General features: G+C 66.2%; 51 protein-coding genes and 1 tRNA gene (1 of these 52 running past the window's edge). 19 read left to right on the top strand and 33 right to left on the bottom strand.

Annotated elements, in window-relative coordinates; all coding sequences use genetic code 11:
* The 6 genes from NLR35_RS30420 to NLR35_RS30395 form a co-directional block, all read left to right on the top strand.
* A protein-coding gene (locus NLR35_RS30420; RefSeq protein WP_257170226.1) for a DNA polymerase III subunit gamma/tau crosses the window boundary here: on the top strand, positions 1–983 show its 3' portion. Its footprint begins 853 nt before the window's first position; the window shows 983 of its 1,836 coding nt (coding positions 854–1,836); its start codon lies off the left edge, out of view; it ends in the stop codon at positions 981–983.
* Positions 984–1,059: 76 nt separating this feature from the next.
* A complete protein-coding gene (locus tag NLR35_RS30415) occupies positions 1,060–1,380 on the top strand; it encodes a YbaB/EbfC family nucleoid-associated protein (protein WP_006611474.1) in 321 nt (106 codons plus the stop codon).
* Positions 1,381–1,508: 128 nt separating this feature from the next.
* A complete protein-coding gene (gene recR, locus NLR35_RS30410) occupies positions 1,509–2,108 on the top strand; it encodes a recombination mediator RecR (RefSeq protein WP_006609565.1) in 600 nt (199 codons plus the stop codon).
* Positions 2,109–2,127: 19 nt separating this feature from the next.
* Positions 2,128–2,553 (top strand): hypothetical protein, encoded by a 426-nt coding sequence (locus NLR35_RS30405; protein ID WP_257170225.1) that lies wholly within the window; start codon positions 2,128–2,130, stop codon positions 2,551–2,553.
* A gap of 97 nt (positions 2,554–2,650) precedes the next feature.
* Positions 2,651–3,355, top strand: a complete 705-nt coding sequence (locus tag NLR35_RS30400; protein WP_257170224.1) for a hypothetical protein — start codon at positions 2,651–2,653, stop codon at positions 3,353–3,355.
* Between the two features lie 22 nt (positions 3,356–3,377).
* Complete coding sequence (locus NLR35_RS30395; protein ID WP_257170223.1) at positions 3,378–3,806, top strand: DUF6915 family protein; 429 nt, start codon at positions 3,378–3,380, stop codon at positions 3,804–3,806.
* Here NLR35_RS30395 and NLR35_RS30390 read toward each other — a convergent pair.
* Positions 3,796–5,178, bottom strand: a complete 1,383-nt coding sequence (locus NLR35_RS30390) for an AmpG family muropeptide MFS transporter (protein ID WP_257170222.1) — start codon at positions 5,176–5,178, stop codon at positions 3,796–3,798. The two genes, NLR35_RS30395 and NLR35_RS30390, sit on opposite strands and share 11 nt — an antisense overlap.
* Positions 5,179–5,265: 87 nt before the next feature.
* On the bottom strand, positions 5,266–6,510 hold the full coding sequence (locus NLR35_RS30385; protein WP_257170221.1) for a DNA recombination protein RmuC: 1,245 nt from the start codon (positions 6,508–6,510) through the stop codon (positions 5,266–5,268).
* Positions 6,511–6,679: 169 nt separating this feature from the next.
* Here NLR35_RS30385 and def point away from each other — a divergent pair, with 169 nt between their 5' ends.
* The 4 genes from def to NLR35_RS30365 all read left to right on the top strand — a co-directional run bounded on the left by def (position 6,680) and on the right by NLR35_RS30365 (position 11,354).
* On the top strand, positions 6,680–7,207 hold the full coding sequence (gene def, locus NLR35_RS30380) for a peptide deformylase (RefSeq protein WP_257170220.1): 528 nt from the start codon (positions 6,680–6,682) through the stop codon (positions 7,205–7,207).
* Between the two features lie 141 nt (positions 7,208–7,348).
* Positions 7,349–8,284 (top strand): methionyl-tRNA formyltransferase, encoded by a 936-nt coding sequence (gene fmt / locus NLR35_RS30375; protein WP_257170252.1) that lies wholly within the window; start codon positions 7,349–7,351, stop codon positions 8,282–8,284.
* Between the two features lie 115 nt (positions 8,285–8,399).
* Entirely contained in the window at positions 8,400–9,137 is a 738-nt protein-coding gene (truA, locus tag NLR35_RS30370; protein ID WP_257170219.1) for a tRNA pseudouridine(38-40) synthase TruA, read from the top strand.
* Between the two features lie 159 nt (positions 9,138–9,296).
* Positions 9,297–11,354 (top strand): methyl-accepting chemotaxis protein, encoded by a 2,058-nt coding sequence (locus NLR35_RS30365; RefSeq protein WP_257170218.1) that lies wholly within the window; start codon positions 9,297–9,299, stop codon positions 11,352–11,354.
* A 19-nt stretch (positions 11,355–11,373) separates the two neighbouring features.
* Here the strand turns inward: NLR35_RS30365 and dapE are convergent, their stop codons facing one another.
* The 10 genes from dapE to rpmH all read right to left on the bottom strand — a co-directional run bounded on the left by dapE (position 11,374) and on the right by rpmH (position 20,498).
* Positions 11,374–12,528 carry a succinyl-diaminopimelate desuccinylase gene (gene dapE, locus NLR35_RS30360; RefSeq protein ID WP_257170217.1) on the bottom strand — a complete coding sequence of 385 codons (1,155 nt, stop codon included), beginning with the start codon at positions 12,526–12,528 and terminating at the stop codon, positions 11,374–11,376.
* Positions 12,529–12,588: 60 nt separating this feature from the next.
* The gene (gene dapD, locus NLR35_RS30355) at positions 12,589–13,434 is read right to left on the bottom strand and encodes a 2,3,4,5-tetrahydropyridine-2,6-dicarboxylate N-succinyltransferase (RefSeq protein ID WP_257170216.1); all 846 of its coding nucleotides are present in this window, start codon (positions 13,432–13,434) and stop codon (positions 12,589–12,591) included.
* Positions 13,435–13,786: 352 nt separating this feature from the next.
* A complete protein-coding gene (locus NLR35_RS30350) occupies positions 13,787–14,482 on the bottom strand; it encodes a pyrimidine 5'-nucleotidase (RefSeq protein WP_257170215.1) in 696 nt (231 codons plus the stop codon).
* Between the two features lie 220 nt (positions 14,483–14,702).
* Positions 14,703–15,770, bottom strand: a complete 1,068-nt coding sequence (locus NLR35_RS30345; protein ID WP_257170251.1) for a DUF1036 domain-containing protein — start codon at positions 15,768–15,770, stop codon at positions 14,703–14,705.
* Between the two features lie 86 nt (positions 15,771–15,856).
* Positions 15,857–16,753 (bottom strand): acetylglutamate kinase, encoded by an 897-nt coding sequence (argB, locus tag NLR35_RS30340; protein WP_009031645.1) that lies wholly within the window; start codon positions 16,751–16,753, stop codon positions 15,857–15,859.
* A 73-nt stretch (positions 16,754–16,826) separates the two neighbouring features.
* Positions 16,827–17,198 (bottom strand): DUF423 domain-containing protein, encoded by a 372-nt coding sequence (locus tag NLR35_RS30335; protein WP_257170214.1) that lies wholly within the window; start codon positions 17,196–17,198, stop codon positions 16,827–16,829.
* Positions 17,195–17,857 carry a ribosome biogenesis GTP-binding protein YihA/YsxC gene (gene yihA, locus NLR35_RS30330; RefSeq protein WP_257170213.1) on the bottom strand — a complete coding sequence of 221 codons (663 nt, stop codon included), beginning with the start codon at positions 17,855–17,857 and terminating at the stop codon, positions 17,195–17,197. Before yihA ends, NLR35_RS30335 begins: the two co-directional genes overlap by 4 nt.
* Positions 17,858–18,005: 148 nt before the next feature.
* Entirely contained in the window at positions 18,006–19,874 is a 1,869-nt protein-coding gene (gene yidC, locus NLR35_RS30325; protein ID WP_257170212.1) for a membrane protein insertase YidC, read from the bottom strand.
* Positions 19,871–20,332, bottom strand: coding sequence for a ribonuclease P protein component (rnpA, locus tag NLR35_RS30320; RefSeq protein WP_257170211.1), 462 nt, complete (start codon positions 20,330–20,332; stop codon positions 19,871–19,873). Before rnpA ends, yidC begins: the two co-directional genes overlap by 4 nt.
* Before the next feature lie 31 nt (positions 20,333–20,363).
* Complete coding sequence (gene rpmH / locus NLR35_RS30315) at positions 20,364–20,498, bottom strand: 50S ribosomal protein L34 (RefSeq protein WP_006609582.1); 135 nt, start codon at positions 20,496–20,498, stop codon at positions 20,364–20,366.
* Positions 20,499–20,979: 481 nt separating this feature from the next.
* Here rpmH and NLR35_RS30310 point away from each other — a divergent pair, with 481 nt between their 5' ends.
* From NLR35_RS30310 to hisC, 3 genes are all read left to right on the top strand, one after another.
* Positions 20,980–22,455: a HAMP domain-containing sensor histidine kinase gene (locus NLR35_RS30310; protein ID WP_257170210.1), complete on the top strand. Its 1,476-nt coding sequence runs from the start codon at positions 20,980–20,982 to the stop codon at positions 22,453–22,455.
* A gap of 243 nt (positions 22,456–22,698) precedes the next feature.
* Positions 22,699–22,775 (top strand) — tRNA-Arg (locus NLR35_RS30305).
* A 93-nt stretch (positions 22,776–22,868) separates the two neighbouring features.
* On the top strand, positions 22,869–23,936 hold the full coding sequence (hisC, locus tag NLR35_RS30300; RefSeq protein ID WP_257170209.1) for a histidinol-phosphate transaminase: 1,068 nt from the start codon (positions 22,869–22,871) through the stop codon (positions 23,934–23,936).
* Positions 23,937–24,109: 173 nt separating this feature from the next.
* Here hisC and NLR35_RS30295 read toward each other — a convergent pair whose 3' ends face one another.
* The 17 genes from NLR35_RS30295 to NLR35_RS30215 form a co-directional block, all read right to left on the bottom strand.
* Positions 24,110–25,204 (bottom strand): chemotaxis response regulator protein-glutamate methylesterase, encoded by a 1,095-nt coding sequence (locus NLR35_RS30295; protein ID WP_257170208.1) that lies wholly within the window; start codon positions 25,202–25,204, stop codon positions 24,110–24,112.
* A gap of 13 nt (positions 25,205–25,217) precedes the next feature.
* On the bottom strand, positions 25,218–26,099 hold the full coding sequence (locus NLR35_RS30290) for a protein-glutamate O-methyltransferase CheR (RefSeq protein WP_257170250.1): 882 nt from the start codon (positions 26,097–26,099) through the stop codon (positions 25,218–25,220).
* Positions 26,080–26,565 (bottom strand): chemotaxis protein CheW, encoded by a 486-nt coding sequence (locus NLR35_RS30285; protein WP_257170207.1) that lies wholly within the window; start codon positions 26,563–26,565, stop codon positions 26,080–26,082. The genes NLR35_RS30290 and NLR35_RS30285 overlap by 20 nt, the downstream gene beginning before the upstream one ends.
* A gap of 41 nt (positions 26,566–26,606) precedes the next feature.
* Complete coding sequence (locus NLR35_RS30280) at positions 26,607–28,430, bottom strand: methyl-accepting chemotaxis protein (RefSeq protein WP_257170206.1); 1,824 nt, start codon at positions 28,428–28,430, stop codon at positions 26,607–26,609.
* 23 nt (positions 28,431–28,453) lie between these two features.
* Complete coding sequence (locus NLR35_RS30275; RefSeq protein WP_257170205.1) at positions 28,454–28,918, bottom strand: chemotaxis protein CheW; 465 nt, start codon at positions 28,916–28,918, stop codon at positions 28,454–28,456.
* The gene (locus NLR35_RS30270) at positions 28,918–30,972 is read right to left on the bottom strand and encodes a chemotaxis protein CheA (RefSeq protein WP_257170204.1); all 2,055 of its coding nucleotides are present in this window, start codon (positions 30,970–30,972) and stop codon (positions 28,918–28,920) included. Before NLR35_RS30270 ends, NLR35_RS30275 begins: the two co-directional genes overlap by 1 nt.
* 103 nt (positions 30,973–31,075) lie before the next feature.
* Entirely contained in the window at positions 31,076–31,399 is a 324-nt protein-coding gene (locus NLR35_RS30265; RefSeq protein ID WP_257170203.1) for a lipid asymmetry maintenance protein MlaB, read from the bottom strand.
* Between the two features lie 608 nt (positions 31,400–32,007).
* Positions 32,008–34,644, bottom strand: a complete 2,637-nt coding sequence (locus NLR35_RS30260; protein WP_257170202.1) for an autotransporter domain-containing protein — start codon at positions 34,642–34,644, stop codon at positions 32,008–32,010.
* 215 nt (positions 34,645–34,859) lie between these two features.
* Positions 34,860–35,681: a TIGR04222 domain-containing membrane protein gene (locus NLR35_RS30255; RefSeq protein ID WP_257170201.1), complete on the bottom strand. Its 822-nt coding sequence runs from the start codon at positions 35,679–35,681 to the stop codon at positions 34,860–34,862.
* 2 nt (positions 35,682–35,683) lie between these two features.
* Positions 35,684–36,262 (bottom strand): hypothetical protein, encoded by a 579-nt coding sequence (locus tag NLR35_RS30250; protein WP_257170200.1) that lies wholly within the window; start codon positions 36,260–36,262, stop codon positions 35,684–35,686.
* A gap of 64 nt (positions 36,263–36,326) precedes the next feature.
* The gene (locus NLR35_RS30245) at positions 36,327–37,406 is read right to left on the bottom strand and encodes a M48 family metallopeptidase (protein ID WP_257170199.1); all 1,080 of its coding nucleotides are present in this window, start codon (positions 37,404–37,406) and stop codon (positions 36,327–36,329) included.
* Between the two features lie 39 nt (positions 37,407–37,445).
* A complete protein-coding gene (locus NLR35_RS30240) occupies positions 37,446–37,862 on the bottom strand; it encodes a hypothetical protein (RefSeq protein WP_257170198.1) in 417 nt (138 codons plus the stop codon).
* A 44-nt stretch (positions 37,863–37,906) separates the two neighbouring features.
* Positions 37,907–39,091 (bottom strand): VWA domain-containing protein, encoded by a 1,185-nt coding sequence (locus tag NLR35_RS30235; RefSeq protein ID WP_257170197.1) that lies wholly within the window; start codon positions 39,089–39,091, stop codon positions 37,907–37,909.
* A complete protein-coding gene (locus tag NLR35_RS30230; protein WP_257170196.1) occupies positions 39,088–41,469 on the bottom strand; it encodes a DUF5682 family protein in 2,382 nt (793 codons plus the stop codon). The genes NLR35_RS30235 and NLR35_RS30230 overlap by 4 nt, the downstream gene beginning before the upstream one ends.
* 1 nt (position 41,470) lies before the next feature.
* Positions 41,471–42,574, bottom strand: coding sequence for an AAA family ATPase (locus NLR35_RS30225; RefSeq protein WP_257170195.1), 1,104 nt, complete (start codon positions 42,572–42,574; stop codon positions 41,471–41,473).
* A 29-nt stretch (positions 42,575–42,603) separates the two neighbouring features.
* Positions 42,604–43,998 (bottom strand): DUF5691 domain-containing protein, encoded by a 1,395-nt coding sequence (locus tag NLR35_RS30220; RefSeq protein ID WP_257170194.1) that lies wholly within the window; start codon positions 43,996–43,998, stop codon positions 42,604–42,606.
* Positions 43,999–44,000: 2 nt separating this feature from the next.
* Positions 44,001–45,428: an SWIM zinc finger family protein gene (locus NLR35_RS30215; protein WP_257170193.1), complete on the bottom strand. Its 1,428-nt coding sequence runs from the start codon at positions 45,426–45,428 to the stop codon at positions 44,001–44,003.
* Between the two features lie 840 nt (positions 45,429–46,268).
* Between NLR35_RS30215 and NLR35_RS30210 the strand changes: the two genes are divergently transcribed.
* The gene (locus tag NLR35_RS30210) at positions 46,269–46,592 is read left to right on the top strand and encodes a hypothetical protein (RefSeq protein WP_257170192.1); all 324 of its coding nucleotides are present in this window, start codon (positions 46,269–46,271) and stop codon (positions 46,590–46,592) included.
* A gap of 80 nt (positions 46,593–46,672) precedes the next feature.
* On the opposite strand, the gene NLR35_RS30205 is transcribed toward NLR35_RS30210, so the two are convergent.
* The gene (locus NLR35_RS30205) at positions 46,673–48,232 is read right to left on the bottom strand and encodes a glycosyltransferase family 39 protein (RefSeq protein WP_257170191.1); all 1,560 of its coding nucleotides are present in this window, start codon (positions 48,230–48,232) and stop codon (positions 46,673–46,675) included.
* A gap of 577 nt (positions 48,233–48,809) precedes the next feature.
* On the opposite strand from NLR35_RS30205, the gene NLR35_RS30200 reads away from it, so the two are divergent.
* Together NLR35_RS30200 and NLR35_RS30195 are read left to right on the top strand one after the other, a co-directional pair.
* Entirely contained in the window at positions 48,810–49,481 is a 672-nt protein-coding gene (locus NLR35_RS30200) for a response regulator transcription factor (protein WP_257170190.1), read from the top strand.
* On the top strand, positions 49,481–50,917 hold the full coding sequence (locus NLR35_RS30195) for a HAMP domain-containing sensor histidine kinase (RefSeq protein ID WP_257170249.1): 1,437 nt from the start codon (positions 49,481–49,483) through the stop codon (positions 50,915–50,917). The genes NLR35_RS30200 and NLR35_RS30195 overlap by 1 nt, the downstream gene beginning before the upstream one ends.
* A 31-nt stretch (positions 50,918–50,948) precedes the next feature.
* Here NLR35_RS30195 and NLR35_RS30190 read toward each other — a convergent pair whose 3' ends face one another.
* Together NLR35_RS30190 and NLR35_RS30185 are read right to left on the bottom strand one after the other, a co-directional pair.
* On the bottom strand, positions 50,949–52,064 hold the full coding sequence (locus tag NLR35_RS30190) for a TAXI family TRAP transporter solute-binding subunit (RefSeq protein WP_257170189.1): 1,116 nt from the start codon (positions 52,062–52,064) through the stop codon (positions 50,949–50,951).
* Between the two features lie 273 nt (positions 52,065–52,337).
* Positions 52,338–53,288: an aldo/keto reductase gene (locus tag NLR35_RS30185; protein WP_257170188.1), complete on the bottom strand. Its 951-nt coding sequence runs from the start codon at positions 53,286–53,288 to the stop codon at positions 52,338–52,340.
* A 262-nt stretch (positions 53,289–53,550) separates the two neighbouring features.
* Here NLR35_RS30185 and NLR35_RS30180 point away from each other — a divergent pair, with 262 nt between their 5' ends.
* The 3 genes from NLR35_RS30180 to NLR35_RS30170 all read left to right on the top strand — a co-directional run bounded on the left by NLR35_RS30180 (position 53,551) and on the right by NLR35_RS30170 (position 56,261).
* The gene (locus NLR35_RS30180) at positions 53,551–54,783 is read left to right on the top strand and encodes an NF038122 family metalloprotease (protein ID WP_257170187.1); all 1,233 of its coding nucleotides are present in this window, start codon (positions 53,551–53,553) and stop codon (positions 54,781–54,783) included.
* 749 nt (positions 54,784–55,532) lie between these two features.
* Positions 55,533–55,973 (top strand): hypothetical protein, encoded by a 441-nt coding sequence (locus NLR35_RS30175; protein ID WP_257170186.1) that lies wholly within the window; start codon positions 55,533–55,535, stop codon positions 55,971–55,973.
* A gap of 30 nt (positions 55,974–56,003) precedes the next feature.
* Positions 56,004–56,261 (top strand): hypothetical protein, encoded by a 258-nt coding sequence (locus NLR35_RS30170; RefSeq protein WP_257170185.1) that lies wholly within the window; start codon positions 56,004–56,006, stop codon positions 56,259–56,261.
* Between the two features lie 124 nt (positions 56,262–56,385).
* Here the strand turns inward: NLR35_RS30170 and NLR35_RS30165 are convergent, their stop codons facing one another.
* Complete coding sequence (locus NLR35_RS30165) at positions 56,386–56,676, bottom strand: CopG family ribbon-helix-helix protein (RefSeq protein ID WP_257170184.1); 291 nt, start codon at positions 56,674–56,676, stop codon at positions 56,386–56,388.
* Positions 56,677–57,122: the final 446 nt, after the last annotated feature.

The following is a 57,122-nucleotide window of genomic DNA, read 5'->3' as shown; positions in this document are numbered from 1 at the left end:
TCGCCGCGGCGTTCAAGGAATTTCGCGAGCAGTACGACGTCGGCGCCGATCCCGTGGTCGTGCTGTCGGATCTCGCCGAGTTCGTGAACTTCGTGACGCGTGTGAAGGTCGTCCCGGCCACCGCCGACAACGTCGCCTTCAGCGAGACCGAGCGGCTGCGGGCGCGCGACTTCGCCACCAAGCTGTCGATGCGGGTGCTGTCGCGGATGTGGCAGATGCTGCTCAAGGGCATCGCCGAGACGCAGGGCGCGACGCGCCCCGCGGCGGCCGCCGAGATGGTGCTGGTGCGTATCGCCTATGCGGCCGATCTGCCGACGCCGGACGAAGCCATCCGCATGATCGACCAGAATGGCGGCGGATCACCGGTTGTCACGAACGGCGGCGGGCGCTCTGCACCGGCGCCGAGCATGAGCGCGGGAGCGCCGCCGGTGATGAGCTCAGCGCCGATGCAGGCACCGCGTGCGCAGGGCCCGACGCTTGCCGCCGTCGGTGGCGGAATGCGTCCACAAGCGATGGCGTCGCAGCCGTCACCGGCGTCACAGGATCAGCCGGCGCTGCGGCTCGGGAGCTTCCAGGAGCTCGTGGCGCTCGCCGGCAAGAATCGCGACCTAATCACCAAGAGCGCGCTCGAAATGGACGTGCGGCTGGTCCGCTTCGAGGAGGGGCGTCTGGAGATCGCGCTGGAACGGACCGCGCAGCGCTCGCTTGTCTCCGACCTCGGGCGCAAGCTGGAGGACTGGACCGGGCGGCGCTGGACCGTGATCGTCTCCAATGAGCAGGGTCAGGCGACCTTGCGCGAGCAGAACCTGCGCGCCAAGAGCGAGCGCGAGGCGGCGGCGGAGGCTGATCCGCGCGTGCAGGAGATCCTGGCGCGGTTCCCAGGCACCAAGGTGATCGAAGTACGCCGGCTTGCCCCCGAGCCGCCTGAATCCGACGCCAGTGCTGTCGAGCCGCCGGACGAATCGGATGATGATGATTTCTAGAGCATGATCCGGAAAAGTCGGATCCGGTTTCCGACAGATCATGCTCTACAAGAATGACTGATGATGAGGTGCTCCGATGGCTGACTTTCTCGGCATGATGAAACAGGCGGCACAGCTGCAATCGAAGATGCAGGAGATGCAGGCGGAGCTCGGCAATGTCGAGGTCGAGGGCATCTCCGGTGGCGGTCTCGTCGCCGTGCGCATGACCGCCAAGATGGACGTCAAGTCCATCAAGATCGATCCGTCGCTGCTCAAGCCGGAAGAGGCCGAGATCCTCGAGGATCTGCTGGTCACCGCGCATGGCGATGCGCGCCGCAAGGCGGAGGCCGCGATGCAGGAGAAGATGCAGGCGATCACCGGCAAGCTCGGCCTGCCGCCCGGCTTCGGCTTCGGCTAGTCGATGATGCCTTCGTCGGGTGCGGCAGATGAGATCCACCTCTCCCCAACGGGGAGATGTGAAGCGCGCTCGCGGCGGCCTGTTCGGCTCGCAATGACGGGCTGTCCCTCGTACCTGTTGTTGAACTGATGGCCGTCGCCGGTCCTGAAATCGAGCGCCTGATCCAGCTGCTTGCGCGGCTGCCCGGCCTCGGGCCGCGTTCGGCGCGACGTGCCGCGCTGCATCTGATCAAGAAGCGCGAGGCGCTGATGGTGCCGCTCGCGTCGGCGCTGCAGGTCGCGATCGACCGCATCCAGGTCTGCAAGACCTGCGGCAACATCGACACGCAGAGCCCGTGCACGGTGTGCACCGACCCACGGCGCGATCCCGCAATGATCGTGGTCGTGGCCGATGTCGCCGACCTCTGGGCGCTGGAGCGCGCCAAGGCTTCCAACGGCCGCTATCACGTGCTCGGAGGCACGCTGTCGCCGCTCGACGGCGTCGGTCCGCAGGATCTCACGATCGATGCGCTGGTGCAGCGCGCGCATGCGCCGGAGGTGCAGGAGATCATCCTCGCATTGAACGCGACGGTCGATGGCCAGACCACCGCGCATTACATCACCGACCTCCTGCAGGAGGCGAACGTCAAGGTCACGCGGCTGGCACATGGCGTGCCCGTCGGCGGCGAGCTCGACTATCTCGACGAAGGCACGCTCTCGGCCGCGATGCGGCAGCGGACCTTGTTCTAAGCACAGACGGAAGTGAATGATGACGAAACGCGGATTCGGCAAACGGCTGGCTTTGGGCGCGATTTGTGTGGCGCTCTCGGCGCCCTCCGTGCTGGCCCAGCAGGGCGAAGCGCCGCAGAAGGCCGGCAAGCCGCTCAACGCCGGCGACGTGCTGTCAGGTGAACTGAGCGCGCTGAAGGTCAAGGGCGCCAAGCCGGGCCAGCCGTCATCAGCCTATCAGATCACCAGCGAGCCGCGCCGCCTGCCGCCGCCGAGTGGGCTGTGCAATCTGGAAACCGGCCCGGAGACATTCCAGCTGGTCACTGCCAGCCCCGCGCAGGCCTCGCAGCTGAAGGGTCTGCTCGGCAAGCAGATCGCGGTCAAGGTCGACGAGATCGCCTGCGCGCAGGATGCGGGGCAGTTGAGCGAGGCGGTCGTGACGAAGTGGAGCCTCGTGAAGCGCTGAGCGAGCGATCCTCGCTCAGTCATGGCTGTTGCGCGATGGTCCTTCCTTGCCTCGACCGCCGCGGGTTAGCGTGCCGCGCCGCCGAGGAGAGAAGACAATGCCGTTCATCTACGACGAGTCTGAGCGTGAGTGGCACGACGAGGACTCTGATCCGCCGGATCCGCGGGCCAGCGACTTCGTCTATCTGCCTGCGCCCGAATTTGGCGGGCAACAGGAGCCGGTCCCGTTCTCACTGCTGACGCCTGCAGGTGAAACCGCCGCAGCGCCGGCCGACGCCGCGCCGGCCATGTGGAGCATTTTCTACGGTCTGTTCAGCCGGCGGCGGTCGTCTGCGCAGATCAGCCGTGAGATCCTGGACAACCAGCAGCGCCAGCAGCTGCTGTTCGGGCTCCTGGTTCCGCCGCTACGCGCCGCTGGCGTCAAGCGGGCCTATTGTCGCTACGATGGCGGTCACGACGAGGGATTTTCCTGGCTCGATCACTACGAGAACGAAGCCGGGGATCGCCTCGACCTTGATGCGTTGGTCGCGCGGCTTCTCGACATGGGCGTTCATGATCAGCTGCGTAGGGTGAAATCCCGTTTTCGATCCGCAGCCACCTTCAAGCATCAAAAGCTCGCCGAGTTGCGCGCCGTCATTTCGGATGAGGTGGTCGAGGAGTGGGCGATGCTGCTGTTCGGTGGAGGATACGGGACCGGCGAGTATTGCATGTATGGGGCGTTCTGGGTCGATCTCGAGGCCTGCACCATCATCGATGACCGCAAAGCGGATCCGATCGTGCAGAACATCACGATCGCTAAATAGAGGCGGCCAATCAGAGGCGATCATGGCGCATCCCTATCACCACGCGGTTCGCTCTGCGCGCCTGTTCGGAGGAGAGCCTGCCGACTATCTGGCGATCCACGACTGGTTCGACGAGAGCAAGGCGCATCTCGCCGACGTTCGCCATCGCGCCCTGCGGCACCACAGCGAAGGGATCTTCCTGTGCGAGGCGATCTTCGGTGCCACCCTGACCAACAGCATTGGCAAGGTCGTTCCTGTTCGGACGATCGGAGAGCAGCACGTCAAGGACGATCTCGGGTGGATCCCGACCGTCAAGGATTGGCTGCAACATCTGGAGGTCCAGCCCTGGATGGGACGAACGCCGTTTCGCCCGCAAACCGACGAGCGGCAGGCGGCCGGCGCATCAGACGATCGGCAGCCGCGGGATGATGCGGCTTCGCTGGAGCGCTGGCCTCCCGCTGTCAGACCTTGACCGGTCCCAACGCGGCAAAATGCCCGCGCCGCTGCAGCCACGCGAGCAGCACGAGGCTCGGGATCGCCACTATCACGCAGATTACGAAGAACAGCGGCCAGCCCGTCGCCTTGGCGACGTAGCCTGCACCTGACGACAGGTAAGTGCGTCCGACCGCGGCGAGCGCGGTGAGCAGGGCGTATTGGGTCGCCGTGTGCAGCGGGTTCTTACAGAGGGCCGAGAGATAGGCGACGAAGATCACGGTGCCGATCGCGCTGGTGAAGTTCTCTGCGGAGATCGCCAGCGCCAGCGCCCATTGATTGACGCCAACGATCGCGAGCCAGGAGAACGACAGGTTCGCGAGCGCCTGCACCACGCCGCCGATCCAGAGGCTCGTGGCGAGCGAATAGCGCCGCGCGACGAAGCCGCCGGCAAAGCCGCCGGCGAGCGTGGCGGCGAGGCCGACGCCCTTCACGATCGCGGCGTAGTCGACCTTGGTGAAGCCGAGATCGATGACGAACGGCGCGGTCATGGTGCCGGAGAAGGCGTCGGTGAACTTGAAGAGCACGACGAAGGCGAGCGCGGCCAGCGCATCGCGCCGGCCGAGGAATTCGAGGAACGCGCCGCTGGCGGCATGCACGACACGGGTGAGCGCGGTGTCGGCGCTCATCTCGGCTTCCGCCTGCTTCGACTGCGCCGGCTCGGTCGCGACCAGCGCGGTGATCGTGCCGATCAGCACCAGGGCCGCCATGACGACATAGCCCCACATCCAGGACGCTGGCCGCGACAACCCTGAATTCTCGAACGCGCTGACCACGACGAGCGCGCCGGCCGTCGAGACCAGCATGCCGATGCGATAGGCGGCGACGTAGGACGCCATGCCGGCAGCCTGCTCGCTCTCCGGCAGGCTCTCGACGCGGAACGCATCGACGACGATGTCCTGAGTCGACGACGTCGCGGCAACCAGCAGCGCGGCCAGCGCCACCATGAACGGCGCATGCGCCGGGTCGGTCAGCGCCAGCAGCAGGATCGCGGCGATCAGCAGCAGCTGCGCGAAGAGCAGCCAGCCGCGCCGCCGCCCGAATGCGCGCGTCAGCAGTGGCACATGCAGCGCATCGACCAGCGGCGCCCACAGGAACTTCAGGGTGTAGGGCGTACCAACCAGCGCGAACAGCCCGATCGTGCCGAGATCGACGCCGAGCTCGCGCATCCAGATCTGCAGGGTCGAGCCCGACAGCGCTAATGGCAGGCCGGAGGAAAAACCGAGGAACAGCACCACGAGCACGCGCGGCTGGAGATAGACGGCCATGCTCTCGCGCCAGGTGGGGGCGGGCTGGGCCTCGGGCTTTGCGGCGGTCGCTGCGATGTCGGATGTCGCGTCGGGTGCGGTCATAGGGCGGTGGTAGCAGGATTCGGAGCCACAAGCACCGATGACAGTTTTGTCTGGACTGCCGGCTTGTGCAATACGGCTAACTCGCCGTCACTCCCCCGCCTGCAGGCGTCCAGCCAGCGGAAACAGGTCCGGCGTCGCACCCGTGCCCGGCGCGATCCGCGGCGACTCCACCGCTGCGTCCTGCTTGCTGAAATCCAGCTCCTCGATGCGCGCGGCGCGTTTCTCGATCTTGTCGGCGGAGATCAGGATCTGGCGGACGTCCTCGCCGACGTCGCCGAAATGCTTCTGCAGCTTGAGCACGCGCTCGCGCAGGCGGCCGAGGTCGTCGCCGAGATGGATCACCTCGTTGCGGATCTGGTCGGCGGCATCGCGGATGCGGGCGTCCTTCATGATCTGCTGCATGACCTGGATCGCGAGCATCAGCAGCGACGGCGATACCAGCACCACGCGGGCGCGATAGGCCTTCTGGATGACGTCATCGAACCCGTCATGGATTTCGGCGTAGACCGACTCCGACGGCACGAACATCAGCGCGGTGTCCTGCGTCTCGCCGACGACCAGGTACTTCTCGGCGATGTCGTTGACGTGGCGGAGAACATCGGTGCGCAGGCGCTGCGCGGCGGCACGCTTCTCCTCATCGGTTTCGGCATCATGCAGCGCGGTGACGGCTTCCAGCGGAAACTTGGCGTCGATGCACAGCGGCCTGGTGTCGGGCAGGAACACCACGCAGTCCGGCCGCTTGCCGCTGGCGAGCGTGTATTGGAACGCGTAGCTGCCCTTCGGCAGCCCGTCCTGCACGATCGCCTCCATCCGCGCCTGGCCGAACGCGCCGCGTGACTGCTTGTTGGCAAGCACGTCGCGCAACGTCGAGACCTGCGTGGTCAACTCGCTGAGATCGCGATGGGCGTTGTCGATGATGCCGAGCCGCTCGTGGAGGACGCGCAAGCTGTCCATGGTGTGGCGTGTGGTCTGCTCCATCGACTGGCCGACGCGGTGGGTGACCGCATCGAGCCGTTCGTTGACGCTGCGCGCCAGATCGACCTGCCTCCCGGCGAGCAATTGCGCCATGGCGTCGACCCGGCCCGAGGCCTCGCTCTGCACCCGGATCATCTCGCCGAACCGCTGTTCGATCTCGTCTGCGCGCATCGCCTGCTGGGCGGCGAGCGCGGCGCCGCGCCGCCCGGAGCGCACCACCGCGGCCACGATCATCAGAAGCAGGAGCAACACCAGCACGCCGAACCCGATCAGCGCGTCGCTGGCGCGCACGGGCAGGTCGCCGATCATGACGACGACAGGATTGAGCGCGGGATTCAGCGATTGGCTGGCGGTCATCACCCCCGTCTATCCGATTCGCTCGGTGTCGCGAACGAAGAGAGAACATTTATGGTTAAGGCCGGGTTAAGGAGTATGGTTAACGGATCGTTGAAATTCATGGTTAGCGAAGTCTTAACCGCCCGCCATCACATTGACCGCGCCTGTTCCGCGGCTTAAATCGCGCGCCATGTCCTTAAGAGAAATCATCATCCTGCCGGACCGGCAGCTCCGGCTGGTGTCCAAGCCTGTCGAGAAGGTCACGCCGGACATCCGGCAGCTGGTCGACGACATGTTCCAGACCATGTATGACGCGCCCGGCATTGGGCTCGCGGCGATCCAGATCGCGCAACCCCTGCGCGTCATCACGATGGATCTGGCCAAGCCGGACGCGAATGGCGAAGGCAAGCGCGAGCCGCGCGTCTTCATCAATCCGGAGATCATCGCCAAGTCCGATGAGCTGTCGGTGTATGAGGAAGGCTGCCTGTCGATCCCCGAATATTACGAGGAGGTCGAGCGGCCGGCACGCGTGCGCGTCCGCTTCACCGACATCGACGGTGTGGTTCGCGAGGAGGACGCCGAGGGGCTTTACGCCACCTGCATCCAGCACGAGATCGACCACCTCAACGGCGTGCTTTTCATCGACTATCTGTCGAAACTGAAGCGCGACCGCGTGATGAAGAAGTTCACCAAGGCCGCCAAGCGCGCGGGCGAGTAACGACTAAACTCTCTCTTCCGTCATGCCCGGGCTTGACCCGGGCATCCACGTCTCGCCGCTTGTCTTGGTCGCGCGACGTGGATGGCCGGGACAAGCCCGGCCATGACGGCAGAGCAGAGGCTTTGCAGGGTCTCCGACCACATGCCGCTTCGCCTGATCTTCATGGGCACGCCGGATTTCGCCGTGCCGACCCTGCTCGAGCTCGCCGGCCATGGCCACGAGATCGTGGCCGTCTACACGCGCGCGCCGAAACCCGGCGGCCGCCGCGGCCTGGCGCTGGTGCCGACGCCGATCGAGACCGAGGCGCGCCGGCTCGGCATTCCCGTGTTCACGCCGAAGACGCTGAAGACCGAGGAGGCGCTGGCCGAGTTTCGCGCGCATCACGCCGATGCCGCGGTGGTCGTGGCCTACGGCATGATCCTGCCGCAGGCCGTTCTCGATGCGCCCAGGCTCGGCTGCTACAATCTTCATGCCTCGCTGCTGCCGCGCTGGCGCGGCGCCGCGCCGCTCAATCGTGCGATCATGGCGGGCGATGCCGAAAGCGGCGTGATGGTGATGAAGATGGATGTCGGCCTCGACACCGGGGACGTGGCGATGGCCGAGCGCCTCCCGATCACCGATGCGATGACCGCGTCTGACCTGCACGATCGCCTCTCGCGGATCGGCGCCGACCTGATGGTGCGCGCGATGGCCGCGCTGGAGCGTGGCGGCCTGACGCTGATGAAGCAGGCCGAGGACGGCGTGACCTACGCCGCCAAGATCGAGAAGGCCGAGGCGCGGATCGACTGGAGCAGGCCGGCGCACGCCGTGCTGCGCCACATCCACGGCCTGTCGCCGTTTCCCGGCGCCTGGAGCGAGGTCCTGCTGGACGGCGAGGCGGTGCGCCTGAAGATCCTGCGCTGTGCTCTTGCCGACGGCACGGGCGAGCCGGGCACCGTGCTCGACGAACAACTCACCATCGCCTGTGCCGGCGGCGCGATCCGCGTCACCGAACTGCAGCGCGCCGGCAAGGGGCCGATGAAGGCCGGAGATTTCCTGCGCGGCACGCCTGTCGCGCCGGGCCTGCGCTTCGGCTGATCATATCAGCTCGTCATGAGCGGGCTTGACCCGCGCATCCATCTCGCGAACAAGCTACGTCCCTGGATGGATTGCCGGGTCAAGCTCGGCAATGACGGCGAACTCAGTAGAGGCGATGCCCCGCTACAAGCTCACCATCGAATATGACGGCGCGCCGTTCCATGGCTGGCAGCTGCAGGAGACGCTGCCGTCGGTCCAGGGTGCGCTCGAGGCCGCGGTGCAGGCGACCTGCGGCGTGCCGACCCGCGTGCACGGCTCCGGGCGCACCGACGCCGGCGTCCACGCCACGGGGCAGGTCGCGCATTGCGACATCGCAAAGGGATTCCGGCCCGACAAGCTGCGCGATGCGCTCAACGCGCATCTGCGGCCCAATCCGGTTGCCGTGCTCGACGCCGAGATCGTGCCCGAGACCTTCGAAGCTCGCTTCTCCGCCCGCAAGCGGCACTACCGCTACCGTATCGTCAATCGCCGCTCCAACCTCGCGCTGGAAGCCGGCCGAGTCTGGCGGGTGCCGCAGCGGCTCGATTCCGACGCGATGCACGTCGCCGCGCAGCGCCTGACCGGCAAGCATGATTTCACGACGTTCCGTGACACAGAATGTCAGGCCAAGTCGCCGGAGAAGACGCTCGATCAGCTCGATGTCGTCAGGGACGGCGATGCGATCACCATCCTCACCTCGGCACGGTCCTACCTGCACAGCCAGGTGCGATCCATGGTCGGCTCGCTGGTGTGGGTCGGGCAGGGACGCTGGAGCCCCGACGACCTCGCCGCTGCCCTGGCCGCTCGCAACCGCGCGGCCTGCGGCGTCGTTGCTCCGCCGGAGGGATTGTATCTCGTGAAGGTCGACTACTGAGATCGGTTCCACGGCGGGCCGGCGGCTTGTGTTTTTAACATATGAGAATCTTCGTCCTGATTAGTTCCGGCTGCGCAGCGCAGAACGGACATTCTTAACTCCAAATTGAAATCCTCGCTGGTATCCGGACCTCCAGGCTGCTGTTCAGCGAGGTCCGTCGTGCGCATTCGTCAAGTGTTCCTGCTCTCTTTGCTGCTCGGGGCCGTGATTGGTCTGCTTGCCACCGTGTTGTTCGCCTGGCAGCAACTGACCTCGCTGCAGGCGGCGCGGACCGCGGGCAGCGACGCGCAATTGCTCGCGGCCATGCTTCGGCTGCCCGAGAAGCTCAACATCGAGCGGGCCTGGGTCAACCCGCGCCTCGCATCGGCCAACCCGGCGACGGCCGAGGAACTGGCGGCCCTCAAGAAGATCACCGGTGGATCGGACGAAGCGCTGGCCAAGGCGCGCAGCCTCGCGCAATTGCGCGACGATCTGGCGGCGTTGGACTCGATCGAGCAGAAGCTGAAGTCGCTGCGTGGGACTGCGCTCGACGCGGTGGCCCAGCCCAAGGCGTCTCGGCCTGAGGCGATCGTGCGCGACTACGTGCCGCAGATGTTCACCGTGCAGGAGGCGACCGGCAGCCATGTCGAGGTCATCGTCCGCCGGATCAATGCCGCCAATCCCGCCGTCGGCCAGGCGGCCCGGCTGGCCGTGATCGGCTGGGATCTGCGCGACTGGGCCGGCCGTGCCACGACCACGCTCATTCGCATGATCGCGACCAAGCAGCCGATGGCCGGCGAGCCGGCCGAGGCGCTCGCCGCATTCAAAGGACGCATCGAGCGCATCTGGGCGACAGCCAAGCTCGCCGCGGCAGAGATCGATCAGAAGCCGATCTTCGCGGCGATCGCCGAGGTGGAGAATGGCTATTGGGCGCGCGGCGGCGAACTCTATACATCGCAGGTGGCGCCGAACCGCGGCAAGGTGCTGGAGCTCGACCCCGATCAGTTCCTGCGCTCGCTGTTCCCCATCCTCGACACCATTCTGCCCTTGCGTGATGCCGCGCTCACCGAGGCGCTGCGTCAGAGCGAAGCCGCGATCAGCGAAGCCCAGGCTCGCTTCGTGCTGGCGCTCGTCTTGCTGGTGGTCAACATCGCCGCTGCCGCGCTCGGAACGATCTGGTTCAACGGCCGCGTCATCAAGCCGCTCTCGATCTTGACCGAGCTGATCGAACGTATCGCCGGCGGCGCGCGGGACGTAGCGATCGCCTATCGCGACCGCACCGACGAGGTCGGCACCCTCGCCAATGCCATCGGTATCTTGCAGGAGAAGTCTGCCGAGGCCGACCGGCTGTCGCTGCAGGGCGCCGATGCCGAGGCGCGGCGCGATGCGCGCCGCCAGAAGATCGAGGGGCTCACCCGCCGTTTCGGCGAGGTGATCGACACGCTGTGCGGCCGGTTGAGCGATGCGGCCAGCGGGCTGAAGCAGTCGGCCGAAACGCTCGACGGCTCGGCCAGCACCACGGCGTCCCGTGCCACGGCTGTCGCGGATGCCGCGGCGCAGGCGACCTCCGGCGTCAACACGGTTGCGGCTGCATCCGAAGAGCTCGACGCATCGATGAAGGAGATCACCCGCCAGATCGCGGAAGCCGCGTCGGAATCGTCGAATGCGACCAGCCAGGCGCTCGACACCACCGACAAGGTGCGCACGCTCGCCGGCAGCGCCACCCGCATCGGCGACGTCGTGCAATTGATCCGCGCCATCGCATCGCAGACCAATCTGCTTGCGCTCAATGCGACGATCGAATCGGCCCGTGCGGGTGAGGCCGGCAAGGGCTTTGCCGTGGTCGCCTCCGAGGTGAAGAGCCTGGCGTCGCAGACCAGCAAGGCCACCGAGGAGATCGAGAGCCAGATCGCGGCGATCCAGAACGAGACCGGCAGCACGGTCGCTGCGATCGAGAAGATCGCCGCCGTGGTCAACACCATCAGCGGCGTGACCGGCGCGGTCGCGAGCGCGGTGGCCGAGCAGAGCGCCACGACGCGGGAGATCGCCCGCAGCGTGCAGCAGACCGCGAGCGGCACCAACGATGTCTCGTCCTCGATTGCGCTGGTCAGCGCGGCCGCTGCCGACACCCGCGGCTCGGCACGCTCGCTGCTGGATTCCGCCGCGAGTCTCGCCGGCCAGGCCACCGACCTGCGTCGCGAGGTCGATCAGTTCCTGGCGGAGGTGAAGGCCGCCTGATCAGACTCAGGCGCGCCGCTCACGCAAAATAGCGATCGAGAATGCCGCGATAGATCTTCGTCAACGTCTCGATGTCGGCGACCGAGGCGCGCTCGTCGATCTGGTGCATGGTCTGGCCGACCAGGCCGAACTCGATCACCGGGCAGTAGCTCGAGATGAATCGCGCATCCGACGTGCCGCCGGTGGTGGAGAGATCGGGCCTGCGCCCCGTCACGCTTTCGATGGCGGCGACCGCGAGGTCGGTGAACGGGCCGGGCTTGGTCAGGAAGACATTGGAGTTCGACGGCAGCCAGTCGATGCGGGCGCGGATGCGGTTGCCGCAGGCCTTCGCCAGCCGCTGCTCGACCAGCGCGCGCAGCGATTCCTGGCTGTGGCAGTCATTGTAGCGGATGTTGAACTTCGCCCGCGCCAGGCCGGCGATGACGTTGGTCGCGGTGTTGCCGACATCGACCGTGGTGAATTCGAGATTCGACGGCTGGAATTGCGCGCTGCCATTGTCCAGCGGCTCATCCGAGAGCGCCACGATCAGGCGCGAAATGTCCGGCACCGGGTTGGATGCGCGGTGCGGATAGGCGACGTGACCCTGCTTTCCCTCGACGATCAAGGTGCCGGACTGCGAGCCGCGGCGGCCGATCTTGATGCAGTCGCCCATGACTTCCTGATTGGACGGTTCGCCCAGCACGCAATGATCGAACGTCTCGCCGCGCGCGGCCGCCCATTGCAGCAGCTTGATGGTGCCGTTGATCGAGACGTCCTCCTCGTCCCCCGTGATGAGGAACGAGATCGAGCCCTTCGGCTGCCCGCCGTTGTCCCGGAGATAGTCGAGTGCCGCCGCGACGCTGCAGGCGATGCCGCCCTTCATGTCGACCGCGCCACGGCCATAGATGTAGCCGTCCTTCACCTCCCCGGAGAAGGCGCCAAGGCTCCACGCCGCCTCGTCGCCCGCCGGCACTACATCGGTATGGCCTGCAAAGGTGATGTGCGGCCCTTCGCTGCCGATCCGCGCGTAGAGATTGTCGATGTCGGCGGTGCCGGCTTCCGAGAACGTCACACGGTGGGTCTCGAAGCCGGCCTGTTTCAGCAGGGCTTCGAGCACGCCAAGCGCCCCGGCATCGGCCGGGGTGACGGAGGGGCAGCGGATCAGGTCGCGGGTGATGGTGAGGGCATCGGTCATGCCCTCCGCTTATCATGGCCGTTCGGGCGGCGGCTAGTGCGGCCGCCCGCAGCCGGACGATCAGTCGCGCAGCAGCTCGTTGATCGAGGTCTTGGAGCGGGTCCGCTCGTCGACGCGCTTGACGATGACCGCGCAGGCCGTGCTCGGGCCGATCTGGCCGTTCTTCATCGGCTTGCCCGGCAGCGCGCCCGGCACCACCACCGCATACTCCGGCACCTCGCCGACGAAGGTCTCGCCGGTCCCGCGGTCGACGATCTTGGTCGAGGCGCCCAGGAACACGCCCATCGCCAGCACCGCGCCCTTGCGGACGATCACGCCCTCGGCGACCTCCGAGCGCGCGCCGATGAAGCAATCATCCTCGATAATCACGGGCCCGGCCTGCAGCGGCTCCAGCACGCCGCCGATGCCGACGCCGCCGGAGATGTGCACGCGCTTGCCGATCTGGGCGCAGGAGCCGACCGTCGACCAGGTGTCGACCATGGTGGCCTCATCGACATAGGCGCCGAGATTGACGAAGGACGGCATCAGCACGACGTTCTTGGCGATGAAGGCGGAGCGGCGCACGATCGCGCCCGGCACGGCGCGGAAGGCCGCGTCGCGAAAACGGTTCTCGCCCCAGCCCTCGAACTTCGACGGCACCTTGTCCCACCACGACGCCTGGCCGGGGCCGCCGGGGATCACGCTCATGTCGTTGAGGCGGAACGACAGCAGCACGGCCTTCTTCAGCCACTGGTTGACGCTCCACGTGCCGTCGGTGCCGCGCTCGGCGACGCGCGCTTCGCCCTTGTCGAGCAGCTCCAGCGCGCTCTCCACGGCGTCGCGCACCTCGCCCTTGGTCGAGGTCGACACGCCGTCACGGGCATCGAAGGCGCTGTTGATGGTGGATTCCAGGGCGGACAGTGACATCGGTCGATCCTCGCTAGGTCCCGGGCGCGTCGCCTGGGTCGGTCATGGCCGAGCATGAAGGGCAGGGCGGCTTTTTCGGAGTTTGGGGCAGGGGAGTCAAGGCACCCGCCGTCGTCCCGGACAAGCGGAGCGCCCGGCTGACGCTGTTGAGACGGCGCTATCGCGCGAGCGCGATCCGGGACCCATAACCACAGGGAGATGGATTGGGCACATCCGGAGCCACTTGCGTGCCTTACACATCCGCCTGTGGTTATGGGTCCCGGGTCAAGCCCGGGACGACACCGAATTTGGCGGACCGCCGTCGCGACTCATGACCAGCCAGCCGGTCGCCTGACCGGGACGACGTCGAGGGTTACGCGGCCACCAGTCGCTGCAAGAACGCCGTCAGGTCATCCGTGACATGATCGACATGCGGATCGTCGCGGCCCGACAGCTCCCAGTCCTCGCGCACGACTTCCTTGCTGCCGTCGGGCACCACCAGCACCGTGGTCATGCCGAGGTCGTGCGGCACCACGAGGTTACGGGCGAGGTCCTCGAACATCGCGGCGCGGGCCGGATCGACGTCGTGCAGCCCGAGGAATTTGTCGTAGGTCTCGCGCGCCGGCTTCGGCGTCAGCTCGGCAGCCTTGATGTCGAACACGCCGTGGAAATGCCCGGCGATGCCGAGCCGCGCCAGCACGGCGTCGACATGGTCGACCGAGCCGTTGGTCAGGATCAGCTTGCGCCCCGGCAGCTTCTCGATCGCAGCCCCCATCGCCGGATTCGGCTCCAGCGGCGAATGGTCGATCTTGTGCACGTAGGCCAGGAAGTCGTCGGCGTGCACGCCATGCTCGGTCATCATGCCGCGCATCGTCGTGCCGTAGCGCTTGTAGTAGTCCTTCTGGATGCGGCGCGCCTCGTCGGCATCGACCTTCAGCCAATTGGACACGAATTCACCGATCCTGATATCGACCTGCTGCCACAGATTGACGTGATGCGGATACAGCGTGTTGTCGAGATCGAACACCCAGGTGTCGACGTGATCGAAGGCGCGGGGGGATTTTGTCATAGGTGCCTGGGTCCAACATGTGTCGCGTCATCATGCCTGGATGGGGCAGCATCCTCCGCTGTCGTCCCGGCGAACGCCGGGACCCATACCGCGTGATCTGTCTTGAGGCATGATGGCTGATGCCGGTGGCCTACACCACGGCCGGTGGTTATGGATCCCCGCGTTCGCGGGGATGACAGCTGAGGGTGCCGCTGCATACGGGCCAACATTGCTATGCCCATCACGGCAACGCAAACCGCAGCGTCTTGCCGCCGCGGGTGATGTCGACGGCGGTGAAGCCGGTCGCGGTGAAGCCGCGGCTGGGACAATCGCCCTGCTCGGTGGTCTCGAACTTGTTCTCGCGGGTGCAGAGCTGCACCAGGCCGCCCCAGTTCAGCGGCTTGTTCTTCAGCTTGATGGCGCGGTTCTCGTCGTCGACCGCTTCCGCAAAGCTGTACACCTTCTTCGGCTGCCCCGTGATGTCGGGATGCAGGCACTTGCCGGCGTCGATGCGATACCAGCCGCGGCTGACCACGGTGCGGCCGTCATCGGTGCCGACCGCCGCCATCACCTTGTGCGGGGTATCGTTGCACCAGGTCAGTCCCACCGGAGACGGCGTCTGCACCGCGTCGACCATCGTCGCGAAGAATGTCGGCTGCGCCACGACATCGGACGCCAGTCCGCGGCTTTTCAGGAACGCTGCCAGCGCTCCTTGCGTCTTCGGCCCGTCAACGCCGTCGATCGGCGAGGCGTCGTAGCCGGCGATCCCAAGCAGCCGCTGGATGCCGGCGAGCCGCGCCTGCTCATCGTCATATTCGGCGCTCTCGGCGAGATAGGCGATCAAGGTGCCGTCATCGGTCTTGGTCGGCGTCACCTGCGTGAACGCGGCCGGCGTCTGCCCGGTGCGGCATTGCCGCGCGGCGGCGATGACGAAATTGTCGGACGCCGCCACGCAGAGCTGATCGTTGCCGTTCTCGGCCATCGGCGAGGCGCCGTACAGGCTCAGCGCGCGCGCATGCAGCAGGATGCGATCGGCCGTCATCGTCCCCTGCAGCACCACGCGGCAGGTGGCCGGATCGAGCCTGAACCAGCCGCGCGTCGCGGTCGCCGCCTTCTCGTCGATGCCGATCGCGGCCTCGACGACGTAGCTCATGCGGTTGCAGAGCTTGAGGTCGGCGCGGGCGGGGGTGGCGAAAGCTAGGAGTGGAAGAAGGATGGTCGCCAAAGCGAGCCAGCGGCCCGTGTTCACTGACTTTGCTCGTCCACATCTCTCTCCGTCGTCATGGCCGGGCTTGACCCGGCCATCCACGCCTTTTTCGCCACCGGAGAGAGCGCCGTGGATGCCCGGGTCAAGCCCGGGCATGACGAGAGCTGGCTGTGTGGCGATCGTGCCCATCACTTGTGGATCAGCGTGCCCGTGCCCTGGTTGGTGAACAGCTCGAGCAGCACCGCGTGCGGCACCTTGCCGTCGAGGATCACGACGCCCTGGACGCCCTGCTCGAGCGCGTAGATGCAGGTCTCGACCTTCGGGATCATGCCGCCGGAGATGGTGCCGTCGGCGATCAGCTTGCGCGCATCCTTGATCGAGATTTCCGGAATCAGCTTCTTCGATTTGTCGAGCACGCCCGGCACGTCGGTCAGCAGCAGCAGCCGCTTGGCCTTCAGCGCACCGGCGACGGCGCCGGCGAAGGTGTCGGCGTTGACGTTGAAGGTCTGGCCTTCCTTCGACGTCGCGAGCGGTGCGAGGATCGGGATCAGCTCGTAGCCGATGAGCTGGTTCAAGAGCGTCAGGTCGACCTTGTCGGGCTCGCCGACGAAACCGAGATCGACCACTTTCTCGATGTGGCTGTCCGGATCGACCATGGTGCGGGTCGCCTTGACCGCGCGCACCATGTTGCCGTCCTTGCCGCACAGGCCGACGGCCTTGCCGCCGGCCTCGTTGATGTAGCCGACCAGCTGCTTGTTGATCGAGCCGGCCAGCACCATCTCGACGATCTCGATCGTGGCGGCATCGGTGATGCGCAGGCCCGCGGCGAATTCGGAGACGATGCCGAGGCGCTTGAGCATGGTTGCGATCTGGGGACCGCCGCCGTGCACGACCACCGGGTTGATCGCGGTCTGCTCGAGCAGGACGATGTCGCGCGCAAAAGCTTTCGCGGTGTCCTCGTCGCCCATGGCGTGGCCGCCATATTTGATGACGATGGTTTCATCGTCATACTCCTGCATGTGCGGCAGCGCTTCGGACAGGATTCGGGCCTGATCGAGCGGGCTGATGGTGGTCGCGTCGGTCATGTCTGGGGGATCTCGGCTGTCGGAACGTCGGGCGCGGTTCTATCCGATTGCCGGGCGCGCGCAAAGCGCCGGATCAGGCCCGGCGCGGCCACAGCGCGGCGAGGGCGAGCACCAGCCAGCCGCCGATCAGGAGCATGCCGCCGGTCGGCGCGGCGAACGGAAACAGCCGGTCGCCGGCGAATTGCCGCATCATGAGATCGCCGGAGAAGAGAGCGGCGCCGAGCACCAGGCCGATGGCCGCAAGCAGGCCGATGCGCCTGGCAACAATGCCGCGCTCGGCCAGCGCGACGGTGCCGAGCAGGGCGCAAGCATGGAACAAAAGCATCGTCGAGGCGGTCGCGAGCCGCGCTGCATCGGCATCATGCGCGGCCTTGGCGGCCAGCGCCACGCCGGCAGCGCCCATCAGCCCGGCCAGCGCTATGAGGATGCGCCACAGCGCGGTCATGCGCCGCGCTCCTCGAGCAGGCGCACCATCGCCGCGCGCAGCTCCGGCATGCCCGTGCCGGAGCGCGACGAGGTCGCGAGCACCTGCGGGAATGCCGCCGGATGCTTGGCGAGCGCGGCCTCGGTTTCGGTGATGCGACCGACCAGCTCGGCCGGTTTGATCTGGTCGGCCTTGGTCAGCACCAACTGGTAGCTGACGGCCGACTTGTCGAGCGTCTTGAGGATCTCCTGATCGACCTCCTTCAGCCCATGGCGGGCGTCGATCAGCACGTAGACGCGCGCGAGCGAGGTGCGTCCGAGCAGGAATTGGTGGATCAGCTCGGTCCAGGACGCGACCTTGGTCTTCGCCGCGGCGGCATAGCCGTAGCCGGGCATGTCGACGAGACGCAGCGACGCATTCGCCGGTCCCTCGAAGAAGATCAGCTCCTGGGTGCGGCCCGGCGTATGCGAGGTGCGGGCCAGCGCATTCTGGCCGGTCAGCGCATTGATCAGGCTGGACTTGCCGACATTGGAGCGGCCGGCAAAGGCGATCTCGATCTGCCCGGACATCGGCGGCAGGCTCGCGATCGATGGCGAGGCATGGGTGAAGCGCCAGGCCTGCGCGAACAGCTTGCGGCCCTTCTCGATCAGGCGCTCGTCGGTGTCGCCGCTGGTGGTCATCATAGTTCTCGCCTCTCCGTCATGCCCGGGCTTGTCCCGGGCATCCACGTCGTCATTGCCGGCTCTCAAGACGTGGATGGCCGGGACAAGCCCGGCCATGACGCAATCTTCATCGTTTCAGCGGGTGAACTCTCGCCCGCTTTCCTCGTCACGCCGGCTTCTTCTTGAACGTGCCTTTGATGTTGTCGAACAGCTCCACCTTCACGCCGTTCCGGCGCATGATGAAGCCCTGCTGCAGCACCGACAGCGTGTTGTTCCAGGCCCAGTAGATCACGAGGCCGGCCGGGAAGCCCGCGAGCATGAAGGTGAAGATCAGCGGCATCCAGTTGAAGATCATCGCCTGGGTCGGATCCGGCGGCGTCGGGTTCAGCTTCATCTGGAACCACATCGTGATGCCCATGATGATCGGCCAGATGCCGAGCGCGAGGTAGTGGCCGAACAGCGGGAGCTGCGTCGGATCGAACGGGATCAGGCCGAACAGCGTGAACAGATTGGTCGGATCCGGCGCCGACAGGTCCTTGATCCAGCCGATGAACGGCGCGTGCCGCATCTCGATGGTGACGAACAGCACCTTGTACAGCGAGAAGAACACCGGGATCTGAAGCACGACGGGAAGACAGCCGGCGACCGGGTTGATCTTCTCCTTCTTGTAGATCTCCATCATCTCCTGCTGCTGCTTCATCCGGTCGTCCGGATAGCGCTCCTTCAGCGCCTGAAGCTGCGGCTGGATCGCCTTCATCTTGGCCATCGAGGCGTAGGACTTGTTGGCGAGCGGGAAGAACAGGAGCTTCACCAGCACCGTCACCAGCAGGATCGAGACGCCGAAATTGCCGAAGAAGCGGAAGAAGAAGTCGAGCGCCAGGAACATCGGCTTGGTCAGGAAGTAGAACCAGCCCCAGTCGATCAGCAGGTCGAAATGGTTGAGCCCGAGCTTCTGGTTGTAGCCGCCGAGGCCGCCGATCGGGAAATTGATGCCGACGACGCCGGCTTCCTTGGCGCCGGCGAACAGCCGGGTGGAGACCGAGGCCGAGCCGCCGGCGGGGACCGTCTGCGGGGTCTCGACATAGTCGGTCTGGTAGCGGTGCTGGTTGTCGACCAGCTTCGACGAGTAGTTCGCCGTCAGGCGCGCATCCGTCATCGGCAGCAGCGCGGTCGCCCAGTACTTGTCGGTGATGCCGAGCCAGCCATTGGTGACGTCGAATTTCGCCGCCTTCTCGTCATCCATCTTCTTGTAGGTGAATTCCTGCAGGCCCTTCTCGCCGAGATAGCCGATCAGGCCTTCGTGCAGGATGTAATAGCCCGACACGTGCGGCGTGCCGTGGCGCGAGATCAGGCCGTAGGGATACAGCGTCGCCGGCGCATTGCCGGCGTTGGTGACGTCATCCTTGATGGTGAAGAGATAATGGTCGTCGACGCTGATGGTGCGCTGAAAGGTCAGGCCGTCGCCATTGGTATAGGTGAGCTTGACCGGGGTCGACGGCGTCAGCGCATTCGAGCCGTCCTGCTGCCAGACGGTGTTCTGGTCGGGCACCTGCATCTTGGCGCCGGCGGCGTTGACCCAGCCGAACTCGGCGTAATAGGGCTCAGCCGTGTTCGACGGCGAGAACAGCACGATCGCCGGCGACTTGGGGTCGACCGTCTCGCGGTATTGGACGAAGGCGAGATCGTCGATGCGCGCGCCCTTCAGCGAGATGCTGCCGCTCAGCCGCGGCGTGTCGATCTTGACGCGCGGGTTGGCTGCGATCGCAGTCTCGCGCGGCACCACGCCGGTGGCTGTGGCGGTCGCGCCACCCGGCGCGCTCGGGCTGCCGGAGGCGCTCGCATTCGGCTGCGGCGTGGCCGACGGCGCGGTGCTGTCGGGCTGCGTGGCCGGGGCCTGCTTCTTGGCGAGCTCCGCCTGCAGCTGAGCCTGCGCGCGCTGCTTCTCCATCTGCGGGCCATTGTAGAAGACCTGCCACAGGATCAGCACGACGCCGGACAAAATGACGGCGAGAATGGTGTTGCGATTGTCGGTCATCGTTTTCTTATCGTCTCGTCATTCATTCCGGTTGGCGGGAATGCGCGTTCCGGCGCGGGAGCGTTTTGCTTGTTAGCATCCGACGGCCTGCGAGGCTGCGGCTTGGGCTGTAACTTGGGCTGCAACTTGGCCTGCGGCCGGTCGAGGCGGCGGAGCGTCGCCTGGAGGTCGGCGAGCATGATATCGAAGTCGCGTGACAGCGCGTCCCGCCGGCCGACCAGCACATAGTCGCTGTGCGGGCGCATCGACAGGGGATCGAGCCGTTTCACAAGCTCGCGCAACCGCCGACGGATGCGATTACGCTCCGTGGCGGTGCCATTCTTCTTGGTGACGGTAAAGCCGATCCGGATCGGGCCCTGGTCCGCGCGCTCACGGCGCTGGACCACGAAGGCAGGGCTGTTCGCCCGCACGCCATCGGCAACGGCGAGGAAGTCCGCCCGCTGCCGCAGCCGATCCATGATGGAAATCTCCGGGACGGACGCCCTGGCTTCAGGCGCTGAGACGCTTGCGGCCCCGGGCGCGACGCGCGGCAAGGACCTTGCGGCCGCCGGTGGTGGCGAGGCGGGCGCGGAAGCCGTGACGGCGCTTGCGCACCAGTTTGCTGGGTTGATAGGTCCGCTTCACGGGTCGATCTCCGCTGACGGGCAATTTGCCAGTTGACAACTTGCCGGCTTGAAATGTCGAGGATGTCCGGTGATGCTTCCTGGCCCGAAATGGACCGCTGTGGGCCCTGAAATCGAGCCGCCCCGGACAAGCCGGGTCATCGCGGACGGTTGGCGCGGCTTATAAGGGAGCCTCCTGCCTTCGTCAATCGCGGCAAGACGTCCGATGCGCCTCTCTGACAAAGGGCTAAGGAGGCGGCGTAAACGCCTTCGTCACCGATGCCGGTCAGCGTCGTGTCATGTGACCGCGCCAGCCGGCACAAGAGCAGGGAGCGCGAGATCAGTCTCCGTGAGAACCGTAACAGTCAGGATTGAGCAATTCCGGGTTCCATTATGAACGAATTGGAAACCTCAACATGAGCGATCCGTAATTTGACCGGACTCCGGTGCAGTCCCATCTTGCGGACCCGTAAGGGTGGGGGTGTCTCTTACAAGGGCGATACGTGACAGAGAGCGACAACCAGCCGATCCTGGAGCGTCTGCGACCGAAACGGTCGCGCCGCCTCGGCTTGTCCGGAAAGCTGCTGCTGCTGACGATTCCGCTGGTGATGATCGCGGCGGTGCTGGTCTACGTGCCCGCCATCGCGAACTTTTGGACCAATCGGCTCAATGACCGCTTGGCCGCCGCCAATACCGCCGCGCTGGTGCTCGACGCTGCGCCGTCCGGCATGGTGCCGGATTCCCTGGCGCGGCAGATCCTGACCTCGATCAACGCCCGCGGTGTCGCCATCAAGATGGGCCAGCAGCGCCGTCTGCTCGCCAGCGCCGATCTGCCGGCGTCGATCGATCATGACTACGACATGCGCGATATGACGGTATGGTCGTCGATCGTGAACTCGCTGAAGATGATGACCGAGACCGGCGATCACACCATGCGCGTGATAGGACCGTCTCCGGGCCGCGCCCAGTTCATCGAGGTCGTGACCGACGAGAAGCCGCTGCGCAGGGCGATGTACCGCTTCTCGCGCAACCTGCTCGGCGTATCGCTGCTGCTCGCGATGCTGACGGCGGCGCTGGTCTATCTGGCCCTGCATTATCTGTTCGTGCGGCCGATGCGGCGGCTCACCGCGAGCCTGGTCGGTTTCCACGAGAATCCGGAGAGCGCGGCGCGAATCATCGTGCCGAGCCAGCGCTCCGACGAGATCGGGGTCGCCGAGCGCGAGCTCGCCGACATGCAGCGCGACCTCGTCTCGATGCTGCATCAGAAGAGCCGGCTCGCCGCGCTCGGCCTTGCCGTGTCGAAGATCAACCACGATTTGCGCAATCTGCTGGCCTCGTCGCAGCTGTTGTCGGACCAGCTCGCCAGCGTGCCGGATCCGCGGGTGCAGCGCTTCGCCCCGAAGCTGATGCGTTCGCTGGAACGCGCCATCGCGTTCTGCCAATCGACCTTGTCCTACGGCAAGGTGCAGGAGCCGGCGCCGGACCGCCGCATGGTGGTGGTGGAGTCGGTCGTCGCCGAGGTGCGCGAGACCGCGGGATTGTCGCCGGATGCCTCGATCACCTGGATCGCTGCGATCGAGCGCGGGCTGAAGATCGATGCCGATCCGGACCAGCTGTTCCGCGTGCTGCTCAACCTCGTGCGCAATGCCGCGCAGGCCTTGGACAGCCTCGCTGCCGACGAGGGCGTGCGCCAGATCCGCATCACCGGCCGCCGCGAGGGGGCCGTGGCGATTCTCGAAGTGTCCGATACCGGCCCTGGCGTGCCGGCCAAGGTGCGGGAGCACCTGTTCGAGGCATTTCGCGGCGCCGGTCGTCCGGGCGGCTCGGGGTTGGGCCTTGCAATCGCGGCCGAGCTCGTGCGCGCCCATGACGGCGACATCCAGCTGGTCGAAGGCACATTGGGCGCGACCTTCCGGATCACGATTCCCGACCGCCCGGTCGAACTCCAGACGTTCTGGAACGAGCGCGCCAGCGCCTGATCGAAGCCTGCCCGTTCTCAATCCCCAGCGTTTTCAATCTCAAGCGTTCTCAATCGCAAGGCGGCCCACCGGCCGGTCGCCGGAGCCGCCCCCAAAAAAGGGGCACAAAATGTCCTGCTGCAGCCTTGCCAAGCGGCCTCCGAGCCGTTAGTCAGAGGCCCTTCGCGAGGCCAGCCGGCATTTGCCGCTCCGGCCTTCCGGGATCCGGCCGTCCTGGCCTGGAGCCCGCCAAAAGCGAAAAACGCGCCCGTAGCTCAGCTGGATAGAGCATCAGACTACGAATCTGAGGGTCGGACGTTCGAATCGTTCCGGGCGCGCCATTTGCTGATGAAACCCTGCCCATCGCATCCGTACCTTCCGGGCCGCTTGGCGCTGCATCGGGCGCCGACGCTCGTGTCCGCTGGAGAATAGTCGTGAGTCGTTTCTGGTCAGAGCTGGCCCGCGGGCTGTCGCCCTACGTGCCGGGCGAGCAGCCGCAGATCCCGGGCCTCGTCAAGCTCAACACCAATGAGAGCCCGTTCGGGCCGTCGCCCAGGGCGATCGAGGCGATCCGCGCGGCGGCGTCCGACGCGCTGCGCCTCTATCCCGATCCGCAGGCCACCCGCCTGCGCGAGGTCCTGGCCGACTATCACAAGGTCTCGCCGGCGCAGGTGTTCGTCGGCAACGGCTCGGACGAGGTGCTCGCGCACACCTTTGCCGCGCTGTTGAAGCAGCCGGCGCCCTTGCTGTTTCCCGACGTGACCTACAGCTTCTATCCCGTCTATTGCCGGCTGCTCGGGATCGACGCCACGACCGTTCCGCTCGATGCCGAGATGCGCGTGCGCATCGACGATTATCTCGATCGGCCGGGCCCGGTGATCATCGCCAATCCGAATGCGCCGACCGGCATCGCGCTGCCGCTCCAGGAGATCGCGCGGCTCGCCGCGGCGCGCAGCGACACGGCGGTAGTGATTGACGAGGCCTATGTCGATTTCGGCGCGGAGACGGCGATCCCGCTCATCGCCGAGCATCCCAATCTGCTGGTGGTGCAGACGATGTCCAAGTCGCGCGCGCTGGCTGGCCTGCGCGTCGGCTATGCGATCGGCGACGCCGGACTGATCGAGGGCCTGACGCGGGTGAAGGACAGCTTCAACTCCTATCCGCTCGGCCGCCCCGCCCAGGCCGGTGCGATCGCCTCGATCGAGGACAAGGCGCATTTCCAGCAGACCCGCGCGGCCATCATGCGGAACCGCGCCGACCTCACTACCGCGCTGGTTCGGCTCGGCTTCGAGGTGCTGCCGTCGAGCGCCAATTTCGTCTTCGCGCGACATCCTGACCGTTCAGGCCAGGCCCTCTCCGCTGCCTTGCGCGAGCGTGCGGTGCTCGTCCGCCACTTCACCGCGCCGCGCATCGCGGACTATCTGCGCATCACGATCGGCTCGGAAGCGGAGCTGGCGCGGCTGACAGACGCGCTGCGCGAGGTGCTGGCACAGAACGGGTGAGATTGTCTGCGCCAGCAGCAGGAGCGCCTTAGGGACCTTCGCCCAACAGCCGCTCGATCCATGCAACCAGGCTGCCGCCTCGCGGCGGATCTGACAGACCAACCGCGCGCCAGCCCTCCACCAAAGGGGGCCGCTGTTGCGATAGCGACATGCGATCGCGTCGCGTAGCTCCTTCAGCTCGCTGCCGCTGCGTGACCCGTCTGATGCCATTTGATGATCTCGCGCGGAATCTGGTCCAGGCTGACGACCTTCTCGACCGCGCCGTGAGCGATCGCTTCCTTGGGCATCCCGAACACCACGCAGCTTTCCTCGTTCTGTGCGCGCGTCGCCGCGCCCAGCTTGCGCATTTCCAGCAACCCTCGCGCGCCGTCGTCGCCCATTCCGGTCATGATGACGCCGAGCGCATTGCGCCCCGCATATTGCGCGGTGGAGCGAAACAGCACGTCGACCGAGGGGCGATGACGCGACACTGGGGGCCCGTCCTTGATCGCGATGTGATAGCGCAAGCCCGAGCGCTGCAGCAGCATGTGCCGTGCCCCCGGCGCGATATAGGCGCAGCCGGCATGCACCGTTTCGCCGTCCTCCGCCTCCTTCACGGTGATCGCGCAGATCGAGTTGAGGCGGCGCGCGAACGCTGCGGTGAAGCCCGGCGGCATGTGCTGAACGATGAGGATGCCCGGGCAGTCGGCCGGCAGCGCCTCAAGCACGTCGGCGAGCGCCTCGGTGCCGCCCGTCGAGGCGCCGATGCAGACGATGCGTTCCGTCGTCGGCCGCGAACGCGTCTCCACCGGAGGCGGCATGATGGCGTCGGCAGTCAGCTTCTTCTCGACGAGCATGCGGCGTTCCGACCGCGGCCGGACCCGTGCGCGCGCGGCGGATTTGACCGCATCGCGCAGCCGTCCGGACGACTCCAGCAAGGCCTGGCGGGTGTCGACGCGTGGCTTGGGCACGATATCGACGGCGCCGGCCTCGAGCGCCTCGAAGGTCAGCTGCGAGCTGTCGTCGGTGGCGGAGGAGCAGATCACCACAGGGATCGGATGCTGCGCCATGATCTTGCGCAGGAAGGTGAGGCCGTCCATCTTCGGCATCTCGATGTCGAGCACAATGACATCGGGCAGCTCGTTCTGCAGCCGGCGCGCCGCCGCGAAGGGATCCGCTGCCGTCCCGATCACGTCGATCTCCGGATCCTCGCCGAGGATCGACGTCATGATCTGCCGGACAGACGCGGAATCGTCCACGATCAGCACACGCACCTTCTGTTTGGTCATGCGATCGCCTCGTCTACACGGTGAAGATCGTCGGCCGGATCTGCTTCAGACCCGGCACGACGTTGTGAACCATGGATTCGGAGTGTCCCACCATCAGGTATCCTCCGGGCCGCAGATGCGAGCAGAGCCGGGTGACCACCTTGCGCTGGGTCGGCTTGTCGAAATAGATCAGGACGTTGCGGCAGAAGATGATGTCGACGTCGCGGTCCACCGGGTAGGTCGTGTCCATCAGGTTCATGCGCTGGAAATTGACGCGGCTGCGCAACTCGGGGACCACGCGGCATTCTGCCCGTGAGGAATCGCGCGAGCGCAGGAAATAGCGTTTGGCCAGATGCTCCGGCACCGGCGTGAGCGCCTCGATGTCGTAGATCGCCTTCTGCGCCATCCGCAGAACGGGGTTCGAGATGTCCGTGCCGAGAATACGGAAATCGGCGCGCAAGCCCGCGCGGATCATGTCATCCAGCACGATCGCCATCGTGTAGGCTTCCATCCCGGTCGAGGCTGCGGCGCTCCAGAGCTTCAGATTGCGCTGCGGCCCGCCGCCACGCAGCTTCATCAGTTCGGGAATCGCCGTGTTTCGAACGAAATCGAAATGCGCCGGCTCACGAAAGAAGTCGGTCTTGTTGGTCGTCACGACATCGATCAGGTGAACCAGTTCGTCCTCGAACTGATCCGCGTTGAACAGGGCATCGACATATTGGCCCATGTCGGACAGGCCGAGGGCGCGAACGCGCTTCTGCAGCCGCCCCTCGAGCATGAAGCGCTTGGCGGGCGGCAGCTTGATGCCGACCTGCGCTTCGATCAGTTGCGCGAGCGCGCGAAAATGCGGATCCGATAGGGATCCGGCGACACCGAATGTTTCCGCCCAGCCGGGCTTAAGCTGCGGCTGGGGCATGGTCACCGAGGGTTGCGCCGGGCAGGCTGGTCTGAGCCATCAGCTTCGCCAGATCGAACAGAATGACGAACTTGTCGCCCTTCCGCCCGATGCCGGCGATGTAGTCGGATGTCCAGCGGCCGCCGACCTCCGGAACGGGCTCCGCGGAGCTCTCGTCGATGTCGGTGACCTCGAACACGCAATCGGCGACGAAGCCGACCCCGACCAGGCGGTTGCCGACGGGGACATCGAGGATGATGATCCGCGTCGCTTCCGTCGCGGGCACGCTCGGCAGGTCGAGCTTCAACCTGAGATCGACGATCGGATAGCCGCTGCCGCGCACATCGATCATCCCGAGCAGGAAGTGCGGTGCGTGCGGCAACCGCGAGATCGGCCTCATGTCGAGGATCTCGCGAACATTGCGGATGCTGATGCCGAAGGTTTCACCCGCCAGACCAAGCGTCAGATATTGTGAGGTCTCGGCCATGCTGAGTCCCATCCTCTGCTCTCGCGATACAATACTTCGACCTAGCGCCGGAAGTCTTCGTCGCGCTCGTCCTCGCCGTCGGCAAGGCTGAAGGCGAAGCCGCCGCCGCCGGCCGCCTTGACCGCGCGTGCAGGCCTGGCCTTTGCGGGAGACGGCTTCTTGGGGCTGCGGTCCGCCGCGGCCATGCTGGCCGCCTTGGTTCGTAGCTGGGTGACGGCGGCGTCGATCGGGGCCGACGACTCGGCCCGGTTCTGTGCGATGCTCCCGTCGATGCGGAAATAAGCGATGGTCGCCTGCAGCTGATCGGCTTGCGCTGCCAACTCCTCCGAGGTGGCCGACACCTGCTCCGAGGCGCTGGCGTTCTGCTGACCGACCTGATCGAGCTGCTGAATCGCCTGGTTGATCTGCGCCGAGCCGACGTCCTGCTCGCGGCATGCGGCGGTGATCTCTTCGACCAGCTCCGCGGTGCGCTTGATGTCGGGCACGAGCTTCGCCAGCATGCTGCCGGCCTCCTGTGCGACCTTGACCGTCTCGCTCGACAGCTGCCCGATCTCGGTCGCCGCCGCCTGGCTGCGTTCGGCCAGCTTGCGGACCTCTGACGCGACGACGGCAAAGCCCTTGCCGTGCTCGCCGGCTCGCGCGGCTTCCACCGCCGCGTTGAGCGCCAGCAGATCGGTCTGCCGCGCGATCTCCTGCACGATGGTGATCTTGCCGGCGATGGTCTGCATCGCCTCCACCGCGCGGCCCACGGCCGTGCCGCTGGATTCCGCATCCTTAGCCGACTGCGCCGCGATCTTCTCGGTCTGGCTGGCGTTCTCGGCGTTCTGCTTCACATTCGCCGCCATCTCCTCCATCGAGGACGACGCTTCCTCGGCCGAGGAGGCCTGCTCGGTCGCGCCCTGCGACAGCTGCTCGGCGCTGGCCGAGAGCTCCTGGCTGCCGGCTGAGACGTTCTGCGCCGCCGTCAGCGCTTCCGAGACGATCTGGCGAAGCCTCTCCACCATGCGCTCCAGCGCCATGCCGAGCGTATCCTTGTCGGACAGCCGCTTGGCCTCGATGGTGAGGTTGCCGCTGGCGATCTCGTCGGCCACCGCCGCCATGTTGTTCAGGTTTGTCGTCATGACGTTCAGCGACTTGATGAGGTCGCCGACTTCGTCGTTGCTCCTGTGCTCGATGGTCTGGCTGAGATCGCCAATTGCGACTGCCTCGGCGAGGCCGACGGCACGGCCGAGGCCGCGGCTGATGCTGATGGCAATCCACAACGCGGATGCGATGCCGATCACGAGCGAGGTTGCCACGATGCTCATCAGCATCATCTCGGCGCGAGCTCCCTCGGCCCGCGCCTGTTCGGCCCGCTCGGCGATCAGACCTTTGACGTAGTGCACATATTCTGCCACCGCGTGGTTCGCTTCTCCGACGGCCTTGCGTCCCTCGGTCATCGACATCATCGCGCCCTTGGCGCGATCGGTCTTGCCGATCTTGAGGGCTTCGTCCTGGATCGCACTGAAGGTGACATACTGCGCCGCGAACTGATCGAGCAGCTTTCGTCCGCTCTCTGTCGCGACCGCGTAGATCTGATCTTTGATCTTGCCCATGTTCGTACGCAGCGTCTGGATCTCGGCCGCGAATCGGTCAAATTCAGCATCAGATGTCGTCAGCAGGGCATTCTTCTCGTTGCGAACCTGGAGCTGCAGCGTTTCCTCCAGCTCCATCGCCCTTTCCATGCGCCCGGCGGCACTCACGATGCTTTGTGTCGTCGCGATCGTCTCCGAGAGCTTCAGGTAACCGATCCCACCCGCAATGATCGACAGCAGGATCACGACGCCGAACGATGCGGCCAGCTTGGCCTTGATGGAAAATCTCATTGTAGCCCCTCAGGAATGTCGAACTAATGAAGAATGCGTTCCATGTTCGGAACGATGACGAACTCGTCACGCCACTTGGCGATGAAGCGAATGAACTCCGGCTTCCAGCTGACGCCGACGCGCGGTGTCTGCTGGGTGTCGCTGCGGGATATCTCCGTGACCTCATAGACCTTGTCGGCAGTGAGGCCGACGAACACGGGCTCGTTGTCGATGGGAATCTCGATGACAACGACCCGCGTATCGGTCGAGGCCTCCGTCAGCGGCATGCCGAAGCGGAGTCGCAGGTCGGCCAGCGGCACGATGTTGCCGCGCACGTTGATGATGCTGTGCACGAACGGCTTGGCGCCGGCCACTTTCGTCGCCGGCACGGGGTCGATGATCTCGCGCACGATCGCGGCATCCAACGCGAATTTCTCGTCGCCGAGGCCGATCATCACGACCTGGATCGTCTGGCCGTCATCGGCCGCGTGGTCGGTCTGCTGCTTCATCAGGCGGCCTCGTTCAGATGTTGCTTGTCGGCATGCGCCTGCGCGAGGGTGACCAACTGCGCGACGTCGAGGATGAGTGCCGCGGTGCCGTCGCCGAGAATGGTGGCGCCGGAGAAGATCGTCACGTCGGAATGCAGCTTGGACAGCGACTTGATCACCGTCTGATGGCTGCCGATGATCTGGTCGGCGACGAGACCGACGCGCGTCTCGCCCGTCGAGACGATGATCGTCTTCTGGTATTCGTCCGGCGCGCCCGTGGCGTACAGCATATCGCGCAGCATCAGGAACGGCACCAGGTCGCCGCGGATGTTGAGGAAGTTGCGGCCGCGGGCGCGCTGGTCGTCGGCGGTGAGCTCGACACATTCCTCCACCGCCGATAGTGGGATGATGTAGCGGCCTTCGCCGACCCGAATCATCAGCCCCTCGATGATGGCCAGCGTCAGCGGCAGGCGCAGCGTGACGGTGGTGCCTTCGCCGGGCCTCGTGGCCATGTCGATCGATCCGCGCATGTTCTCGATGGTGCGCTTGACGACATCCATGCCGACGCCGCGACCGGACAGCGCCGAGATCGTCTGCGCCGTCGAGAAACCCGGATGAAACAGGAATTGGTGAATGTCGGCGTCCGGCAGCTCGGCGTCCGTCGAAAGCAGTCCGAGCTCCTCGGCCTTGGCGCGGATGCGCGCCGTGTTCAGGCCGGCGCCGTTGTCGCGCACGGTCACCAGCACCTGCGCCCCGGAATGGATCGCATGCAGCTCGATGCGGCCCTTATCGGTCTTGCCGGCTGCGTTGCGCACCGCGGTCTGCTCGATGCCGTGATCGATGGCGTTACGGATCAGATGCACCAGCGGGTCGGCGAGACACTCGATCATGGTCTTGTCGAGCTCGGTGTCCTCGCCGGACGTGATCAAATCCACGGGCTTGGACAATTCGAGCGAGAGGTCGTGGACGAGGCGGCGGAAGCGGCCGAACAGCGAGCCGATCGGCACCATGCGCGCGCCCATCGTGGTGTCGCGCAGGCTGCCGGCGAGGCGCTCGATCTCCTCGGCAATGATCTTGATCGACGGGTCGGAGCTCGCTGATGCGAGCTGGCTGAGCCGGGCCTGCGCGATGACGAGCTCGCCGACGCGGTCCATCATCTCGTCGAGGCGCCGCGCCTGCACGCGCACGGTCGCAATGCCGCGATCGTCGCTCCGCTTGGGCTCCTCGCGGCGCGGCTCCTGCGCCCGTTCTGCTTCCTTGGGGGCAGGCGGCGGTGTCGGATCGGCAATCGCGGTGCGCGGCGCGGGAGTTTTCGGCGTCGGCGTCAGGGCCGCAGGTGAGAGCTCGCGACGCGTCAACGGCGTAACCGTCAGCGTCATCTCATCGATGACGAACATGAAGATGTCGTCGATGATGTCCCTGCTGCAGGCCGAGTGCAGGGTCACGTCCCATTTCAGGTAGCATTCCTCGGGATCGAGCGCGTCGAGCAGCGGCACGTCATCAATGAGAGCGACGGCAAAGCAGGGGCCGAGCTTGCAGAGATCATCGAGCAAATGCAGCGGGTTCGAGCCGTTGCGGAGAATATGCGACTCGAATTCCAGATGCAGGCGCCATCCCGCCAGGTCCGTATCGTCGTTCGTATCCTCATCGGCAGCGACGGGAGACGCGGCCGGCTGCGGCGAAGCTGTCTCTTGTTCCGAACTCGGCGCGACAAACCGCCGGAGGTCATCGAGGATGCCGTCGCCGATGATCTGGTCGGTGCTGTCAGGCGCCTCGATCAGGGCGCGGATGTAGTCCTTGGCGGCCAGCGCCACCGTGATGAGCTCGCGCGTGGGCGGGATCTCGCCCTTGCGGACGCGATCGAAGGCGGTTTCGAATTCGTGCGTGAAGTTGGCGACCTTGTCGAAGCCGAACATCGAACCCGAGCCCTTGATCGTATGCAGGGCGCGGAACGCACAGTCGATGAGCTCGCGATCGTCAGGCTGATCGCATAGATCGAGCAGCGCGCCTTCGAGCGTCTCGAGCAGCTCGGATGATTCCTGCCGGAAGGATTCGGTCCAGTCGGGGCTGCTCATGAGCGGGTCCGCCGGCTCATGACGCATGTGAGTCGATCGCCCCTGCAGCCCACTGCGCCGACGGTGGACTTCACCCTCTCCCCGACGGTCAGGATGGTCGCCATCAGATGCCATCCATCTTGTGCGAGAAGTGATGATCGACCGCGGCGTCGCCTGCGAAGCCGGCGCGGCGAATGACGTTGCGCAGAGCTTCGGAGGGGGCCGTCAGCGCGACAGCGCGGCCATGCTCGCGTCCGGTCTTCGCGGTCGAAATGAGAAGTTGGATCGAGGTCACGTCCGCCTTATCGACGCAGGAGCCGTCGATCTCGAGCGCAGCAGGCTGTTCGAACGCGTCGCGGATCATGCCGTGGACTTCCCGGATTGCAGAAATGCTGCAATCGGCCGGTAGTTTTACGGCCTGTTTCGACTTCAGATACTCAGACACCATCACGTCTCCAGCGAGCACGTCGTGGCGGCATCGTGCAAAACGGGAATTAGAGATTCACTAAAGTGCATTGCGCTTTTTGCGCATCCAGCTAACTCGACTCAAATCGGACGATCTAATGAGCTGCTCGTTGTGCATCATTGATGTGCGCCGCGCAGATACGACGCCTCGTTCGTATCCGGGCTTTCACGGAAGGAAGCTCGTGTCGTTGGCTATGAATTACCGGTGGGGGGATCATCGCCGCCCATGGACCGTGCAATCGATGTCGCTGACCTGAGAGGGTCAGCGTTGGCTCCGTTGAAATACGACCGGTAAGATCCGGGGTGATCCGATGGAGCCTGTCGGACGTCGTCAGCGCGGCCGATCGCCGCAGCTGGCGGCGTCTTTGATGCATGGCGGACCATCTGCGCATCGTGGTCGGCTCGGAGCCTGAGCCGCTGACAGAGGCGCTGCGCGAGGTGCCGGCGCAGATAAGGCTGAGATTGTCTGGGCCAACAATACGACCGCGTCACCGACCTCCGCTCGACAGCCGCTCGATCAATACAGCGAGGCTGCCGGCTTGCGTCGGATCTGGCTGACCAATCTCGCGGGCAAGGTCCCGACCGACAGACTTACCAAGCGTACCGCACGACACCCTTGCCGGCGTAGGAACGTGTGACGTTCGAAAATTCACCCTCGAAGGTCGCGGCTGCAGCCCATCCGTTCGTCCACTTCAGCTCCGCGGAAGCCGTGGTCAGCGCGGATTCGCTGGCTTGCGCCGCGCCATTGACGACGAAGCTTGCTGCCGGCAGCGCCTGGAAGGTCGCTGCGACCGTGCGGTCTGGATTGAAGTCGTGCGCCCACGCCGCGCGGCCGCGCAGGGTCAGCACGGCGTCCTGCATGGCATAGGATTTGTCGCTGCGCAGGCCGATCTCGGTGCGCGTGTCGGTCGAGGTCCGGGCTGCATAAGCAAGCGCGAAGGCGTCGCTGCCGGAGACTGCGCGCTCAGTATAGCCCGGCAGATCCAGGGCGGTCACCTGGGCCGCAGCGTAAGGCGTGAAGCCGATGCCGCCGATCCACGGCGTGACCAAGCGGGTGCCTGCTTCGACACGGCCGGAATAGGCGTTGGCGTTGAACGCGGCGCTCAGATGGTCGGCACCGGCAGCGGTGACGATGCGGTCGGTCGTGACCGCCTGCCAGCCATAGGCGAGCGACGCCGCGACATAGGCCGGGCCTTGCGTATGACGCAGGTAGGCGCCGGCCTGGAACAGGTCTGAGCGACCCCAACCCTGGCCGGAGACGTTGAAGTTGGTGCCACCGCCCGCGAGCGCGAAGCCGGCCAGCGTGTTCGCAGACATCTGATAGTCGGCGCCGACGGCCGTGCCGTACAGGTTGCTCGTCGTGTTGGTCGAGCCGGCGGCTGCATTGCCGTCGGTGGTCTGAGAGCCGCCGAAGCCGGCTGCCCACATGCTCCAGCGCGAAGCGAACGGTGCCGCCGGCGCCTTGGTGACCATCGCGAACGCGTCGCCGCGCCGGCGTGCCGCATAGGCGCTGGCGCGATCGTCTTCCTCGACATAACCCGTCGCCGCGCCCCCAGCGCCCGTCGGGCCGCTGCGCTGCGGATCGGTCAGCAGGCCCATGAACTGCCCCATCGCGCCGAACGTCGTCTGCTGTGGCGAGGTGCCGAGCTGGCCGGCGGCCTGGGTCAGGCCGGCTGGCGTCAGCGACGCGTAGGCCGCTGAAATGCCGCCGGCGGTATTGAAGGCGGTTGTCAGTGCGTCACCGGCGGCGCGCTGATTGCCGTTCAGGCCGGCGATGCCGGCATAGCCCAGCGCGACGTTCAGATAGACGTTGTTGGCGTCATAGCTGAGCGACCTCGTCAGCGTCGTCGAGTTCGCGACGACGGTGGGTGCGAAGCTGCCGGAGACCCCGCCGCTCGCGGTGAGGATAGTGTAGGTCTTGGCGACATAGTTGCCCGGCGCGAAGGCGACGCTCACGGTTGCGCCGCCGAGCGTCGCGGTGCCGCTGACATTCGTCGCGGACGCGGTCGTGGGCGAGACCTGCACCAGGTAGATCGCACCGGATTGGAAGGCGAGATTGCCGGAGACGCTGATCGAGCTGCCGGCGGTGCCGTTGCCGGGCGCCAGCGTGCCGCCGCTTGCAACGGTCGTGCGGCCGATCGTGCCGGTGCCGCTGAGGCTGCCGCCCGTGTTCACGGTGAGGCCGCCGGCAGACGCGAAGTTGCCGTCGACGCGCAAGGTGCCGGCGTTGACGTTGACGGCGCCGGTGTAGGTGCTGGTGCCGGTCAATGTCCAGGTGGAGTCTCCGACCTTGTCGAAGGTGGAGAAGTCACGATACTGCGCGGCCGGTCCGAGCTGCGAGATGTCGAAGGTCGCGCTGCCGCTGCCGCCGAGTTGCAGCGTGTTGTTGAGGCTGCCGCCGACGAGGCCGTTGATGACGGATCCCGGCAGCAGCGTCAGCGTGTTGCCGGGGCCGAAGAAGCTGATCCCGCCGTTGATCGTGCCGGCGTTGACGATCGCGGAGCCGGAGGCGGAAATGCCATAGGCGCCGCCGCTGATCGTGCCGTCATTGTAGATCAGAGAGTTGCTGCCGAGGAAGACACCACCCCCTGAGCTGCTGCTGATCGTGCCCGAATTGAGAACTGCGAGGACACCGTTGCCTCCCCCGACACCCAGATTGGTCCCGGTGATGAGGCCGCCGGCGAGGTTCGTGACGGTGCCCGAGCCGAATGGACTGACAAAGCCCGCCGCGCCGGAGATGGTGCCGGCATTGACGACAATAAAGGATGAGTAGGCTTCGATCGCGTTGTTGTGTCCGGTGATGGTGGCGCCGGCTGCGTTCGAGATGGCGAGATCGTAGCCCTGGATACCTTGCCAGCCGATGCCGGTAATGGCGCCTGCATTGATGATGCTGCCGTCGTGGATGTTCAGCCCGGCGTCCGAGCCGGTCACCGTGGCTCCCGAGACGACACTGACGGTGACCCCTCTCTCGGCTCCGGTGCCGTAACCGAAGGTGCTGCCGCTCGTTCCAGGCGCGCCCGCGCCCTGGTTCGTCGTCGTGCCGGAGCAGGACGCGGTGACGTTGTCGGCGGCGGCCGGCGTACAGTCGGCATGGGCCGCACTGGTCCCGAGCGCCAGCACTGCAAGCCCGAGCGCCAGCGCCGAAACGCTGCTCTCATAAGGAAGCCGCCGGCGTTGCATGCTCGGTGCGCGCGAGGCACAGACATCCTGACTGAGTTGCAATCCCATCCTAATTCCCCTCACACCACGCAACGACAACGGTGTTCCCCCGAGGGAACCTATCATCTGAAACATGGCGCGAGAGGGGAAACGTTGGGAAACGATGAGAGATCGATCATATGTGGCCGACCTGCTACATCGGGTGTGATCTTTTTTGAATTTCTCTTTTTGGTAGCAATCGGCGCTGGCTTGCCCCCAAGGTGCGAGCACCGCCAGGCTGAGTATTAGCTGCAGCCGCCGCATCCGCCTCCGCCGCCACCTCCGCAACCGCCTCCGCCGCAACCACCGCCACTGCTGCTGAGCGCCTTGGATGTTGCGAGCACGGCGGCGTAGGCGGTGCCGGACAGCACGGCCGCGCCCGTCAGAGCGACTGCCAGCAGCAGTTCGTGCTCGCGCGGCGCGCGGGCTGCGCGCGCATGCCTCGCCTGATAGCTCCGCAGCACGTCGTTGCCGGCCTGCGTCCGCGTCGGAGTCCGGGCGAGCACGGCCGCGCCCAGCACCGTGGCGCCGATCAGGATCATCAGAAAGCCGACGTCGTGTTGCCGCCAAGCGCCGACGAGGACCTTGATGAGTCCGAACAGGACGAGCGCGCCGACGAACGGCAACACGGACTTGCGGAACGCCGTCATCTGGCTGTTGGTCGGTGCATAGCCCAGCGCCTCGAGGCGCGCCTGAATGCGGGCGGTGAGCGGCGCCAGCGCCTCCTGGAATTCCTGCCGTGTCATCTCCGGGCGGAGCGCAAGCTTCGGCGGACGGTTCAGCAGCGCTGCGAGCGGCGCCTGATCCGTCACCGTGATCTTGTGATCGCGCGCCGTGAACGTCGCTGCATTGTTTGCCGCGAAGCCGAGCAGAACGGTGTCGCCGAGGCGTGCTGTGCCGCCGGCCAGATAAGCCAGTTCGAGCTCGTTCAAGGGCGGCGGAGGCGTGGCCGCGGCCGGGCCGATCGTGCCGCGCAGAACGAAGCCCTTGAGAAACACGATGGCACCGAGAACGATGTAGACGAGTAGGAATGGGCCGGCCGTCCAGTCGAACGGATTGAGCGCCATAGTCATCTCCTGAATAGCCGCCGCAGCCATGCGCGGGGCCGCGGCAGGATGAACCAATGATTGCGGTCGGTGACGTGATAGCGCGGGCCGGCGAAACGGATGTGTGTCGCCGGCCACAGATCGGGGCTCGGTGGTCCGAAGAAGCGCTCGTGCAGCGCCAGCGTCTCGGCATATTGGCGGCGGTAGGTCATCTGTGCGTCCGGGCCGCCGGGCGTGGGATCGTGATGCAGCGGGGCGTGCAGCCGCTCGCCGCACCAGACGGTCCAATAGTCGCGCGAGTAGATCAGATGCTGGTGCCACACCTCATCGACCCCCTCGCTCGGCGTCACCGGAGTCGGAGACACCATCGCGAGAAAGCAGAAACGGCGATAGGCCTCGATCGCAGCGCGAGCCTCGTCGAGGCTCCAGCCATGGTCGCGGGCCAAACGTTGTGTGAAGTTGAACGGCGTAGCCGGCTCGAAATCATGCGCGGCGATGCGCCGCCATAATTCTTCTCGCGCAGGTGTCCAGTCCGGCTCGTCGGCCTGGACATCGACCTTGAGCTGCGCGCGCTGTACCGACGGGTCTCGGAGATCGTGCACGAAAACATTATAGCATGCCTTCGCGCTGAGTTCCACTGCGGGCACCCCCCGGAGCGACCCGATGTCACTCGCCGACCCGAAGCCACCTCTCGGCCGTCTTGCGCCATTCTGCGTCGAGTTTCGCTGCCAAGTCCCGTACCGCGTCTGGCGCTAGCAATTGCTCGATAGCCGGAGCCCCGATCGGATCGACAGCTGGGATTATGGCATAGCCGAGATTGGCGAGACTGGCTGCGAGCGGCGGGTGAGTTGTATCGGCGTCCTCCGGCTCCTCCGCCATGATCCCGGCGGCTGCGGCGCCAAGCTCATCAGGATCGCGAACTTCGGCGAGCAGCACCGATATCCTTTGCAGCGGGGAGGCCGGCAGGCTGATTGCGCCGAGCATCTCGGTTTGCAGCGGAGAGAACACCAGATCGCGCAGTCGCCGTGTAGCCCCGGCAATCAGAACCAGCGAGCGTGCCATCTCGGATCGCCCCATCAACTCGGCCGCGCGCCGGTCGGCGGCCAATTCGTTCAAACGTGAGAGAACGCGGAATTCCTGGCTGACCCATTCCAGGACGCCACGCAGCAGCAGCGCCGCGATGCGGCCGGTAACGGTGCGGTCCGGATCCGCGTACTGGAGAACGTTCTCACAGGCGCCGAGGAAGTCGAACAGATTGGCCGCCCCGCTGGTGTGCCGCAGCTCGGCATGGGCGACCTCGTGGGCGATGGTGGCACGGATCGCACGGTCGTCGAGGACCATCAGCAGCGGCAGGCCGACGGTCATCGTGACGTGCCGTCCGAAGAGCCCGGCAAAGCCGCGTACTTCGCTGATCGACGCGTTGAACTCCGCATCGAACCGTAGCGTACGCCTGCGTTTGACGAACGACGAGTCGAGCTCCTGCCAGCTACGCCAGAGGGCAGCCGCGGAGGCCTCGTCCAGGACATTGCTTTGCTCGCGTTGCGCCGGCACGAACAGGATCCCGAGCGCCAGCGCGACAGCGGCCGCCACCACGCAGAACATGACGGGGGCGGTGATCAGAGCGATCCGCGTATAGTCGTCCAGCAACATCAGCCAGGCGAACAGCAATCCGCTCGCCAGCGCGACCAGCGGCAGCACCGCGTAACGACCGAGCTGCAGGATGGAAGTCAGAACGAGACGCTTCATCGCTGCTTCGCGCTGCCGGACCCGTTGATATCCTGCACCTCACTTTTCCCTCTCGATGTCCGTGATCCGAAAGTCGCCCTGGGCGCGGAGCAGTCGCACGACGGTGGCGGAAAGCTCGTCGTCGGCCAGCATCTTGTTGCGGCCGAAAAGCCTGTCGCGCAAGCTGCGACGTTCAGTGATGGCGATGACCCAGTGAAAATACTTGTCCGGCTTCGGGGCGCCGCTGGCGAACTCCGGTTCGCCGCTCGCGCCGAGCATGTAGGACATCGACCCGCTCTGCGTGTAGGCATACCAGCCCCAGTCTTCAGCCGCCGTGTCGGTCGTGTCGTAGTCCGAGGCCTGGAGTTCGGAGCACAGCCACGCCAGGACGGCCTGTCCCGGAATCGGGTTGATCGGATTGGCCGGCTCGGTGGCAGGATCGAAACGGTCCGTCGTGAAATGGATCACATGCGCCATGTTGTCCCTCTCACCTGTTTCCCGTCAGTGCCCGGTACATCGAACTAATCACCACCATCCTCCGGCCGCACCAGCTTGATGTCCTGCGCGGCCGCCCAGGACCAGATGTCCTGGCGCTTCAGCGCGGTGGCCATCAGTTCGGGAAACTGGTGCGGGGTGCAGGCGAACACCGGGCAGCCGAGCGAGGCGAGGATGGCGGCATGCCTGGCGTCGTAGGCGGGGCGGCCGTCGTCATTGAGCGCGAGCAGCACGATCAGGTTCACGCCGGAGGAGACCAGCGCTTTGGCGCGCGCCAGCATCTGCTCGGCGATGCCGCCCTCGATCAGGTCACTGATCAGCACCATGTGCGTGCGCGACGGCTCGGCGACCTGGCGCTCGCAATAGGCCAGCGCCTGGTTGATGTCGGTGCCGCCGCCGAGCTGCACCGAGAACAGCACCTCGACGGGATCGGCGAGCTCCTCGGTGAGGTCGATGATGCTGGTGTCGAACACCACGAGCTTCATCGCGATCGCCGGGATCGAGGCCAGCACCGCGGCGAAGATCGAGGAGTAGACCACGGAGGTGCCCATCGAGCCCGACTGGTCGACGCAGAGGATGACCTCCTCCAGGTTGGTCCGCCGCGCCGCGCGGGCATGGCCGACCAGCGTCTCCGGCACGATGGTGCGATGCTCGGCCTGCCAGTGGCGCAGGTTCTTTCCGATGGTGCGCGGCCAGTCGATGTCACCAGCGCGCGGCCGCCGTGTGCGGCGGCGGCGATCGACCGCGCCGCGGATGGTCTCGGTGGTGCGGGCGTCGAGCTTCTCCATCAGCTCATTCACGACCTTCGCCACCACCTCGCGCGCCGTCGCCTTGGTCTTTTCCGGCATCACCGCGCGCAGCGCCATCAAGTCGGCGACGAGATGCACGTCGGCCTCCAGCGCCGCGAGAAATTCCGGCTGCAGCAGCATCTCCTTGAGCCCGAGCCGCTCGAAAGCATCCTTCTGGATGACCTGCACGACGGGCGCGGGAAAGAACTCCCTGATGTCGCCGAGCCAGCTCGCCACCCGCGGCGCCGAGCCGCCGAGCCCGCCACGGCGTCCGCCGCCGCGCTTGCCGCCTGAGCCGGCATCATAGAGCCCGGCCAGCGCCGCATCGAGCCTTCGGTCGCGATCGGACAGTCCCGCCTGATCATCGCCGCCGAGCACGAGGCGCCAGCGGCGATTACGCTCGGCGTCAGCATCATCGCTCATCGCAGGGCATCCTTCATCGGCCGGTCCGCGCCCAGGATGGTCAGCAGCAAGGGCAGGGCGGCCTCGAAATCCGCGGTGCCGGCAGGCAGGGGCGTGAGCGGCTGCAACGGCGCGGCCTCGGTCATCGTAGCCACAGCCAGCGGGCGCTGTCTCGCGAGTTCATCGAGCAAACGCCGTCGCTCGTTGCGATCGAAGCTCGAAAAGGCGCGGCGCATCACCGGCAAGAGATTGTTGAACGCCTCGCCGTCGATCGCCGCGAGCCAGCCGTCGATGATTCGGCGTAGCGCGTGATCGTGCAGCAGCACCTGGCCGCTCTGACCGAGAAACCCGTCGAGCCAGTCGCCGGCCTGCAATGTCGGCACGCTGTGCGAGAGTGCGCGCGACAAGGCGAGCGCCGTCTGCTCCGGCGAGATCACGCCGTGATCGTAGAGGGCGCGGCTCGCCAGCCCCTTCAGCAACGGATGCGCCGACGCGTCGTTGGCGACCGACGCCAGCGCGCGCCGCCAACCCTCGCGCAGGCCGGAATCGTCAATGAGCCCGATCGCAACGTCGAGCCGCGCCAGCCTGCTGCGCAGCTCGGCCGCGACATCGGCCTGTAGATTGCGGCAGGCATAGACGAGGCCCGCACAGATCGCCTCGACCAGGCTGATCACCAGCAGGCGCAGCGCCTCGGTCGGCAGCTCGCGCGCCGTGCCATAGCGCAGGATCTCAGCGAGCGGCGGCACCGCCTCGGTGAGATCGCCGACGTCGCTGGTCGCCGCCGAGCGTTGCTGCAGCAGCGCGATCGTCGTTTCGGCGGCCTCGCTCAGGCCGGCTTCGAGACAGCCGCGCACGATGCCGGCGACCGTGTTCAGCGACGTCGCCGCCTGCGCGTTGGTGACCGCGGCATTGCCGGCGGCCTGCGCGACAGTCGTTCCGTGGACCAGGGCCTCGACCAGGCGCACTGAGAATTCAGGCTCCCAGCGCAGCCGCCAGTTCTCGCGAAATGTACCGCGGCTCTGTCCGGAGCCCTGCAGCCGTCCCCATGGCACCTGGATCAATGCAAGGCGATGCAGCAGTTGCGACTTGGCGAGGCCTGCCTCGCTGCGCAGGTCGAGCGCGATGTCGCTGTCGAGCGCCTCGGGTTTGAGCTTCAGCTTGCGCTGCCAGCGCGCGAGATCCGCGGCGAGCGGCATCTGCGGCACGCTGTCGTCGATCTCGCCGACACGTTGCCCGATGATGAGCTGCTGCTCGATCAGCCGGAACCGGGCGGTCTCACCTTCGCACAGCGTGGCAAGGCTCGCCTCGCGCATCTCCGCCAGTCCCGGCAGCGCCACGTCGCGCAACGCGGCGAGTGTGATCGCCAGCCGGGACGCCTCGATGACGGACGCCGTCGATGCCGGCCGGCCGTTCCGCCTCAGCAGCTCCGCCACTCGCGCCTGCCAGCGGGTCGTAAAACCAGCGGCGTCGAGCGTGGCGGCGTCCTTATGCTCCAGTCCGTGCCAGAGATGCGCGTACCAGCCGGGAGAGATCACGCCGGCGCCATAGCCTGAGGACGCCGCGAGCCGCGTCTCGGTCCACGGCACCCAGGTCGCGGTCACCTTGACCTGCGGCAGTCCCTTCAGCAGCGCGCGATCATCCTTCAGCGCGACCTTCTTGCGCAGCGCCGGCACGTGCCAGGCGCCGCAGACCACGGCAACAGGGCCGTCCTGCGCGCCCAGCGCGGCGGCGATTTCCAGGCGCATATGGGCCTCGCGGCGCAGCTCGCGCTGCGCTTCGTGCGCGGGCTGATAGGGCAGGGGATCGATCTTTTCGCGCAGAGCGCCGATCGCCGCTTCCAGCGCGGCAAAGATCTCCGGTCCGTGCGTGCCCTGCTCGACGAGCGCATTCCACCAAGCCTCACTGTCGTCATAGCCGGCCAGCGTCGAGAGATAGGCCAGGGGATCGCGCCGGATCCGAGCGAGCTCCGGATCGATCGCCTCAGGCTGATCCGGCGCGGCTGCGCCGGAGTCCTCCGGCGAGGCCTCGCCCTCGTCATCCGCTTGCTTGGCCGCTTTGGCCCGTTCGGCGAGCCGATGCGACGCCGGCAGATCGATGAAGCGGACCGGGCGTTGCTTCGCCAGCGCCCAGCGGATCGCCTGCCATTCCGGCGAGAACACCGCGAACGGAAAGAAGCTCGCATTGGCCGCGTCATCCAGCGCGTGCACCAGCAGCGCGATCGGCGGCATCATCGCTGAAGACGCGGCGAAACTGATCAGTTCGTCGGCATCCGGCGGCCCTTCGATCAGTACGACCGCGGGATCGGCGGCATCGAGCGCCGCGAGCACGGCGCGCGCCGAGCCCGGCCCGTGATGCCGGATGCCGAGCAGATGCAGGCGATCTGGCTGCGCTGACGCCATGTCACATCACGTCGCGGATGGCGCCGTAGAGATCGGCCCACGGCTTGCGCTCGCGTACGACGGTCTCGAGATATTCCTGCAGCACGACCTTGTCCTGCACCGGGTCCTTGACGATCGCGCCGACCAGGTTGGCCGCCATGCTCTGCGCATCGATCACGCCGGAGCCGAAATGGCCGGCCTCGGCCCAGGCGCCGATGGTCACCGCGATCGCCTCCGCCGTCGACAGCGAACCGGAGGGTGATTTCAGCTTCAGCCGGCCGTCGAGCGTCTGGCCGTCGCGCAGCTCGCGGAACACCGTGACGATGCGCATGATCTCCTGATCTGCGGGCGCGATTGTCGGCAGCTCCAGGCCGCCCCCGATCTCGCCGACGCGCTTGGTCACGATCCTCACCTCTTCGTCGAGATCGGCCGGGAGCGGCAGCACCACGACGTTGAAGCGCCGCTTCAGCGCCGACGACAATTCGTTGACGCCTTTGTCGCGCGCATTGGCGGTGGCGATCATGTTGAAGCCGCGCGTGGCGTGAATGGAGTCGTTGATCTCCGGGATCGGCATCAGTTTCTCCGACAGCACCGTGATCAGCGTGTCCTGTACGTCCGAGGGCATGCGGGTCAGCTCCTCGAAGCGCACGATCCGCCCGGCCTCCATCGCCCGCATCAGCGGCGTCGCCACCATCGCCTCGCGCGACGGGCCCTTCGCCAGCAGCAGCGCGTAGTTCCAGCCATAGCGGATCTGGTTCTCGTCGGTGCCGGCCGTGCATTGCACGATCATCTCCGACGAGCCGGAGATCGCGGCGGCCAGGTGCTCGGAGACCCACGACTTGGCCGTGCCGGGCACGCCGAGGATGAGCAGCGCGCGATCGGTCGCGAGCGTCGCCACCGCGGTCTCGATCAGCCGGCGGCTGCCGATATATTTCGGCGAGATCTCGACGCCGGACTTGGTGCGGCCTCCCATCAGATAGGTGACCACGGCCTGTGGCGACAGCCGCCACTGCGTCGGCCGAGGCCTGACATCCTCCTGCGCCAGCGCCTCGAGCTCATGGGCATGGAGCGCCTCGGCGGAGCGGCGCAGTTGGGCGTCTTTTGGGCTCGCATCGGCGGTGGTCATGGGCGTACTCCCGGCGTCATGTGGCGCGCTCACGCAGGCAGCGCGAGAACGAGATCGGTGAAGTCCTTCGCTGCCCGGCTCGTCAAGAGCGGCAACGCAGCGAGCGAGGCGGTGAACGCGGGGATCGCACCTGATGGCATCAGCGCGGCCATCAGCACCAGCCGGCCGTCGTCCTTCTGTGCCGAAGGCGTGGTCGCCTCAGTGAGCTCCTGCACAGCCTTTCGCCACGCTGCCGATGAGATCACACGTTCGGCGATCGCGGGCGCGAGCGGTTGGCGGGCCTTCGCGGCAAGTGACATCAGGGTGTATCCGTTGAGCTGCTCGCCGGCGCCAAGGCGCGCGCCGATGATGCGCATGACCGTGTCGTCGTCGCCCTCGGCTGCGGCGGCATCCATCAGCAGCATCAGCACACGGTGCTCGGAAGGCGGCAGCGCCGCGATCAGCATGTCAGGCGGGGCCCCGACCGTATTGGCGAGCGCGGAGAGCTGCAGGCCGCCGAACAGCCGCTCGCGCAGCGCTTCGGTCTCCTGCCATTTCAGCCCGTCGCTGGGCAGCTTGAAGGTCAGCGTCGATGCCGGGCCGAGGCCGATCTTGGCCAGCAAGGAGCCCGCGCGCGTGAAGCATTGCGCGGCTTCCGTGAGGCGTGTTCCGCGCTGGGCACGTTCGTCGATCCGCGTCAGCAATTGAGCCGCGAGCTGCTTGACGCTGTCGGCGCGATCGGTGCCGAGGCTTTCCAGGAACGGTCTGTCCGCCTCGCCCAGGCCGACCACCAGCGCATCGAGCAGCGCTGCGCGCACCGGCGCGGGTTCACTCTTCCAGACGGTCTCGATCAGCGCGCGGCCTTCGGCAGGATTGTCCCGGCGGATTCCGGCGATGAAGGATCGGCGTTGGGCTCGTGGGAAGGTCGTCCAGTTCTCGGCGCTGATGCGCTCGAAGAACAGGCCTTTCGCCGCGTCCTCATCGGAATCGGAGGCGATCAGCGCCAGAAAGGCGCGCTCGGCGAGACCTTGATCGCTCGCTTCGGCTTTGAGGTGAGCTGCAAAGTCCGGCAGGTCGAATGGATGCAATCGACATCCGCTGGCGTTGATACGTCGCAGCGCCAGCGGCAGGACGTTCGACGCGAGCGACTTCTCGACGTTGCGCGCCAGTGCCTTCAATATTCGCCGCGCCGGCTCCGGCAGAATCGGCCGCGCGTCCTCATGCAGCCGCCGCGCGGCCTCCGGAACGGCATCGGCGACCGGCGCCGGCGCGCCGCCAAATCGCTGCCATTGAGCGGAGAGCGCGAGCAGCGGCAGCGCCGGCTCGCGCTCTCGCGGCAGCAGCTCGGCGAGCGCCGGCGGAACAGTCAGCGGTTGTCGAGCGAGGCCGAGCAGGAAGGACTGGCGCAGCCGCGCATGTGTCTGCGGATCGATCGGACTCGCCATCCTCAATCCTCGTGATGCCAGCGGCCGAGCGGCGTGTCCGCGGCGAGCACCTGCGCGGTGCGGCCGTCCCACAGACACAGCAAGGAGATGTGGTCGAGACCGAGCAGCGGCACCAGCTGATCGATCTGGCTGCGCTCGACGGCGATCGCCGCTCCGCCGGCGTCGGTGATCACGAGCGTGCCTTTGCCGGCGGTGCGTAGCGCAACGTCCGACAGCAGCAGCGGCCAATGCTCCAGCCACGGCAACGCCGCGAGCTTCGCGGCGTAGTCCTGCAGCGCCGGCGCGAGGCCCGGCAGCGGTCGCGGCCACGCCGCGGCGGCGCCGGTCTTGCGGCTCGCCAGCAGCCCGCGGAGCGGCGCGGCCGACGGATAGAACACGATCTCGCCGCCGATGACCTCGCCGGGCGCGAATGGAAAGCCGGCGCCGCCGCCCGACACCGGCACGAAGTCGATCAGCACCGCGGTGCGTGGCTGGCTGAGATCGTGACTTGCATTGACGAGCCAGGTCTCCAGACGTCGCAGCTTGTCAGGTTGCACCTCCGACCGATTGGCCGCGACGATCCAGACGCTGGTGGCGCGCGGCGCAGCGGTGTCGGCCAGCAGCTCCTCGCGGCGTACCGACCAGCCGACCGCGCGCCTGACATCCTCGCGCAATGGCGCGGGCAGGCGGTCCTGGTGCCGATAGGCCGAGGCGATCAAGGTCATCGCGCCCAGCCGTTCGATCGCGAGATCGGCGCGGCGCTCGTCGCCGACGCGAAACAGCTCGGTGCCGAGCGCATCGAGCCGCCCGGCCAGGCCGCCGGCCTTGGCATCGACGAGACGCGTCGAGAGCGTGCGCCCGGCTGCCGCCGCGCGCGTGGCGAAATCGGCAAGGCCCTGATTGAGCTGATCGGCGATCCAGCGGTCGAGCTCGTCGAGGCCGGCCAGGATCGCGGCCTCGCGCTCGGCCTTGATGCGCTCCCGCTGCGCCTCGGCGCGCGCGGCCGCCTTCGGATCGGCCGTGGTCGTCGTCGCAGCTTCGGCCAGCGCCGCATCGAGCGAGGGCGCTGCGGCTGCCCCGTCGCCTTCGGTCTTTGGCCTGCCGGGCCGGCCGCCGCTGCCGCGCCGCCGCGCGCTCCAATCCTCGACCCATTGTGGCGGGCTCGCGGTTTCGAACCGCTCCGGCTTGTCGACGCGCAGCCAGAGCACGGCGAGCACGTGCTTGCAGGGAAACTTGCGGCTCGGGCAGCTGCATTTGTAGCCGCCGCCGTCGGCGGCCGTGACGACCCGATACGGCGTCGCGCCGGAACCCTGGCACTCGCCCCACAGCGTGTCGGCATCGGAGCTGGCGGCCAGCACCGGCCAACTGGTGGGCTTCACCAGCTTCAGCGCTGCGGCAAGCGAGGCTTGGTCGGGGGCCAGCCCCTCGATCCGTTCGCGTGTCAGAGACACTCACTCTCCCAACCGGTCGATCGCAATTGTGCTCTCCCTAGCAGATGGCAGGAGAGCCGCACAATAATTCGGGCGTGATGCTCTGCGGTTCGCCTCGCCGCGACGTTGCAACGATGAATGAGAGAATCTGGTGGCAGCGCTGCGCGCAAGTGGCCGACGATGGACGGCGGCCGTGTCCGGCTTGCCATGACGTCCGACGCGACTTGTCCCATCCATCGCCGGGAAAACGGCCCGCATGTGACGGAACAGATATCTCGCCGCGAACGGCACGCGGCGTGCCCGAAGCGATGTCATCCGGGCGAGGCGTAGCCTTGGCATCGACGCACGCGATGTAATGCTGCGGTAAGGCCGAGCCGCCAATATCCTGAGGTCTTTGCGGTCGATTGCGCACCAATTCGCAATCAATTGCGTCTATCGGCATTGAGAGCTCGCCGATCCGCAATGTGTGTGGTTCGACCGGAAAGACATTGGAGCAGCGTTGCAGAGCTGAAGTCCGATCTCTCCTGGTCGGCTCCGTCCCGACTGCAGCGCCTTCCATCATGAGCTGGTGCCGTATGGCTTCGAACGTCGTCGGACTCCAGCGAGCAGGTCGTCCGGGATGTGACCCCAGCCCCATGCTCCCGGGCGACCTGCAATGATGGCGCTGCAGTGCGTTTCATCCTGTCGTCACCGCATCGCCTGGCGTGTTCCCGTTCGCGACGGCGGCCTCTGGCGCTGTCGACATCGCCGATCTCTGGCGATCGGAAAGTCTGCGAGACAGCGCATGTCCCGCGTAATGATGCGGTAAGCGCCAGCCATGAGTCTCCTCCACACATCGCTCAGCGAGTGAAGGAGAATGGAATGAAACGACTTGGCGCGCTTGTGATTGCGGCATCGCTCATCGCGAGTATGACGGCGATGCCGGCCCATGCCGGTGACCGCGGAGCGGCGGTCGCAGCCGGTGTCGTCGGTGGGCTGGCGATCGGAGCTCTGATCGGATCCGCCGCGACGAGCCGTGCCGCTCCCACCTATGTGTACAGCTATGATGACTACCCGCCGCCCCGCGTCGTTCATCGCCGTCACCGCGTCTACGATTATGACGTCGGCTATGGCGGCGGTTATGATCACGGCTACATGTCCGGCTACCACGACGGCTACTCAGACGGAGCGTGGGACGCCTACTGAGACCGACGCCTGAACATCGTGAAAGGTCCCGCCGGTGCGGGACCTTTCTTTTTTATGGGCTTGGCGATCTGCAGCCTCCCTCAGCGGGTGACCAGGAAGGCGACCACCTCGCGCGTCCGCCCCGGCCGGCCGAACAGGCGCGATTGCACGGTGAACGCGTGCCGGGTCGAGTTGCTTCCGGCAGCGGCGGTCGCCTCGGCGGCCTTGATGCAATCCTGCTGGTCTTCGAAGCACAGGAGGGCCCAGCCTTCGGTGCCGTTGATGTTCGCGTCGGTATCATGCAGGTGGCGCTGCGCGGTCGCGAGCAGGCCGTAATGCGGATGATCCGGGCTGTAGAACGCGGTCGCCAGCGCAAGGCTTTCGGTGCCGCTGACATGCTCGAGCGGCCTTCCCGTCTGCGCGCGCCAAAGGCGGGTCGCCTCCTCCGCGGCCTGCCGATAGAACGTACGGCCCTCTTCATAGCCGGAGCTGTTGCGGTAGTATGCGTGCAGCGGAGCGCCGATCGTGACGGCGGCGAGGGCAATTCCGGCGGTCATCACCGCCATGTTGACGGTGTGGAAGCGCTTGATCTCGTAACTTGCGCCGCCGACGATCACCACCACGAACAGGAACAATCCCTGCAGCGCCCACAGCGAGGGCAGGTCCGTCCCCATCACCACCGCATTGATCACGGGCAGGGCGACCGTGCCGATCGCGACGTAGAACAGAAGCCGCAGGCCATCGTCCAGCGCGGCCATCTCCGCGCCGATGCGTTTGATCCGGCGGCCGGCCACCAGGATCCAGGTCACGGCCGGGACGGCCATCGCCGCCACCAGGCCGAGCACAAAGAACAGTGAATCCCGCAACGAAGTCGAGATGTCCGACCTCGCATGGGTCATCGCGTGATGAATGGGGGCTGCATCGTTGGTGGCGAGCCAGTCCAGATGCATCCACAACGCGGCCACCCCCACGGCCCCCGAAATCCAGGGGGATGCCGAGCCGTAATAGGCTCGGCGCTGCGGATGGGCCAGTGCGGCGAGCGCGAAGCTGAGCAGCAGGAAGATCGAATAATACTTGCCGAGCAGGGTCATCGCGGCCGCTGCGCCGGTCGCGACCGACCAGAGCAGGTTGCGCGTTTCGAACGCGCGCAGAAAGCAGTAGGTGGCCAGCGGCCAGGTCGCCAGCTGCACCGAGTTCGCGTTGAAGCGCTGCGCATGAAACTGATAGGCGGGCGTCAGCATCAGCAGCAGCAGCACGATGACCCGCTTGTCGCCGGTCATGAAGCGCCGCGACACCAGGTCGACGAACCACAGCGCCACGGCCGCGTTGGTCATGGCCATCAGGTGAAGCGACCAGTCCGCCACAGGAAATAGCGTGGTCCAGACGCCGGCGATCCAGCCCATCAATGGCGGATGCTTGGCGTAGCCCCAGTCGAAATCCCGTCCGAAGGTCCAGGTCTCCAGCACATCCGGGTGCAGCCCGGCGCCGCAATAGGCGATCGACAGATAGGCCGTCCACACCGCCACGAAGATGGCCAGCAGCAGCGGCACGGCCCAGCCGGCCTCGATGGCGTCCAGCCAGCACAGCAGCGGCCGGCGCCACGTCGCCGGATTCCGGTCCGACCGCTCGGCGGCCGCGGAGAAAGACAGATCGTAGAACATTCCGGATTGCATCAATGACGGTGCGTCGGATGCGGTGGTCGCCGGGGCGCTGCCGGAGCTCGGCGGCCGACGTGCAGCCGCGCCTGAGCGTCTCTGCAGAGCCGAGACCCGAGCCGCGACGATCGTCGCGCCGCCGCCACAGATGGAATCGGAGCTGGCTGCCGCGCCGTGCAGTCGATCATGCGTCCGGCTTCATGAGAAGGAATCCTTGGGAGCTTGCTTGTTTGTTCAAGTCTTGCCGGAGACGATTACGACAGACTGACGTCAAGCTCTAGCGCGATCTAACAGCGGAGCGTCACCTCCGGCCGTTGTCCTCACGTCATACGATTGCAAGGCCTCCGGCGCACAAGCCAACCGTGTTCGCGTCGTCGAAGATGCGGTGAAAACCATCGCCGCAGTGTCGGCTCGCCGCCCACGAGGCGTGTAAAAAAAGATCCGCGCCGGGCGAGGTCCGTGAAAAAACGCTATTATCTCAGGAGCTTGAAAGAATGGTAGATGAATGCTGGCGACGTAATCCTATTGTAATCCGTCCGTAATGATAGAAGACCTCGGCTTGCCTATCATGCAGGAGAATAGTGTGCGCGTACTGGTCGTTGAGGATGATCCGCAGCTCGGGATCTGGCTGCGGGATACGCTCGCGACGGCCTTCGGCTCATCCGACGTCGTCACGACGCTGGACGAGGGACGCGCAGCGATTGCCGTGCGCAATTTCGAGCTCGTCGTGATCGATCGCGGCCTGCCCGATGGCGACGGGCTTGCGCTGTTGCCGGACCTGCGGCAGCAGAAGCCGAGCCCGGCGACCGTCGTGCTGACGGCGCTCGACGATCCCGCCGATATCGCGCGCGCGCTCGACGAGGGCGCCGACGACTATGTCGCCAAGCCGTTCGAGCCGATCGAGCTGGTCGCGCGGGCGCGCGCGGTGCTGCGCCGCCTGTCGCTCGATCGCGGCGCGATGGTCTCGATCGCCAATCTGACCTACGACATCGTCAACCGCGCGGTCACCGTCGATCAGGCGCCCATCGTCGTGCCGCGTCGCGAGCTGGCGATCCTCGAGGCGCTGGTCCGCCGCAGCGGCCGCGTCGTCCTGCGCGAAACGCTGGAATCGGCGGCCTACGGCTTCGAGGACGAGATCCAGTCGAATGCGATCGAGGCGCATGTGTCGCGGCTGCGCCGCCGTTTGCGCGAGGCCAATTGCAAGGCCACCATCAAGCCGGTGCGCGGCCTCGGCTATCTCATGAGCGGCGAGTGATGCAGGTCAGGTGGCAGAAGCTCGCGCGCATCCGGCGCTCCATCACGCTGCTGTCGGCGACGCTGATCGGCATCGTCAGCACGATCATGCTGATCTGCGCCGCCGCCCTGCTGATCCGGTTCGGCGGTGACGATGACGGCACCTGGGGCGCCGCCGATGTCGCCGATGCCTTGAAGGAGGCGGTGGCGCGCGACGCCGGCGGCAAATTGCTGGTCAAGCAGACGGGCCGCCTCGACAAGATCATCCAGGACTTTCCGACCTTCTGGTACGTCGTCTCCGACAAGAGCGGCGAGGTCAGCTATGGGCCGATCCCGAAATGGCGGCCGCACAAGAACCCGTCGACGCAGGACGGCACCAGCTTCCTGGCCTATGCCATCGACGGCGAGACCCGCAACCTCAAGCGCATGACCGCGGTTCGCAATACACCGGTCGGCGAGGTCTGGATCGAGACCGGCGGCGTGGCCTACACGTCGACCCAGCTGATGCTGGGCACGTTGACCGATGCGACGATCGTCGCGCTTCCGATCATTCTCGTCCTGTTGGCGACCGTGGTTGCGGCGCTCGTCTTCATGCCGGCGCTGATCGCCCGCCCGGTTCGCGCAGTGGCGAGGGCGGCCGAGCTGATCGACGGGGTGCCTGACGGCCGCCGCCTGCCCGAGCAGGATGCCCCGGCCGAGCTGCTGCCGCTGGTCACCGCGTTCAATCGCGCTCTGTCGCGCATCGATCATGCCGCGGAAGCGCAGCGCAACTTCCTCTCCAACGCGGCGCATGAGCTGCGGACGCCGCTGACCAACGCGCGCACGATGCTGGAGACGATCGAGGATCCCGGCCTGCGCACGCGGCTCGTGGCCGAGAACCAGAAGCTATCGTCGATCGTCACCATGCTGCTGCAGCTCGCCCGCATCTCGCTGGAGCCGGTGGAGCTGGCCGAGATCGATCTCGTCGCGCTGGCGCGGCGCGTGACCGCGGAGCATGTGCCGATGGCGCTGAAGGCGGAGCTAGAGATCGGTTTTGTTGCGCCCGAGACGCCGGTCTGGATCCAAGGCTCGGAGCCCGCGATCGCGGTGGCGCTCTCGAACCTGATCAGGAATGCGGTCACGCATGCCGGCACCGGCGGTCCGATCCTCGTCGACGTCAACCCCGCCGCGCAGCTGAGCGTGATCGATTCGGGCCCCGGACTGGACTCTGATCAGCCCGAGCGCCTGCTGCAGCCGTTCGAGCGCGGACATACGCGCGGCGACGGCATGGGGCTCGGGCTTTCGATCGTGTCGCAGGTCATGGCCACCCATCAGGGCCGCGTCGCGCTGCGCGAGACGCCGGGCGGCGGCACCACCGTCGAGCTGAGCTTTGCGCGCGCGGCGGCGCAGCCGTCGAGCGCATCGGCGGCAGGCGAGGCCGCCTTGCCGCTCCGGCGCCGCTCCATTGTGAAGGCCTAGTTGCCGCGGCGTGCCGCTTCGATGCGCAGCCTCAGCGCGCGTCCTTGGTTCGTTGCCATTTCAGGAAGTCGCTATACAGCTTCGCCGCTTCGTCCGACGACATCCGAGCCTGCGCCTTGCGCTCGTCGAGAAACTTGCGGAACTCGGCCGGGTTGCCGTCCGAGGCCGGCGACTGCACCGCGCGGGCGCCGTCGAGCCAGTCCTGCGCCGCCTTGAAGCGGATCATGCCCTGCACCGGCGCGGACAGCACCGTGTCGCGCCATTTCGGATGCCGCGGCGGCGACTGCAGCACCTGGATCTTGCCGAACAGCGCATCGACGAAGCGCGCCGTGCGCCGATAGCGGTCGCTGTTCTCCGGCCAGTTATAAACCATCAGCACGGTGGACGCCGCGACCGCGTCGACCTTGGTGCCCGGCGGCACCAGGTTCGGATATTCCTCCGACGAGAACGACGTCGGCAGATAGATGTCCTGCAGCGAACGGTCATACGGAACCGGCAACAGATGCAGCCGGCCGCCCTCGTTCTTGATGCCCTTGATGATCGGCGCGTCCTTCGACACCGACGCGATCCAGGCATCGCCCTGGCCGTCGATCAGCTTCTGCAGGCCGCCGGTCGGGTCCGTCACGGAGTCGATGTCGGCGCGGATGCCCAGGCGGCGGAAGATGGTGTGCGCGGCGGGCAGGCCGATCGAGCGCTCGGCGAACACGCGCTTGCCGTTGAGATCTTCGAGCGAGCGGATCTCGCGCCGCGCGATGATGTGGACGTCGTTGTGGAACAGCTTGGCGATGTAGCGGACGCGCTGGGCGATGTCCGGGATGTTATATTCCGTCTTGACGAATTCCAGCGCGTCGGTGGCGACGAAGCCCATATCGATGTTCTTCAACATGATGATGTCGACGAGGTTCTGCGCCGAGCCCTTGCCGAGAATCGGCAGCACGCGGAGATTCTCGCCGTCGTCGAGCACCGCGGCCATGTCCGAGCCCATCACCGACATCGGCCCGCCGATCGGCGCGGTGATGACCGTGACGGTGCCTGAGTTCAGCGAGTCGCGGTCCGGCAGATTGCCCACAGCGGCCGCGCCGGCCGCCGGACGCGGCTGCTGCTGCGCCTCAGCGCTGCCGCCGAATGCCGCAGCCGCCGCCAGCATGATTGTCGAAACGAGTGCGCAAAGACGAACACGCGCCACACCTGCCCCCAACGCTTCCCTTGAGCTCTTCTAATTTGGCAGTGCACTTAACGTTTCGATCCGGGCCGAATTTTGGCCGCTGCGAGGCGACGCCTAAGATGCTACCGATCACGCTGCAAATTAGTCCAACCAGCCCCACGCCTGTGCTGGAATTGCGTCGTGCGGAAGATCTGCGCGAGCACGGCGCGATGCGTCAACGCGTCGCGCCGTGCTTTGAATGAACGGACTAACAACTCAAGCGCTTGCGGCGTCGAGCCGCGCAACCTGATCGGGCGTCAGCACCAGCTGCGTCGCTGCGACCAAGGTATCGACATGCTCCGGCTTGGTCGCGCTCGCGATCGGCGCCGTCACCGAGGGCTTGGCGAGCAGCCAGGCCAACGCGACGGAGGCCTGCTGGGCGCCGGTCTCCTTCGCCACCTCGTCCAGCGCGGCGAGGATGCGCATGCCGCGCTCGTTCATGTATTTCGGAATGCCGCGCTGTCCCCGCGGACTCTTGCCGTAGTCGGCCTCCGAGCGGTACTTGCCGGTGAGGAAGCCGGCGGCGAGCGAGAAGAAGGTGATGACACCGACCTGGTTCTGCTCGCACACGCGCTGCAGCGCGCCTTCATACACCGATCGTTCGGCGAGACTGTAGTCCGGCTGCAGGCTCTCATAGCGCGGCAGGTTGTTGGCCTTGGAGATGTCGAGCGCGGCCTGCAGCCGCTCGGCCGAGAAGTTCGAGGCGCCGATGACGCGCACCTTGCCGGCCTTGATCAGTCTGTCATAGGCCGCCAGCGTTTCCTCCTGCGGCGTCGTCTCGTCGTCCTTGTGCGACTGATAGAGATCGATCACATCGGTCTGCAGCCGGCGCAGGCTGTCCTCGACCGCGCGCGCGATGTAGTCGGCCTTCAGCCCGACCTTCCCATCGCCCATGTCCATGCCGACCTTGGTGGCCAGGATGATGCGGTCGCGGTTGCCGCGCTGCTTCATCCATTTGCCGATGATGGTCTCGGACTCGCCGCCGGTGTGGCCGGGCACCCAGCGCGAATAGACGTCGGCCGTGTCGAGGAAGCTCAGCCCGGCGTCCAGGACCTTGTCGAGCAGGCGAAATGACGCCGCTTCGTCCACGGTCCAGCCGAACACGTTACAGCCGAAGCAGAGGGGCGGGACGTTGAGGCCGGAACGGCCGAGCGGACGGTGTTTCATGAAGGTCTCTCGATTGGAGGGAGCTGAGTATTTGTATGGCGAATGCCTGCGGCAGATTGCCTCCATTCGCCTGGTGTGACCAGCGCGGCGGGAGCATGGCGGGGCCGCCATGCCGCAGCCAAACCATGGCGCAGTCTGCCCCGAAGAGGTTCCGACGACGTCAGACTTTGCACTCAGTTGCCGATGATGGTCCGCCCATTGCGAGCGCTTCGCAGATGAGGATGCGAGGCCCGGGGGGTGCGAGGTTGAAGGAGTCCGTCCAATGAACACGCTGACCTATGACCAGCTCGGACTGAGCTCCGACGCCTTGATGCCGGACACGGCTGCTGCGAAGAACACGCCGACCACGACGGCTGCTGCCGCGACTCCGTTCGTGCTGCCGCCTGGTGCGGTCTCGGCTCCGGTCGTGCATGCCGACGGCTCGGAGACCGTCTCGGTCCACACCGGAGGCCTCACCTTCAATTTGAACTTCGATGCCGCCGCGGCAGCCGCGCCTGAAAGCTTCCGCGCCGGCGTGGAGCAGGCCGCGGCGATCCTGTCCTCGGCCATCACCGACAAGGCCACGGTCAATCTCGCGATCGACTTCGCCGGCACCGGCGGCGGCGCCGGCGCCAATGTCAGCAACGGCGTGCTCGCCAACTACACGCAGCTCCGCACCGATCTGCAGGATCACGCCGCGGCCGGCGACACCGTGTTCGACAACCTGCCGACCACGCGGGCGGTGCAGGGCCATTCGCAGGTGTTCGTGGCCAATGCACAGGCCAAGGTGCTTGGCCTGATCGATCCGAACAACACCACCACGGAGGACGGCTTCGCCGTCTTCAACACCGACATCCCCAACCAGTCGCTGGTCGGCGTCGCGCTGCACGAGCTGTCGCATGCGCTGGGCCGGGTGCCATCGCCGGGCAATCTCGACATCTTCGACCTGTTCGACTTCACCAAGCCCGGCCAGCATCTGATCAACAACAACATCGCCGCCGGCCCTCCGGCCTATTTCTCGCTCGACGGCGGCGTCACCAAGATCGCCGATTACGGCCAGATGTCGGACCCGGCCGACTTCCTCAACACCGGCATCCAGGGCGCCCGCGATCCGCTGAACGAGTTCTACAATCCCACCACGTCGCAGACGCTGTCGCCGATCGACCTCGTGGTGCTGGAGACGCTCGGCTACAACATCAAGACGCCGGATACCCAGGCGCTGCTCGCGCAGCTGCCGCACGCCGCCGGCGTCGCCGCGCCGCTGCAGACGCCCGCGCAGGCCGCCGCGATCGCGTCCGCTGTCGCCGCGGAGACCGCCGCCAGCCTGACCAAGCTCGGCGACGCCGCCGGCGCCGCACAGGTGCTTGCAAATGCGCAGGCCGATGCGGCCGCGGCCAACGGCACCGATGCCGGACCGGCCCACGACCATACCGCAGCCTACGCCGGCTATTCCGCCGAGCCGCATCATGATCCGATGATGCTCGCGATGCATCTGCACGCCATCAGCGCGAACTAAGCCGAGGGGTGGACGGCAGACGATCGATAGCCGGGAACAGGGCAATCGCATCAGCCGATTCGAACGATGATCCCGGCTGTTTCAACGTCGTCATGGCCGTGCCTGCCGCGGCCATCCACGTCCCGCTCGCCTGAATGAAAATCGATGCCAGACGATCGGGCGGATCCGAGACGCGGCCCGCTCACGATCGATCGCCGTCCATGTGCCGCGGCAGGTCAGGATCGCTCGCGACCGCGCTGTCGTTCCAACTGGCGCAAATAGCTCAGGCCGCAGACGGTCAGTCGGCCGGGATCGTGCACGCCCTGTTCGGCCATCCCACGCATGTGTCGCGCCAGCGCACGCCGCATTCCCTGGTCCAGATCGTGTCTGGCCACGCGGCGATAGATCTGCATCGCTCGAGAGAGCGGTTTTGCGAGTTCGATCCGAGGCATCGAAGTCAACGACAGCCGGCTGCGATCGTTCCGGACACCGGCTCATCGGAGCCAATTGATGCGCCGCCGATTGCTCACGCATCGACAATGCGGATGGTCTGCGCGTTCCGCTCCTGCCGATAGACCATGACGCGTACCGGCTTGATGAGCTTGACTTCGTTTTGCGTCCCCAAGCCGAGATGCCTCCGCGGCGAAAGCACCAGGTCTGGATGCGTCGCCTGTTGCACGGTTCACGGGAACTCGCATATCTTTTGATAGCACGAATACGGCGATGACCACTCGGGGACGAGGCGACCGTCGGGCGCTGGGGGACGATTCATGGGGATGAACTTCGCTTTGCGTGCGGCGGCGGCCGCCGCCGTCATGGCGCTGCTCGGTGGATGTGCGGCGTCGCCGGAGGGCCTGAACTCGCGCGACGTTGCCGACAGCAGAAGCTTTTCCGAAAGCTACGAGGAGATCTACCGCCGCCTGATGGACGCCGGCAAAAGCTGTAATCCGCCCGTCCAGGTCTTTGGCAATCCGGGCAACCCGGGCGGGGGACAGATCGAAGCCGAAGGCGAGCTGCACCGCGACCGCGGCTTCGCGGAGTTTCGCCTGGTCGCAGGCAGCTATGGCATCCGGATGAACTACTTCGTCGCGGCGCGCATCGAAAAGTCCGGCTCTGGATCGCGCGTGACCATCAAGGTCAGCAACCCCATGGGAGCCGGCCCCCTCAGCAGCCGCATCTACCGCTGGGCCAGCGGGGATTCGAGCTGCTAGCTTGGATCATTCTCGGCCATCTACGAAAGCATGTCGGAGATCGAAGCGATGTTGAGTGATGACGAGCTTGCTGAAATTCGCCTGCGACTGCGGCAAGCGACTCCCGGCCCATGGACGTCGTTCATCGAAAACCCGGCCACTTTCGTCGGCTCCAGCTTCATAAGAACTGCCGCGACGGACATCCATCTGACGGGAGCGACGGCGGAGGACCAGGAATTCAACTCGCATGCCCGAACGGACATCGAACGGCTGATTGACGAGGTGGAACGCTTGCGACGGATGTCTTGAGCAACCAAGAGGCGGAAGCTGGCGGGGCTTTGCGGGAGTTCTGTCCTGACCTCTGGATGGCACGTGTTCAAAAGGACTCTGGCCAACGACGAGTTCGGCGATCGCCTCCGGAGACCAGGTCGGGTCATGGCCGCTTGGAGCTACCCTTGAGCGCGTTCCCAGGCACCGGCTTTTCGGTTGGACTTCCCCAGGACGCAAGCCAATCCCTGACGTCGTCGTGGGGGATACCTTCACTCCAATTGAGCGACGAGATGGCTTGCTGGATGCCCTCTGCCTGCGACTCATAAACTTCAAGCGAGTCGTTGATCAGTTCAGCCGCGACTGCGTCGAGGCTCCGACCGGTGTGCTCGGCCAACCGTTCCAGGCGCTCATTCACGTTGGCATCGACCTGCACGGTTAAGGTCGTCGACGTCATGAACCTGTCCTTCAACCTGTCATCCGTCCACCGCGTGCTCAAGCATATGGTTGGACTCCGAGCGACGTCATCACCGGCGATGTCCTTCATTGTTACGGGCGGTGCTCGCCGTCATGCCCGACGGGCAATTCTCGCATCGCTCTCATGCACCACCTGCCCGTCGAGCCAGTTTGTCGCATGCAGCGCGCCTTGCATCGTCGGGCAAATCAGATCGATGCTCTCGGCCATCCCGTTCGCGATGAAGAGGGACGTTTCGGCCGATCGTCACGGAGCGTAGCAAGCGGGGAGCGGTGGACGTGTCGGGCTTGGGGCTTTCGCGCAAGCGGGCCGGCGAATGAGCCTGGGACGTACGGTCAAGTCGCGTGGTCCTGGCCTCCCGAGGCTGAGGTCAAGCTGGCTGATGATGCGGAAGACGCGTCTTGTCGGCGATGGGGGCAACAAGCCGG

Source organism: Bradyrhizobium sp. SRS-191, from assembly GCF_024586915.1.
GTDB lineage: Bacteria > Pseudomonadota > Alphaproteobacteria > Rhizobiales > Xanthobacteraceae > Bradyrhizobium.
This window is presented reverse-complemented; position numbering and strand designations above follow the sequence as displayed.

Coding starts and splice junctions, on each gene's coding strand:
- NLR35_RS30415 (WP_006611474.1), top strand. CDS start 1,060: ATGGCTGACTTTCTCGGCATGATGAAACAGGCGGCACAGCTGCAATCG.
- recR (WP_006609565.1), top strand. CDS start 1,509: ATGGCCGTCGCCGGTCCTGAAATCGAGCGCCTGATCCAGCTGCTTGCG.
- NLR35_RS30405 (WP_257170225.1), top strand. CDS start 2,128: ATGACGAAACGCGGATTCGGCAAACGGCTGGCTTTGGGCGCGATTTGT.
- NLR35_RS30400 (WP_257170224.1), top strand. CDS start 2,651: ATGCCGTTCATCTACGACGAGTCTGAGCGTGAGTGGCACGACGAGGAC.
- NLR35_RS30395 (WP_257170223.1), top strand. CDS start 3,378: ATGGCGCATCCCTATCACCACGCGGTTCGCTCTGCGCGCCTGTTCGGA.
- NLR35_RS30390 (WP_257170222.1), bottom strand. CDS start 5,178: ATGACCGCACCCGACGCGACATCCGACATCGCAGCGACCGCCGCAAAG.
- NLR35_RS30385 (WP_257170221.1), bottom strand. CDS start 6,510: ATGACCGCCAGCCAATCGCTGAATCCCGCGCTCAATCCTGTCGTCGTC.
- def (WP_257170220.1), top strand. CDS start 6,680: ATGTCCTTAAGAGAAATCATCATCCTGCCGGACCGGCAGCTCCGGCTG.
- fmt (WP_257170252.1), top strand. CDS start 7,349: ATGCCGCTTCGCCTGATCTTCATGGGCACGCCGGATTTCGCCGTGCCG.
- truA (WP_257170219.1), top strand. CDS start 8,400: ATGCCCCGCTACAAGCTCACCATCGAATATGACGGCGCGCCGTTCCAT.
- dapE (WP_257170217.1), bottom strand. CDS start 12,528: ATGACCGATGCCCTCACCATCACCCGCGACCTGATCCGCTGCCCCTCC.
- dapD (WP_257170216.1), bottom strand. CDS start 13,434: ATGTCACTGTCCGCCCTGGAATCCACCATCAACAGCGCCTTCGATGCC.
- NLR35_RS30350 (WP_257170215.1), bottom strand. CDS start 14,482: ATGACAAAATCCCCCCGCGCCTTCGATCACGTCGACACCTGGGTGTTC.
- argB (WP_009031645.1), bottom strand. CDS start 16,753: ATGACCGACGCGACCACCATCAGCCCGCTCGATCAGGCCCGAATCCTG.
- NLR35_RS30335 (WP_257170214.1), bottom strand. CDS start 17,198: ATGACCGCGCTGTGGCGCATCCTCATAGCGCTGGCCGGGCTGATGGGC.
- yihA (WP_257170213.1), bottom strand. CDS start 17,857: ATGACCACCAGCGGCGACACCGACGAGCGCCTGATCGAGAAGGGCCGC.
- yidC (WP_257170212.1), bottom strand. CDS start 19,874: ATGACCGACAATCGCAACACCATTCTCGCCGTCATTTTGTCCGGCGTC.
- rnpA (WP_257170211.1), bottom strand. CDS start 20,332: ATGGATCGGCTGCGGCAGCGGGCGGACTTCCTCGCCGTTGCCGATGGC.
- NLR35_RS30295 (WP_257170208.1), bottom strand. CDS start 25,204: ATGACCAAACAGAAGGTGCGTGTGCTGATCGTGGACGATTCCGCGTCT.
- NLR35_RS30290 (WP_257170250.1), bottom strand. CDS start 26,099: ATGCCCCAGCCGCAGCTTAAGCCCGGCTGGGCGGAAACATTCGGTGTC.
- NLR35_RS30285 (WP_257170207.1), bottom strand. CDS start 26,565: ATGGCCGAGACCTCACAATATCTGACGCTTGGTCTGGCGGGTGAAACC.
- NLR35_RS30280 (WP_257170206.1), bottom strand. CDS start 28,430: ATGAGATTTTCCATCAAGGCCAAGCTGGCCGCATCGTTCGGCGTCGTG.
- NLR35_RS30275 (WP_257170205.1), bottom strand. CDS start 28,918: ATGAAGCAGCAGACCGACCACGCGGCCGATGACGGCCAGACGATCCAG.
- NLR35_RS30270 (WP_257170204.1), bottom strand. CDS start 30,972: ATGAGCAGCCCCGACTGGACCGAATCCTTCCGGCAGGAATCATCCGAG.
- NLR35_RS30265 (WP_257170203.1), bottom strand. CDS start 31,399: ATGGTGTCTGAGTATCTGAAGTCGAAACAGGCCGTAAAACTACCGGCC.
- NLR35_RS30260 (WP_257170202.1), bottom strand. CDS start 34,644: ATGGGATTGCAACTCAGTCAGGATGTCTGTGCCTCGCGCGCACCGAGC.
- NLR35_RS30255 (WP_257170201.1), bottom strand. CDS start 35,681: ATGGCGCTCAATCCGTTCGACTGGACGGCCGGCCCATTCCTACTCGTC.
- NLR35_RS30245 (WP_257170199.1), bottom strand. CDS start 37,406: ATGAAGCGTCTCGTTCTGACTTCCATCCTGCAGCTCGGTCGTTACGCG.
- NLR35_RS30240 (WP_257170198.1), bottom strand. CDS start 37,862: ATGGCGCATGTGATCCATTTCACGACGGACCGTTTCGATCCTGCCACC.
- NLR35_RS30235 (WP_257170197.1), bottom strand. CDS start 39,091: ATGAGCGATGATGCTGACGCCGAGCGTAATCGCCGCTGGCGCCTCGTG.
- NLR35_RS30230 (WP_257170196.1), bottom strand. CDS start 41,469: ATGGCGTCAGCGCAGCCAGATCGCCTGCATCTGCTCGGCATCCGGCAT.
- NLR35_RS30225 (WP_257170195.1), bottom strand. CDS start 42,574: ATGACCACCGCCGATGCGAGCCCAAAAGACGCCCAACTGCGCCGCTCC.
- NLR35_RS30220 (WP_257170194.1), bottom strand. CDS start 43,998: ATGGCGAGTCCGATCGATCCGCAGACACATGCGCGGCTGCGCCAGTCC.
- NLR35_RS30210 (WP_257170192.1), top strand. CDS start 46,269: ATGAAACGACTTGGCGCGCTTGTGATTGCGGCATCGCTCATCGCGAGT.
- NLR35_RS30205 (WP_257170191.1), bottom strand. CDS start 48,232: ATGTTCTACGATCTGTCTTTCTCCGCGGCCGCCGAGCGGTCGGACCGG.
- NLR35_RS30195 (WP_257170249.1), top strand. CDS start 49,481: ATGCAGGTCAGGTGGCAGAAGCTCGCGCGCATCCGGCGCTCCATCACG.
- NLR35_RS30190 (WP_257170189.1), bottom strand. CDS start 52,064: ATGCTGGCGGCGGCTGCGGCATTCGGCGGCAGCGCTGAGGCGCAGCAG.
- NLR35_RS30185 (WP_257170188.1), bottom strand. CDS start 53,288: ATGAAACACCGTCCGCTCGGCCGTTCCGGCCTCAACGTCCCGCCCCTC.
- NLR35_RS30180 (WP_257170187.1), top strand. CDS start 53,551: ATGAACACGCTGACCTATGACCAGCTCGGACTGAGCTCCGACGCCTTG.
- NLR35_RS30175 (WP_257170186.1), top strand. CDS start 55,533: ATGGGGATGAACTTCGCTTTGCGTGCGGCGGCGGCCGCCGCCGTCATG.
- NLR35_RS30170 (WP_257170185.1), top strand. CDS start 56,004: ATGTCGGAGATCGAAGCGATGTTGAGTGATGACGAGCTTGCTGAAATT.
- NLR35_RS30165 (WP_257170184.1), bottom strand. CDS start 56,676: ATGACGTCGACGACCTTAACCGTGCAGGTCGATGCCAACGTGAATGAG.